60 protein-coding genes (1 of these 60 running past the window's edge) are annotated in these 57,671 nt (G+C 37.9%); 37 read left to right on the plus strand and 23 right to left on the minus strand.

The features are described 5' to 3' along the window. Window positions 1-554, plus strand: a 554-nt coding sequence (locus H4J75_RS07065) for a hypothetical protein (protein WP_220465258.1), incomplete at its 5' end; no start/stop codon positions are given. Between the two features lie 22 nt (window positions 555-576). Here H4J75_RS07065 and H4J75_RS07070 read toward each other — a convergent pair. Together H4J75_RS07070 and H4J75_RS07075 are read right to left on the minus strand one after the other, a co-directional pair. Continuing rightward, window positions 577-1,284, minus strand: coding sequence for a DUF3581 family protein (locus tag H4J75_RS07070; RefSeq protein WP_182213764.1), 708 nt, complete (start codon window positions 1,282-1,284; stop codon window positions 577-579). Window positions 1,285-1,395: 111 nt separating this feature from the next. Then, window positions 1,396-1,689, minus strand: a complete 294-nt coding sequence (locus H4J75_RS07075; RefSeq protein WP_182213763.1) for a GIY-YIG nuclease family protein — start codon at window positions 1,687-1,689, stop codon at window positions 1,396-1,398. A gap of 146 nt (window positions 1,690-1,835) precedes the next feature. Here H4J75_RS07075 and H4J75_RS07080 point away from each other — a divergent pair, with 146 nt between their 5' ends. The 5 genes from H4J75_RS07080 to H4J75_RS07100 all read left to right on the plus strand — a co-directional run bounded on the left by H4J75_RS07080 (window position 1,836) and on the right by H4J75_RS07100 (window position 6,936). Then, complete coding sequence (locus H4J75_RS07080; protein WP_070375728.1) at window positions 1,836-2,672, plus strand: DUF2797 domain-containing protein; 837 nt, start codon at window positions 1,836-1,838, stop codon at window positions 2,670-2,672. Between the two features lie 192 nt (window positions 2,673-2,864). After that, window positions 2,865-3,710, plus strand: a complete 846-nt coding sequence (locus H4J75_RS07085) for an HDOD domain-containing protein (RefSeq protein WP_070375729.1) — start codon at window positions 2,865-2,867, stop codon at window positions 3,708-3,710. Between the two features lie 431 nt (window positions 3,711-4,141). Then, entirely contained in the window at window positions 4,142-4,480 is a 339-nt protein-coding gene (locus H4J75_RS07090) for a P-II family nitrogen regulator (protein ID WP_070375731.1), read from the plus strand. Window positions 4,481-4,490: 10 nt separating this feature from the next. Next, window positions 4,491-5,750, plus strand: coding sequence for an ammonium transporter (locus H4J75_RS07095; protein WP_182213761.1), 1,260 nt, complete (start codon window positions 4,491-4,493; stop codon window positions 5,748-5,750). A gap of 262 nt (window positions 5,751-6,012) precedes the next feature. Then, window positions 6,013-6,936, plus strand: a complete 924-nt coding sequence (locus H4J75_RS07100) for a Dyp-type peroxidase (protein WP_182213759.1) — start codon at window positions 6,013-6,015, stop codon at window positions 6,934-6,936. A gap of 51 nt (window positions 6,937-6,987) precedes the next feature. On the opposite strand, the gene argR (H4J75_RS07105) is transcribed toward H4J75_RS07100, so the two are convergent. Then, a complete protein-coding gene (gene argR / locus H4J75_RS07105) occupies window positions 6,988-7,461 on the minus strand; it encodes a transcriptional regulator ArgR (RefSeq protein WP_070375733.1) in 474 nt (157 codons plus the stop codon). 225 nt (window positions 7,462-7,686) lie between these two features. On the opposite strand from argR (H4J75_RS07105), the gene mdh reads away from it, so the two are divergent. Continuing rightward, on the plus strand, window positions 7,687-8,622 hold the full coding sequence (mdh, locus tag H4J75_RS07110) for a malate dehydrogenase (RefSeq protein WP_182213758.1): 936 nt from the start codon (window positions 7,687-7,689) through the stop codon (window positions 8,620-8,622). A gap of 165 nt (window positions 8,623-8,787) precedes the next feature. On the opposite strand, the gene H4J75_RS07115 is transcribed toward mdh, so the two are convergent. Together H4J75_RS07115 and ispB are read right to left on the minus strand one after the other, a co-directional pair. After that, the gene (locus H4J75_RS07115) at window positions 8,788-9,360 is read right to left on the minus strand and encodes a paraquat-inducible protein A (protein ID WP_182221734.1); all 573 of its coding nucleotides are present in this window, start codon (window positions 9,358-9,360) and stop codon (window positions 8,788-8,790) included. A 2-nt stretch (window positions 9,361-9,362) separates the two neighbouring features. Continuing rightward, the gene (ispB, locus tag H4J75_RS07120; RefSeq protein ID WP_182221735.1) at window positions 9,363-10,334 is read right to left on the minus strand and encodes an octaprenyl diphosphate synthase; all 972 of its coding nucleotides are present in this window, start codon (window positions 10,332-10,334) and stop codon (window positions 9,363-9,365) included. Between the two features lie 227 nt (window positions 10,335-10,561). On the opposite strand from ispB, the gene rplU reads away from it, so the two are divergent. The 4 genes from rplU (at window position 10,562) to folA (ending at window position 13,302) form a co-directional block, all read left to right on the plus strand. Further along, window positions 10,562-10,873 carry a 50S ribosomal protein L21 gene (gene rplU / locus H4J75_RS07125; RefSeq protein WP_070375737.1) on the plus strand — a complete coding sequence of 104 codons (312 nt, stop codon included), beginning with the start codon at window positions 10,562-10,564 and terminating at the stop codon, window positions 10,871-10,873. Window positions 10,874-10,889: 16 nt separating this feature from the next. Further along, entirely contained in the window at window positions 10,890-11,144 is a 255-nt protein-coding gene (gene rpmA, locus H4J75_RS07130) for a 50S ribosomal protein L27 (protein WP_070375738.1), read from the plus strand. Between the two features lie 326 nt (window positions 11,145-11,470). Continuing rightward, the gene (gene cgtA / locus H4J75_RS07135; RefSeq protein WP_070375739.1) at window positions 11,471-12,628 is read left to right on the plus strand and encodes an Obg family GTPase CgtA; all 1,158 of its coding nucleotides are present in this window, start codon (window positions 11,471-11,473) and stop codon (window positions 12,626-12,628) included. Window positions 12,629-12,810: 182 nt separating this feature from the next. Next, on the plus strand, window positions 12,811-13,302 hold the full coding sequence (gene folA / locus H4J75_RS07140) for a type 3 dihydrofolate reductase (RefSeq protein ID WP_182221736.1): 492 nt from the start codon (window positions 12,811-12,813) through the stop codon (window positions 13,300-13,302). Window positions 13,303-13,402: 100 nt separating this feature from the next. On the opposite strand, the gene djlA is transcribed toward folA, so the two are convergent. The 3 genes from djlA to H4J75_RS07155 are packed head-to-tail and all read right to left on the minus strand — an operon-like array spanning window position 13,403 to window position 15,934. After that, entirely contained in the window at window positions 13,403-14,194 is a 792-nt protein-coding gene (gene djlA, locus H4J75_RS07145; RefSeq protein ID WP_070375740.1) for a co-chaperone DjlA, read from the minus strand. Between the two features lie 37 nt (window positions 14,195-14,231). Beyond that, complete coding sequence (murU, locus tag H4J75_RS07150) at window positions 14,232-14,921, minus strand: N-acetylmuramate alpha-1-phosphate uridylyltransferase MurU (RefSeq protein ID WP_182221737.1); 690 nt, start codon at window positions 14,919-14,921, stop codon at window positions 14,232-14,234. Further along, window positions 14,918-15,934, minus strand: a complete 1,017-nt coding sequence (locus H4J75_RS07155; RefSeq protein WP_182221738.1) for an aminoglycoside phosphotransferase family protein — start codon at window positions 15,932-15,934, stop codon at window positions 14,918-14,920. Before H4J75_RS07155 ends, murU begins: the two co-directional genes overlap by 4 nt. A 192-nt stretch (window positions 15,935-16,126) precedes the next feature. Between H4J75_RS07155 and H4J75_RS07160 the strand changes: the two genes are divergently transcribed. The 7 genes from H4J75_RS07160 to H4J75_RS07190 all read left to right on the plus strand — a co-directional run bounded on the left by H4J75_RS07160 (window position 16,127) and on the right by H4J75_RS07190 (window position 24,990). Beyond that, window positions 16,127-18,385, plus strand: coding sequence for an LPS-assembly protein LptD (locus H4J75_RS07160; protein ID WP_182221739.1), 2,259 nt, complete (start codon window positions 16,127-16,129; stop codon window positions 18,383-18,385). A gap of 20 nt (window positions 18,386-18,405) precedes the next feature. Next, the gene (gene surA, locus H4J75_RS07165) at window positions 18,406-19,707 is read left to right on the plus strand and encodes a peptidylprolyl isomerase SurA (RefSeq protein WP_182213745.1); all 1,302 of its coding nucleotides are present in this window, start codon (window positions 18,406-18,408) and stop codon (window positions 19,705-19,707) included. Next, window positions 19,707-20,690 carry a 4-hydroxythreonine-4-phosphate dehydrogenase PdxA gene (pdxA, locus tag H4J75_RS07170; RefSeq protein ID WP_220465259.1) on the plus strand — a complete coding sequence of 328 codons (984 nt, stop codon included), beginning with the start codon at window positions 19,707-19,709 and terminating at the stop codon, window positions 20,688-20,690. The genes surA and pdxA overlap by 1 nt, the downstream gene beginning before the upstream one ends. Further along, a complete protein-coding gene (gene rsmA / locus H4J75_RS07175) occupies window positions 20,687-21,499 on the plus strand; it encodes a 16S rRNA (adenine(1518)-N(6)/adenine(1519)-N(6))-dimethyltransferase RsmA (RefSeq protein WP_070375746.1) in 813 nt (270 codons plus the stop codon). The genes pdxA and rsmA overlap by 4 nt, the downstream gene beginning before the upstream one ends. Continuing rightward, window positions 21,496-21,909: a Co2+/Mg2+ efflux protein ApaG gene (gene apaG / locus H4J75_RS07180; RefSeq protein ID WP_259364818.1), complete on the plus strand. Its 414-nt coding sequence runs from the start codon at window positions 21,496-21,498 to the stop codon at window positions 21,907-21,909. Before rsmA ends, apaG begins: the two co-directional genes overlap by 4 nt. 16 nt (window positions 21,910-21,925) lie before the next feature. Further along, window positions 21,926-22,747 carry a symmetrical bis(5'-nucleosyl)-tetraphosphatase gene (locus H4J75_RS07185; RefSeq protein ID WP_182221740.1) on the plus strand — a complete coding sequence of 274 codons (822 nt, stop codon included), beginning with the start codon at window positions 21,926-21,928 and terminating at the stop codon, window positions 22,745-22,747. 224 nt (window positions 22,748-22,971) lie between these two features. Then, a complete protein-coding gene (locus tag H4J75_RS07190) occupies window positions 22,972-24,990 on the plus strand; it encodes a methyl-accepting chemotaxis protein (RefSeq protein WP_182221741.1) in 2,019 nt (672 codons plus the stop codon). A 156-nt stretch (window positions 24,991-25,146) separates the two neighbouring features. On the opposite strand, the gene H4J75_RS07195 is transcribed toward H4J75_RS07190, so the two are convergent. The 3 genes from H4J75_RS07195 to rapA all read right to left on the minus strand — a co-directional run bounded on the left by H4J75_RS07195 (window position 25,147) and on the right by rapA (window position 29,871). Further along, on the minus strand, window positions 25,147-26,094 hold the full coding sequence (locus H4J75_RS07195) for a DUF3530 family protein (protein ID WP_182221742.1): 948 nt from the start codon (window positions 26,092-26,094) through the stop codon (window positions 25,147-25,149). A 106-nt stretch (window positions 26,095-26,200) separates the two neighbouring features. Then, entirely contained in the window at window positions 26,201-26,884 is a 684-nt protein-coding gene (locus tag H4J75_RS07200) for a pseudouridine synthase (protein ID WP_182213885.1), read from the minus strand. A 59-nt stretch (window positions 26,885-26,943) separates the two neighbouring features. Next, window positions 26,944-29,871 (minus strand): RNA polymerase-associated protein RapA, encoded by a 2,928-nt coding sequence (gene rapA, locus H4J75_RS07205; RefSeq protein WP_182221743.1) that lies wholly within the window; start codon window positions 29,869-29,871, stop codon window positions 26,944-26,946. A 355-nt stretch (window positions 29,872-30,226) separates the two neighbouring features. On the opposite strand from rapA, the gene H4J75_RS07210 reads away from it, so the two are divergent. Both H4J75_RS07210 and H4J75_RS20390 read left to right on the plus strand, forming a co-directional pair. Next, entirely contained in the window at window positions 30,227-31,606 is a 1,380-nt protein-coding gene (locus tag H4J75_RS07210; RefSeq protein ID WP_182221744.1) for a PhoH family protein, read from the plus strand. Between the two features lie 162 nt (window positions 31,607-31,768). Beyond that, window positions 31,769-35,053, plus strand: coding sequence for an ATP-binding protein (locus H4J75_RS20390; protein WP_182221745.1), 3,285 nt, complete (start codon window positions 31,769-31,771; stop codon window positions 35,051-35,053). 42 nt (window positions 35,054-35,095) lie between these two features. On the opposite strand, the gene H4J75_RS07220 is transcribed toward H4J75_RS20390, so the two are convergent. Further along, a complete protein-coding gene (locus H4J75_RS07220; protein ID WP_259366348.1) occupies window positions 35,096-36,103 on the minus strand; it encodes a hypothetical protein in 1,008 nt (335 codons plus the stop codon). A 229-nt stretch (window positions 36,104-36,332) separates the two neighbouring features. Between H4J75_RS07220 and H4J75_RS07225 the strand changes: the two genes are divergently transcribed. After that, window positions 36,333-38,114, plus strand: coding sequence for an acyl-CoA dehydrogenase C-terminal domain-containing protein (locus H4J75_RS07225; protein ID WP_182213733.1), 1,782 nt, complete (start codon window positions 36,333-36,335; stop codon window positions 38,112-38,114). A 194-nt stretch (window positions 38,115-38,308) separates the two neighbouring features. On the opposite strand, the gene H4J75_RS07230 is transcribed toward H4J75_RS07225, so the two are convergent. Next, on the minus strand, window positions 38,309-38,971 hold the full coding sequence (locus H4J75_RS07230) for a hypothetical protein (protein ID WP_182221746.1): 663 nt from the start codon (window positions 38,969-38,971) through the stop codon (window positions 38,309-38,311). Between the two features lie 239 nt (window positions 38,972-39,210). Between H4J75_RS07230 and H4J75_RS07235 the strand changes: the two genes are divergently transcribed. From H4J75_RS07235 to H4J75_RS07255, 5 genes are all read left to right on the plus strand, one after another. Continuing rightward, the gene (locus H4J75_RS07235) at window positions 39,211-39,384 is read left to right on the plus strand and encodes a hypothetical protein (protein WP_182221747.1); all 174 of its coding nucleotides are present in this window, start codon (window positions 39,211-39,213) and stop codon (window positions 39,382-39,384) included. A gap of 20 nt (window positions 39,385-39,404) precedes the next feature. Continuing rightward, window positions 39,405-39,791: an MlaA family lipoprotein gene (locus H4J75_RS07240; protein ID WP_220465260.1), complete on the plus strand. Its 387-nt coding sequence runs from the start codon at window positions 39,405-39,407 to the stop codon at window positions 39,789-39,791. Window positions 39,792-39,949: 158 nt separating this feature from the next. Then, window positions 39,950-40,690, plus strand: a complete 741-nt coding sequence (locus tag H4J75_RS07245; protein ID WP_182213730.1) for a 1-acylglycerol-3-phosphate O-acyltransferase — start codon at window positions 39,950-39,952, stop codon at window positions 40,688-40,690. An 11-nt stretch (window positions 40,691-40,701) separates the two neighbouring features. After that, window positions 40,702-41,055, plus strand: coding sequence for a ribonuclease E inhibitor RraB (gene rraB / locus H4J75_RS07250; RefSeq protein WP_259364676.1), 354 nt, complete (start codon window positions 40,702-40,704; stop codon window positions 41,053-41,055). A gap of 38 nt (window positions 41,056-41,093) precedes the next feature. Beyond that, window positions 41,094-41,252: a hypothetical protein gene (locus H4J75_RS07255; protein ID WP_182213728.1), complete on the plus strand. Its 159-nt coding sequence runs from the start codon at window positions 41,094-41,096 to the stop codon at window positions 41,250-41,252. 124 nt (window positions 41,253-41,376) lie between these two features. Here the strand turns inward: H4J75_RS07255 and H4J75_RS07260 are convergent, their stop codons facing one another. The 7 genes from H4J75_RS07260 to H4J75_RS07290 form a co-directional block, all read right to left on the minus strand. Beyond that, entirely contained in the window at window positions 41,377-41,973 is a 597-nt protein-coding gene (locus tag H4J75_RS07260) for a FecR family protein (RefSeq protein WP_182221748.1), read from the minus strand. Continuing rightward, window positions 41,961-42,227 (minus strand): hypothetical protein, encoded by a 267-nt coding sequence (locus tag H4J75_RS07265; protein WP_182221749.1) that lies wholly within the window; start codon window positions 42,225-42,227, stop codon window positions 41,961-41,963. Before H4J75_RS07265 ends, H4J75_RS07260 begins: the two co-directional genes overlap by 13 nt. Window positions 42,228-42,472: 245 nt before the next feature. After that, the gene (locus H4J75_RS07270; protein ID WP_182221750.1) at window positions 42,473-43,573 is read right to left on the minus strand and encodes a phosphotransferase enzyme family protein; all 1,101 of its coding nucleotides are present in this window, start codon (window positions 43,571-43,573) and stop codon (window positions 42,473-42,475) included. A gap of 310 nt (window positions 43,574-43,883) precedes the next feature. Further along, complete coding sequence (locus tag H4J75_RS07275; RefSeq protein WP_182221751.1) at window positions 43,884-45,194, minus strand: ATP-binding protein; 1,311 nt, start codon at window positions 45,192-45,194, stop codon at window positions 43,884-43,886. Window positions 45,195-45,197: 3 nt separating this feature from the next. Then, window positions 45,198-45,893: a response regulator transcription factor gene (locus H4J75_RS07280; RefSeq protein ID WP_182169277.1), complete on the minus strand. Its 696-nt coding sequence runs from the start codon at window positions 45,891-45,893 to the stop codon at window positions 45,198-45,200. 31 nt (window positions 45,894-45,924) lie between these two features. Then, window positions 45,925-46,395 (minus strand): DUF3019 domain-containing protein, encoded by a 471-nt coding sequence (locus tag H4J75_RS07285; RefSeq protein WP_182213721.1) that lies wholly within the window; start codon window positions 46,393-46,395, stop codon window positions 45,925-45,927. After that, the gene (locus tag H4J75_RS07290) at window positions 46,385-47,248 is read right to left on the minus strand and encodes a MipA/OmpV family protein (RefSeq protein ID WP_182221752.1); all 864 of its coding nucleotides are present in this window, start codon (window positions 47,246-47,248) and stop codon (window positions 46,385-46,387) included. The genes H4J75_RS07285 and H4J75_RS07290 overlap by 11 nt, the downstream gene beginning before the upstream one ends. Window positions 47,249-47,740: 492 nt before the next feature. Between H4J75_RS07290 and argR (H4J75_RS07295) the strand changes: the two genes are divergently transcribed. The 3 genes from argR (H4J75_RS07295) (at window position 47,741) to H4J75_RS07305 (ending at window position 49,220) form a co-directional block, all read left to right on the plus strand. After that, window positions 47,741-48,211: a transcriptional regulator ArgR gene (argR, locus tag H4J75_RS07295; RefSeq protein ID WP_070375764.1), complete on the plus strand. Its 471-nt coding sequence runs from the start codon at window positions 47,741-47,743 to the stop codon at window positions 48,209-48,211. Window positions 48,212-48,418: 207 nt separating this feature from the next. Then, window positions 48,419-48,904 (plus strand): hypothetical protein, encoded by a 486-nt coding sequence (locus tag H4J75_RS07300; RefSeq protein WP_182213717.1) that lies wholly within the window; start codon window positions 48,419-48,421, stop codon window positions 48,902-48,904. Between the two features lies 1 nt (window position 48,905). After that, window positions 48,906-49,220: a helix-turn-helix domain-containing protein gene (locus H4J75_RS07305; protein ID WP_182221753.1), complete on the plus strand. Its 315-nt coding sequence runs from the start codon at window positions 48,906-48,908 to the stop codon at window positions 49,218-49,220. A 51-nt stretch (window positions 49,221-49,271) separates the two neighbouring features. Here H4J75_RS07305 and H4J75_RS07310 read toward each other — a convergent pair whose 3' ends face one another. Beyond that, a complete protein-coding gene (locus H4J75_RS07310; protein WP_182213713.1) occupies window positions 49,272-50,375 on the minus strand; it encodes an aldose epimerase family protein in 1,104 nt (367 codons plus the stop codon). A 252-nt stretch (window positions 50,376-50,627) separates the two neighbouring features. Then, entirely contained in the window at window positions 50,628-51,449 is an 822-nt protein-coding gene (locus tag H4J75_RS07315; RefSeq protein WP_182221754.1) for an AraC family transcriptional regulator, read from the minus strand. Window positions 51,450-51,612: 163 nt separating this feature from the next. Between H4J75_RS07315 and H4J75_RS07320 the strand changes: the two genes are divergently transcribed. From H4J75_RS07320 to H4J75_RS07355, 8 genes are read left to right on the plus strand one after another with little or no spacing between them, the layout of a single operon-like run. Then, window positions 51,613-52,098, plus strand: a complete 486-nt coding sequence (locus H4J75_RS07320; protein WP_070375769.1) for a YHS domain-containing (seleno)protein — start codon at window positions 51,613-51,615, stop codon at window positions 52,096-52,098. Window positions 52,099-52,122: 24 nt separating this feature from the next. Next, entirely contained in the window at window positions 52,123-52,440 is a 318-nt protein-coding gene (locus H4J75_RS07325) for a co-chaperone YbbN (RefSeq protein ID WP_182213710.1), read from the plus strand. Between the two features lie 30 nt (window positions 52,441-52,470). Beyond that, window positions 52,471-52,755, plus strand: a complete 285-nt coding sequence (locus H4J75_RS07330) for a DUF2282 domain-containing protein (RefSeq protein ID WP_070375771.1) — start codon at window positions 52,471-52,473, stop codon at window positions 52,753-52,755. 3 nt (window positions 52,756-52,758) lie between these two features. Beyond that, window positions 52,759-53,637, plus strand: coding sequence for a DUF692 domain-containing protein (locus H4J75_RS07335; RefSeq protein WP_259364678.1), 879 nt, complete (start codon window positions 52,759-52,761; stop codon window positions 53,635-53,637). Then, a complete protein-coding gene (locus H4J75_RS07340) occupies window positions 53,634-54,461 on the plus strand; it encodes a putative DNA-binding domain-containing protein (protein WP_182221755.1) in 828 nt (275 codons plus the stop codon). Before H4J75_RS07335 ends, H4J75_RS07340 begins: the two co-directional genes overlap by 4 nt. A 2-nt stretch (window positions 54,462-54,463) precedes the next feature. Beyond that, window positions 54,464-54,946 (plus strand): DoxX family protein, encoded by a 483-nt coding sequence (locus H4J75_RS07345; protein WP_182221756.1) that lies wholly within the window; start codon window positions 54,464-54,466, stop codon window positions 54,944-54,946. Window positions 54,947-55,000: 54 nt separating this feature from the next. Then, the gene (locus tag H4J75_RS07350) at window positions 55,001-55,579 is read left to right on the plus strand and encodes a thioredoxin domain-containing protein (protein ID WP_182221757.1); all 579 of its coding nucleotides are present in this window, start codon (window positions 55,001-55,003) and stop codon (window positions 55,577-55,579) included. Between the two features lie 58 nt (window positions 55,580-55,637). Beyond that, window positions 55,638-56,843 carry a bifunctional alpha/beta hydrolase/OsmC family protein gene (locus tag H4J75_RS07355; protein ID WP_182221758.1) on the plus strand — a complete coding sequence of 402 codons (1,206 nt, stop codon included), beginning with the start codon at window positions 55,638-55,640 and terminating at the stop codon, window positions 56,841-56,843. 95 nt (window positions 56,844-56,938) lie between these two features. On the opposite strand, the gene H4J75_RS07360 is transcribed toward H4J75_RS07355, so the two are convergent. Then, window positions 56,939-57,671 carry the 3' portion of a C1 family peptidase gene (locus H4J75_RS07360; RefSeq protein ID WP_182221759.1) on the minus strand. Its footprint extends 245 nt past the window's final position, so only the last 733 of its 978 coding nucleotides appear in the window; the start codon falls outside the window, past its right edge; the stop codon is at window positions 56,939-56,941.

Below are 57,671 nucleotides of genomic sequence, written 5' to 3' on the forward strand. Positions count from 1 at the left end.
TACATTTTAAGTATAAAGTACATTTTAAGTATAAAGTACATTTTAAACTTTTTTTTATAAGTATGGCTTTAATTTTTTCTCAGCAAAGCTTTGCTGGGAAAAAACACTGTCAGCGCTATGAAGATAAGTTAGCTAATATTCAGTCTCAGCAAAGACAAGGTCATAGTGTAAAACGAAGTGAACGTTTGAAAAAAAAAGAAGAAAGTGCTCGAACAAAATGGTGGCAATGTCAACAAAGTCGATTAAAAAAGCCCATAGTAAATAAGCAAAATAAACAGAAAAAAAAGCCGATAAAAATATCTGTTAAAGGTCAGCAGTTATCGAGAAGTTCAGCTAGTGATATTAAAGAAAACCGTATAGATCCCTTCGAAACCTCAGCTGCGCTGGTCTTAAAATCTCGCTATCAAGGAGAAAAGTTGCGAGCATGGCTGGAGTACTATCAACAGCCAAAGCTATGCTCGCGACCTAAAACAATTAAAAAGTTTGCTTTTTGTGTGGAAAACAGAAGAACACAACAGCTAGCGTTTGATAAAATGATGTTAATAAAATTTTAACTAGCATCATCTTATTAAGGGGTTATTTTAAGTACTGCGCTTTTTTATCATTGTAATGATTAACGAGACTATCAATAGTGGTTTGGTCATAATCTCTTAAGCCACTGAGTAACATGTGCTTTTTACCATGACCAATCACTTTGCCATCAGCGACTAAGTCAAAAGGCAAGGTTGCTTTACCCCGTTTACCGTCAATGAGTAAGCTAGGCGTCGTTAATTGCAATTGCACGTCGGCAAAATCAACTTCATCTAAATGAATAAACATATTCTCGTACATCACCATTGGACGTGTTGGGTTGATCATGACATTTTTTTCAAACATCAATTTCACTAAAATATGTGGAAAAGTATGGCCAGAGAACTCAACGTAGGCGCGGATCAAAGCATCGATCGATTGACGGTTAGTTGTACACTGTCCTGAAGCCTCTATTTTCATATATTCTTTTGCATTATCATCAAGAATACTTGCTGATTCGACAATTTTTTCAGGAAAATTGAGTTTAATGCCATCGGTCACCATACCTGAAAAAGTAAAGCCCATATTTTGTGATAAACCTGACTTTTCTAGCACTAATGAAAAAAGTAAATCACCTGGCACGCAAAAACGTTTTGCATCGGCATCGTGCAGCGGATTGAAATCATCGGCAACTATTTTAGCGAAATCGCTACCTTGCTGACGAGAAAAACTAATTTGATTGTTTGTAATATTACAGTAACGTTCTAGAAACATTTTGCATACATCTATTATGTGAAAACCGCCGTATACTAGCAGTTACTTGTCGATAAATGGAAATTATCTAATAAAAGTAATACTAAGCAGACCAGTACTGTCAGGGCTTTTCTAAAAAATTATTGGCTTAAAGTTTTTCACTAAGGTCTCTTTTTTAAGCTTAGTAAACTTCTTTAGTTGATATTCGCGCTTGCAAGCGAGTTGACGATTTTCTTGGGGCTCAGCGTAAACTAATTCGACCGGCCGCCGAACCCGCGTATATTTAGCCCCTGTTTTATTACAAGTATTATGCTCACCTAAACGGCGAATTAAGTCGGTAGTAATACCCGCGTATAAACTGTTGTCTGCACAACGTAAATAATAAACAAACCAAGTTGGCTTGGCGGTTGGTTCTTTTTTTTGCATACAAGTTGGCTTGGCTGTAAAGGTTTTGCTGATATAACAATAGTATCGCAATTTTTGTTGCTGAAATCGATAAAAAGCTGGCTGTCATTTACAGAGTTTTATACCATGCCCTATAAATTTCTCCATCAAACATACCGAGACAATAAATGACCCATTACGATGCAGGTGCTTTGAGTAAAATGACTGCTCAGTTAGATGAAAACGGACTCGTTCATTACCAATTACCTATAGGCGATCAGCTCATTGATATGAATGCGTTAATTGGGAAAAATATTACTTTAGATTATCAAGGTAAAATAGCGTGTCGTCATTGTGCAAGAGTAACCAAGAAAAGTTATTCGCAAGGTTTTTGTTATCCGTGTATGCAAAAACTTGCTCAATGCGATATGTGTATTATGAAACCAGAAACTTGCCATCATGCTCAGGGGACTTGTCGTGAGCCTGAATGGGGTGTAAAAAATTGCATGGTTAATCATTATGTTTATTTAGCGAATACCTCTGGCATTAAAGTTGGCATTACTCGCCATACTCAAATACCCACCCGCTGGATTGACCAAGGTGCAACACAAGCCTTAAAACTATTTAGAGTAAGTACACGCTTACAATCGGGTTTAGTTGAAATAGCACTGGCTAAGTTTATTGCCGATAAAACAAACTGGCGAGCTATGTTAAAAGGTGCGGGTGAAATGGTTGATTTAAAAGCGAAAGCACAAGCATTACTACCTGAAATTGCAGCACAGTTAGACGATATTAAATTACGCTTTGGTGCAGACGCCGTTGAATTACTTGACGAACCAGTAGTCAATTTGAACTTTCCTGTTGAACAGTACTTAGAAAAAATCGGCTCTTTTAACTTTGATAAAACCCCCCAAGTTTCAGGATTATTACAAGGGATAAAAGGCCAATATCTTATTTTTGATAAGGGGGTTATTAATATTAGAAAATTTGGCTCTTACCAAGTTGCCTTAACCGTTGAAGACTAATTAGACTTTTTCTGAAAATAAGTCACTTATTATTAATATAGTGTCTATACTTGAGTAAAATTTAGGTTATTGCTAATACCTTGTATATTATTGAAAAACTGAGCCATCAGCGGGTGTTAGCTTTCAATTTATTTGCTGAGTGTTTTATTTTTATATAAAAACAACCCTATATTTCTTGTTAGGATTTTTGTTATGAATGCTGTTGAATACGCCGAACAGGCGAGTGAAATATTTGTATTGTCGGATTCTTTTATCCGCATTAAAGAGTTAATTGATAACGAATCATCAACTATTGATGATATAGCGGATGTCATTTTACTTGATCCCGCCTTGTCAGCGACTATTTTAAAGCTCTCAAATAGCTCTTTTTTTAACTATCCTGGTAAAATAGACACTATTTCTAAAGCGGTTTTAATCTTGGGTATTACCGAAGTTTACAACTTAGTTATTGCTTATTTTACCACTGATGCCTTTAGAAAACTAAAAGCCAGTCCCGAATATTTAGATGACTTTTGGGAGCGTAGTGTTGACTGTGCATTAACGGTTAAATTTTTAGGCACTAAACTAAACGTACCTAATGCGGAACGATTATTTATTTTAGGTTTGCTGCATAATTTAGGCGAATTAGTCATACATCAATTTATGCCTGAAAAAGTAGAACAATGTAAGCATATTAATTCAGATGAATTGCCTTGGACTAAACAACTACAAACACTGGGTTTTTCCTACGCTGACATTACCGCTGAATTATTAAAACAATGGCAACTTCCTTACAGCTTGATTGAACCTATACGTTATCAAGATGAAGAGGAGTTTCAACATAGTACCGACGAAACTAAGTTACTTTATATTGCTAAACGAATAATGACACTGAACCACCAATGCAAAAGTCATTGCCAAGCCGATGTCATTAGTGATGAAAAACTCGATGCGTTATCAGTGCAACAAGAGCTGTTGCGTGATGCCAGCGACTTCTGTGATATGGAACGTTTAAGTATCCTTGCTGTACTTAACCCAAGTGCCTCTATGCTTTATTAACCGCTATATCTTTTGATATAATAACTGTGGGTGAGGGCAGTGATCTATTTAGCAATAGCTTTTCTTTGCTGAGCTAACCTCATCTCAATTTTTATTGCACTTACCTTGTCTGCGCAGCTAATACACTCATTAATCATGAGTTGTCACCGAGTAATAAACCTCTCAGATAGCAGAACTGTCTTTGCCATCCTTGCTAATTAACCTTTCCTTGCCTAACACCGCTAATAGTTTTATTTAACAAACGGGACTTCCTTGCATGCTAATTAAATCATGCACCAATTACTGTCATTGATAAAATTTCATGCACCAACGAAGTGCTTTTAAATAGCCTTTTTTTTATTGTTAATCTTAACCTTATGAATATTAAGTATTTTAGTCTTTGGCATAACATTTGTATTGTTATGTACAAATCATAAATAAGGCTAAACATAATGAAAATGGTTAACGCAATAATAAAACCTTTCAAACTGGATGATGTCAGAGAAGCAATTTCTGAAATTGGTGTTGAAGGACTAACCGTCAGTGAAGTAAAAGGTTTTGGACGACAAAAAGGTCATACCGAACTGTATCGTGGTGCTGAGTATCAAGTGGACTTTTTACCGAAAGTGAAACTTGAAATTGCTGTCAATGATGATGTTGTTGAACGCTTAGTCAAAGCAATTACCGAGTCGGCGCACACAGGTAAAATTGGCGATGGTAAAATATTTGTCTATGACTTACAGCAAGCTGTACGTATTCGTACTGGTGAGCAAGATGTTGAAGCTATTTAAGGGGTAAATCATGGAACAAAATATTTTTCAATTACAGTATGCAATGGACACTTTCTATTTCTTGATATGTGGTGCTCTTGTTATGTGGATGGCCGCGGGTTTCTCTATGTTAGAAGCCGGTTTAGTGCGTGCAAAAAATACCACAGAAATTTTGACTAAAAACGTCGCGCTTTATGCTATTGCTTGCATGATGTATTTGGCCTGCGGTTACGAAATTATGTACGGTGGTGGTTTCTTCTTATCTGGCATCGAAACAATCGATGCTGATGCGGTATTAAAAGAATTTTCTGGCCGTGAAGATGGTTTTAATGGCGGAGCTATATACTCCAAAGCGTCTGATTTCTTCTTTCAAGTGGTCTTTGTTGCAACAGCGATGTCGATTGTTTCTGGTGCCGTCGCTGAACGCATGAAATTATGGGCATTCCTTATTTTTACCGTTGTGTTAACTGCCGTTATTTATCCACTTGAAGGTAGCTGGACTTGGGGCGGTAATGCTGTCTTTGGTTTGTACACCCTAGGTGACTTAGGCTTTTCTGATTTTGCTGGCTCGGGTATTGTCCACATGGCAGGTGCATCAGCAGCATTAGCGGGTGTCTTGTTACTTGGCGCACGTAAGGGTAAATATGGAGCAGATGGTCGTATTAATGCCATTCCAGGTGCTAACTTACCTATGGCGACATTAGGCACATTTATTTTATGGATGGGTTGGTTTGGCTTTAACGGTGGTTCAGTTTTAAAGCTTGCCGATATCAACAGTTCACATTCAGTTGCTATGGTCTTTTTAAATACCAATGCAGCGGCCGCTGGTGGCGCTATCGCCGCGTTAATTTTTGCGAAATTACTATTTAAAAAAGCAGATTTAACCATGACATTAAACGGGGCATTAGCGGGATTAGTCGCTATTACTGCTGAGCCTTCAACACCCACGGCATTGCAAGCAACCTTGTTTGGTATGGTCGCTGGTGTCATCGTTGTCTTGTCAGTGGTTGGTTTAGATAAACTGAAAATAGATGATCCAGTCGGTGCTATCTCAGTACATGGTGTCGTTGGTTTGTTTGGTTTACTGCTTGTTCCTCTTACTAACCCTGCTTCAAGCTTTAGTGGACAATTAATCGGTGCAGCAACCATCTTTGTCTGGGTATTTAGTGCAAGTTTTGTGGTCTGGTATGTACTTAAGAAAGTTATGGGTATTCGTGTAACTGAAGAAGAAGAGTATCAAGGTATGGATAAATCAGATTGTGGTATGGAAGCTTACCCTGAGTTTACTTAATACCAACTAGTGTTATCTATATTAACAAGATAAATCATAAAACAGCCTCAGGGCTGTTTTTTTATGTACAAGATAAAGGCTAATACTTTTAGCTGCACAGAAATTATCAGTACTTGCGCCCATACTAATAAAAGTGCGTTGGCATAGCTGTAAAAAGCAACACGGTTTTATCTTATTTTATTATCGTAAATGATTTACTGTGAATTTTAAGAAACTGTGTAAAATTGAAATATTAATATACATTACATTTTTGGGAATTTTGATGGCAAGAGAACAATTCGGTATTTGCGCAGAACCTAGTTTGCACGGTTATTATCTGATGTTTAATGTTTTAGATGATAAAAATGCTCATGTTCGTCACGCACTTTCTCGATTACCTGCCTTATTCGATCATTACGCAGATCGTTTTTCAGAATCTAACTTAGCTGGTGTTATTGCTATCGGTGCTAACTATTGGGATGAGTTGTATCCACAAGGAAGACCTAAAAATTTAAAGCCTTTTTCCGCGCTTGAATGTGATGATCGCGCAGCTCCGGCTGATAGTTATGATCTTTATATCGAAATAAGAAGCGACCGTGCAGACGTTAATCATATTGTTAGTACCAAGGTTTGTGCTTTATTAGCCAACAGCGTTGAACTGGCTGAGCAAGTGCGTGCCTTTAGGTTTCTTGATGGTCGTGATTTAACGGGTTTTGTCGATGGCACAGAAAACCCACAAGGTTCACACCGCCGCAAAGTTGCGCTAATTGCGAATGAAGAGAGTGAAGAGTTTGCAGCAGGCAGTTATTTACATATTCAACGTTATCGCCATAACTTGAACTTATGGGATAACTTAAAGGTTAAAGACCAAGAAGATATTTTTGGACGAACAAAACTGGATAATGAAGAATATTCCAATGAAAATAAACCAGCGACCGCGCATACTAAGCGAGTAAACCTTAAAGACGAAGACGGTAACGCTATCGAAATAGTACGACAAAGTATGCCGTATGGTGATATGAAGTTACAGGGCTTGTTTTTTGTTTCTTATTGCCGCTCGCCTGAGCCATTTGAGATGATGTTAAAAGCCATGATTCAAAGTGATGCTCATGGTCATTTTGATCATCTACTTAAATATACCCAAGCAGAAACTGGCGCATCTTTTTTTGCACCAAGTTTGAATTTTTTAGCTAAGTTGGCACTTTAATAAACCGGTAAAATCGCGATGTTACTATGGCTCACTGTCTTCGAACTCAGCTTAATTTAAGTTTCTTGAAAAAAGTAACTCTAATTTAGCAATGGTTTCTTTTATTTGTCCAACATGGGTTGGGGCAATAAAAATAGTATCATCACCGGCAATCGTACCCAGTACTCCATCGCTTTTACTTAAGCTATCAAGTAAGCGAGCGATTAACTGGGCAGCGCCGGGGCTTGTTCTAACAATAATCATGACTTCATTGTATTCAATATCTATCACTAGTTGGCGTAAAGGGCTTTTCGCTGTGGGAACGCCTAGTTCAGCTGGTAAACAATAAACCATTTCTTGGCGAGCGTTGCGGGTGCGAACTGCGCCATATTTACTGAGCATACGTGAAACCTTTGACTGGCTGATATTATCGAAACCTTGTTTCTTCAACGCATCAACTATATCGCCTTGAGAACCAAACTGCTCTTGCTTTAATAAATCTTTAAAAGCTTGTGTTAATGCTTCTTGTTTTTGTGAAACTGTCATAATTTAACGGTACTCTTTGTTATTTTTCTACTACACTTTTTTTAATCTTAAATTCTTAATGATGAGGAAGTAAGACCTAAGTATTATTTCATTAAAAGTATTATACGGTATCCTAATGCCATATATAGTTTAATATTAATTGTTTTTTAGTGGCCGATGCTATATCTTTTGGGCACGAAAATTTACGTATTTACTCAAATATTCTTTAACTACCGGAGACATCAAATGAAAGTTGCTGTTTTAGGCGCTGCTGGCGGAATTGGCCAAGCGTTATCATTATTATTAAAAACTCAATTACCAGCGGGTTCTGAGCTATCTTTGTATGACGTAGCACCAGTTGTTCCAGGTGTTGCTGTTGATTTATCACACATACCTACAGCTGTTACCGTTGAAGGTTTTGGTGCTGACGCATTAGGCGACGCATTAACAGGCGCTGATATCGTTTTAATTCCAGCAGGCATGCCACGTAAGCCAGGTATGGATCGTGCTGATTTGTTCGCGGTTAATGCGGGCATTATTAAAACATTAGCAGAAGGCATTGTTGCTAACTGTCCTAAAGCGTTAGTCGGTATTATTACTAACCCAGTTAACGGCACGGTTCCTATCGTTGCTGAAGTCTTCAAAAAAGCAGGTACTTACGACGCGGCTCGTGTCTTTGGTATTACTACGCTAGATGTTATTCGTAGTGAAGCGTTCGTTGCTGAATTAAAAGGCTTAAACGTTGCTGAAGTTAAAGTTCCAGTAATTGGTGGCCACTCAGGTACCACTATTTTACCACTTCTTTCACAAGTTGAAGGTGTTACTTTTACTGATGAAGAAATTGCTGCTTTAACACCTCGCATTCAAAACGCAGGTACTGAAGTTGTTAACGCTAAAGCCGGTGGTGGTTCTGCTACTTTATCTATGGGCGCTGCTGCTGCTCGTTTTTGTATGTCTTTAGTTAAAGGTTTACAAGGCGAAGATGTGGTTGATTACGCTTACGTTGAAGGCGCAGGTGAAGATGCACAATTTTTCGCACAACCGGTACGTTTAGGCGTAAATGGCGTTAGCGAAATTTTATCTTACGGTAAACTAAGTGCTTTTGAAGAAAAAGCGAAAGTTGATATGTTAGACACATTGAAAGCTGACATTACTGAAGGTATTAACTTCATCAAAGGTTAATTTGTTGAACGTTAGCATTAGCTTCATTCAGTAAATTTAAATTTATTGGCTGATGTTTTTGCAATAAAAAAAACCGCTGCTCTGTAAAGACTAGCGGTTTTTTTATCTCTAAAAATAATCAATGATAATGCTGTTACAGATAATATCGATGAACAGATTATAGGACTAGTCGTTAAGCTGGCTTTTGTTTAGACCACTTTGACTCAGCTGCGTACCAACTAATGACAGTAAACAATAAGCACAAAAGAAATAAAAACCAGGGCCAACAGCCGACAGTGTTTCACTGCTGATCATTAAATTGAGTTTAAAGCCCATAATACTTAACGTTTGTTGGCTTGCTGTTTCTGCATGGTTAGTAGACAAAACAGCTAAAAATATTGCCACAACAAAAACGTCAGCCATTGACCATTTTCCAATCGCACCAACAAAGCTAATAATTTTTCTTTCTAGCTGAGTCTTCCTCTTAAAATAGGACCAAGCCACTAAAGCCGTTTTCAACAAAGGAATGCAAATAGAGAAAATAAAAATGAGCACAGACACTAATAAACGATCGTTCTGCCACAGCTCTTGAATTGTAGTTAACAGGGAAAGCTCTTTGTTAATTAACTCTGAGGTCAGCGCAGGTCCGGCAATAGTGGCGCTAACATCCATGCTCAAAGAGAACATCGGTAATAATATCCCTGGAATAAATAACAAAATAGCAAGAAGATTAAGATAAAAGCCGAAATGGGTCTTCATGATTATACGCTTCTATTTGCAGCAATATGGGCCAGAGATATCAGCGCTTGCTTATGTTCAGACTCGGGTAATATTTTTAACGCATCAATGGCTTTATCCGCTTCTCGCTCTGCTTGCTTTTGTGTGTACACGAGAGAGCCTGTTTGCTCCATTGCAGCGAGTATCTCGTCTAAATGCTCCATACCATTGCAATGTTCAATAGCGTCGCTTATTAGCTGCTTTTGCTGCGCATTACCGTGCTTCATGGCATAAAGTAATGGTAAAGTCGGCTTGCCTTCAGCTAAATCATCACCAATATTCTTCCCCATCGCTTTAGCATCGGCGGTGTAGTCCATAATATCGTCAACCAATTGAAAAGCCGTGCCTAAGTATTTACCGTATTCTTGCATCGCTTTTTCAATTTTTTCATCTTGCCCGGCAATAACTGCTGCTAAACGTGTTGCGGCCTCAAACAGTTTCGCTGTTTTGCAGTAGATAACCTGAAAATAACTTTCTTCGGTGGTGCTAGGGTCATTACAGTTCATTAACTGCAATACTTCACCTTCGGCAACAATGTTAGTGGTATCAGACAATATATCCATTATTCTCATATTGCCTAACTTGGTCATCATCTGAAAAGAGCGAGTATAAAGAAAGTCACCAACGAGTACGCTGGCGCTATTGCCAAATAGGGCATTAGCAGTTTCTCGACCACGACGCATGTTTGATTCATCAACAACATCATCATGTAATAAGGTCGCGGTGTGAATAAACTCAATAATGGCGGCAATAGAGATATGATCATTACCTTGATAACCAAAAGCACGTGCGGCGAGAACCGTTAGCATGGGACGCATGCGTTTTCCACCGGCATTGACAATATAAACGCCAAGCTGATTAATTAACGCAACATCAGAATTTATTTGCGAATAAATAACATTATTTACCGCTGTCATATCTTTTTGAGCGAGGGCTTGTATGTGTTTGATATCCATAGAAGGCTATAGCTACCTTTGTTGTTGTATTTGAGAGATTTTATGAAGCATGAGTTTACACGAAAATATTTAGCAATAAAGGGCTGTAGCGGAATAGTTTATCGATAAGTAAATTAAATAGAAATAGATGCGAATTAGACTTGCCTGAATAAAAATCTTCGCGTAGAATTCGCGCCCTATATTTTAAAATCTAGCGTCTAAATAAAATGACGCTTTACGGAGTAGGTATGTACGCTGTATTCCAAAGTGGCGGTAAACAACACCGCGTAACTGAAGGACAAACAGTTCGCCTTGAAAAGCTTGAGCTTGAAATTGGTGCAACAGTAGAATTCGATAACGTTTTAATGATCGCTGACGGCGAAGCAGTTAATGTAGGCGCGCCTTACATTGCTGGCGGTAAAGTAGTAGCTGAGATTGTAAATCAAGGCCGTGCTGATAAAGTTAAAATTGTTAAATTTAAACGTCGTAAGCATTCACGTAAAGAAGCGGGCCATCGTCAATGGTTCACTGAAGTGAAAATTACTGGCATTAACGGCTAATTAGGAGCGATTTAAGATGGCACATAAGAAAGCTGCAGGTAGTACACGAAATGGTCGCGATTCAGAAGCTAAACGCCTTGGTGTTAAGCGTTTTGGTGGCGAAGCTGTATTAGCTGGAAACATTATTGTTCGTCAACGTGGTACTAAATTCCACGCTGGAACAAACATGGGTATTGGTAAAGACCACACATTATTTGCTTTAACTGATGGTAAAGTACAATTTGATGTTAAAGGTCCTAAAAACCGTAAGTTTGTAAGTATTGTTGCTTAGTAACGTTACTCAAACTTAATAAAGACCCTGCTTTAAGCAGGGTTTTTTTTTGATACTTAATTACTTGAGTATCTAATACTTATTGCACTAATTAATGGCTCATTTTTAAATGACCTAAATAGTCAATAACTTCGTTGCTTCAATCCCAATAGTCAGCTATTGCTTAACCAAGCGCCTCGTTGTTGAAAATTTATTTACTTTTAATGATGTAACTTTAATTAGTTTAAAGGGTATTCATTTTGTATAAAAAATAACTTTGTTTTCGTAAGTGCAAAAAATAACTTATAATAAGGCAATAGTTTAATCTTGGAGTGTTTCAAAGCACCATGAAATTCGTTGATGAAGTTGAAATTAGAGTTGAGGCCGGAGACGGCGGCAACGGTTGTGTAAGTTTTCGAAAAGAAAAGTACATTGAATACGGCGGACCTAATGGTGGTGACGGCGGTGACGGCGGTGACGTTTATTTAATGGCTGACGAAAGCCTGAATACCTTAATTGATTACCGCTTCGAGCGTTTTCATCGTGCTAAGCGCGGTCAAAACGGTCAAAGTCGTGATTGTACGGGTAAAGGTTCAGAAGATTTAATTTTGAAAGTACCTGTTGGTACACGTGCTATGGATGTAGACACCGGTGAACAATTAGGTGACTTAACCCGCAATGAACAAAAAATGTTAGTGGCTAAAGGCGGCTGGCATGGTTTAGGCAATACGCGTTTTAAAAGTAGTACTAACCGCGCTCCTCGTCAAAAAACCGATGGCACACCGGGCGAAATACGTAGTCTCAAGCTTGAGCTATTGTTACTCGCCGATGTAGGTTTGTTAGGTTTACCTAATGCAGGTAAGTCTACTTTGATACGCAGTGTTTCAGCGGCTCGACCTAAAGTAGCAGATTATCCATTTACTACGTTGGCGCCTAACTTAGGTGTAGTTCGCCTAGATACGCAACGTAGTTTTGTTATTGCTGATATTCCTGGTTTGATTGAAGGCGCAGCAGAAGGCGCAGGCTTAGGTACACAGTTTCTTAAGCATCTAGAGCGTTGTCGAATTTTATTACATCTTGTTGATGTAATGCCTGCCGATGGTTCTGATCCGCTTGAAAACGCTAAAACTATTATCAGTGAATTAGAGCGTCATTCAGCAAAACTTTTTGCTAAACCGCGCTGGTTAGTGTTTAACAAGCTTGATTTAATGTTAGAAGATGAAGCGAAAGCGCTAACAGATAGTATTGTTGCTGGCTTAAATTGGACTGGCGAAGTACGAAGTGTCTCTGCTATCAATAAATTTGGTACCGCTGACCTAACGCAAGGCGTGATGACTTTTATCGAAGGGCTTCCTCCAGAAATCGAAGAAACACCTGAAGATAAAACGGTTGAGTTCAAGTGGGATACTTACCACGAAGAAGCGGTATCCGGCGTTGAAGACGAATTAGGTGACGAAGACTGGGATGAAGATGAATACGATGTAGAAGTTGAATATCGTAAGTAATTATTCACTGTTCATTTAGTTAGTTGTTATAAAAAAGCCCAAGTATAATTTACTTGAGCTTTTTTTTTAGGGGGTAAATCGCTATCATCCCCTGATGAGTGATGTTAAATAAGCCCGTGAAACAATAATGAGTTATTTCATTAAGCACATAGTGAATTATTCCCTTTAGAGAGACCATGTTAATGACCCTACTTTCGATGATTGTCGCCCATGCTGATAACCGTATTATTGGCAAAGATAATAATATGCCGTGGCACTTACCGGCTGATTTAGCCTATTTTAAAAAAACGACGTTAGGTAAGCCGATTATTATGGGGCGAAAGACCTATGAATCTATTGGTCGTCCTTTACCAGGTAGACAAAATATTGTTATTTCACGTGACCAAAACTACCGCGCTGATGGTGTAGACAGTGCTACGTCAGTCGAGCAAGCTTTACTGCTAGCGGGTGAAGTAGACGAAGTGATGGTCATTGGTGGTGGTGCTATTTACAGCCATTGTTTACCCCTCGCTAACCGTCTTTACATTACTCATATCAAAGCCGATATCGATGGCGATACTCAGTTTCCTGAATATAATACGGTGGAAGATTGGCAACTAACCAGTAGCGTTAAACTCAGTGCCGATGACAAAAATAGTTTTGATGTGGATTTTTGTGTTTATCAACGAAAATAAACACCTTAAAGAAAAAAAACGCATACGCTAGTATGCGTTTTTCATTGAGCGGCTAGCAAGCTAGGCACTAATATCTGCTGGTAATAACAGGCATTAGCGGTTATTTGTTTTTAGTGATTAACTCGTATGCCCCTTGAATATCTTGTGCTTTTTGTTTGGCAATTTCCATCATTTCTGGTGGTAAACCTTTAGCAACCAACTTATCAGGATGATGTTGCGACATTAACTTTCGATAAGCTTTCTTAATATCCTTTTCAGGTGTGTCTGCTGCAACACCTAACACTTTGTAGGCATTCTCTAATTGAGATTGAGAGCTTTTACCTGATTGACCTTGATGAAATTGTGCACCAGCGATAATCATTTCTAAGAGTCTATCAAGCTCTTTACTTGAAAAGCCTAATTGCTGCGCTATGGTGTGTAAGGCTTGGCGTTCATCACTGTCTAGGTGACCATCAGCAAAAGCGACTTGAATTTGAATCTCTAAAAAGAGTAATAATAAATCATGACGATTTCCGCAAACTTGTTTAAATTTTGCAAGGTTATCGTTCAGTGGAAAACCCGCCATTTTACCTTCTCTAAAGGCATCTTGCGCTTGTTGTCTTGACTCTCCCTGCAACGATAATTTGTCCATATAAGCATTGGCGAATTCAATTTCATGCTTTGACACTAAGCCATTCGCTTTTGCCATGTAGCCCATCACTGAAAAAGAAGTGTAAAAGAATGCGCTCTGGCGTTCACTTTCTGAGCTTTTCGAGCCTGAAAGATTATTGAAATTAAGGCCTCTGCCTTTATCAAAGTTATGACCAATAAACATGCCTATTAATGCACCTAGTAGGTTTTTACTCAGCATAAAACCAAATATAAAGCCTAAAAGTTTTCCCCATATTCTCATTATCAATATTACCTGTTTGTGTTATTAATTGATTAACTTATCTATTTAGATACGCTAAACGTTCTGGCGTACCAACATCGGTCCATGCACAATCGAGTATGCTTGCTGAAACCGTACCGTCGCTAACCGCACTTTTGAGCATCGGACCAAGCTTTAATGCTGGCATGGCATTTTTATCTTTAAAAAAATCAGCGCGAAATAAACTAATACCACTAAAGGTGTAAGTATTTTTCTGTGTTGATTCTGACTGATTTACAATATTGGTGAGTTGATTGTTATCAAAAATAAAATCACCTTTTATATTATGATCAGGATTGTTAACTAAGCAGATATGCGCTAACCGGTCTTTGGCTAATGTCGGTAAGTTAGCAAAGTTAACATCAGTAAATATATCGCCATTTATCAGCATAAAGGCTTCATTATCGTTATTATTGCTTAATAAAGGTAGCGCTTGAATAATACCGCCAGCCGTTTCAAGTGCACCACTATTTTCTGGACTGTAGCTTATATTAACCCCGAATTTTTTACCATCACCTAAATAGTCAACGATCATCTCTCCTAACCAGGCATAGTTAATAACAATATCTGTGATGCCACACTGGGCGAGTTTATTAATATGGTATTCGATTAGCGGGATCCCAGCTACTCTGAGTAAAGGTTTTGGGCAATGATCCGTTAAGGGGCGCATACGTTCACCACGACCAGCGGCTAAAATCATCGCTTTCATGTTAATGTACCCGCTTTAAGATTTTGCATCGCAGGCAGTACTTTTACTAATAAAAGCTGATGTAAAGAGGCTAATTCAGGGTATTTTTCACTGATCTCAACAAGGTAGCTAAGTGTTAGCGGAATATCTTTTAAGTAGCCGCTTTTATTATCGCGATGATGTAAACGGGCAAAGATACCACTCGCTTTAATGTGGCGTTGTAAGCCAGTTAAATCAAACCAGCGCTGCCATTGCTGGCGAGTGATATCGTTTAATGAATAGTGCTCTGTCATTATATCTATATAGCGGTTTAGTAACAATGAAACAGACTCGTTCGGCCATTTCAGGTAGCAGTCACGGAGTAACGAGACGATATCGTAAGTGATAGGACCAATGACCGCGTCTTGAAAGTCAATAATGCCGAAATTATTATCCTCGAGGATCATAATATTTCTACTATGGTAATCTCGGTGCACTAAGACTTGCGGTTGGCTCAGCATATTTTCTGTTAATATTGAAAAGCAATCTATTAACTGCTGTTGCTCTTCAGTAGTTAATATAATTGATAGGTGCTCAGTTAATAACCATTGTGAGAAAATATTCAGTTCAAGCTCAACAAATGCTTGATCATAATGCGGTAATTCTTGAGTATTCTTGGGCAATGCAGACTGAATTTTTGGTAAAATATCGATAGCTTTTTGATAGGTGATAATGATATTTTCAGTCGATAAAATATCAGCTAATAGCGTTTCACCAAAATCAGCTAAGCAAAGAAAACCTAGTGATAAATCAGCCGCAATAATTTCAGGCACTAAGACATTATTATCCTTAAGACTCTTTTGCATAAAAACAAAAGCCGCGTTATTAGATTTATCTTTAGGGGCATCAACGGCGATAAATGAACGACCCTTTATCGAAAAGCGATAATAGCAGCGAAAGCCAGCATCGCCAGTTAAGGGGGTCAATTGAATATGTTCGCCTGAAAATTGTTTATCCAACCATAGGTGTAACGCTTGAATTCGAGAGCTTGGCAAGTTTTCTATTCCTCAAGTAAATGGTACTAATAGTTATCTTAGGTGAGGGCATAAATGAGTAATGCCAACCCGTATTACCAATATACCGAATTAGCACCCTAAAGAAAATTGCTATATTATCTAAGTGTTTGAGTATAAAATGTGGCTCGCTTTCATCTTTGTTGCTTTAATCATTCATCTATCGGACTTTTAATGTCATTTCCGCGCTATTTAATTTTAATAATTACTTGTTTATCAATGGCTAAATATAGTGTTGCTCAACAAGTTACCGATATTCTCGATGGTATGGCTCAATGCCCTATACCGACTTACCCACAGTTAACCGCTACTCAATCTACTGAAAAGAGTAAAGCGATCACTATTTTAGCTGATAAATCGGGTATTAATAAAAATAAAGTCGCTAAATTTACCGGCAATGTAATGTTGATTAACAGTCAGCAGACAATTCTTGCTAATGAGATTGAGCTTAATAGAGAAAGTTCATCGGTTAAGGCCACGGGCGATATTCACTTTCAAAATAAAGGCATTGATATTTTTGCCGACCAATTGAACATAAGTGAATCGCTCGGCGCGACTACCTTGAAAAATACTCAGTATCAACTCGCGGGAATAGCAGGACACGGTGGTGCTGGTATTATTTCTGTGTCTAGAGAAGGTACCTTGTCATTAATTGACTCTTCTTTTACTACTTGTTATGGCGCTTCACCTGATTGGCAAATGAATGCCAGCGAAATTAATATTTCTAAAGATGAACGTTATTTAGAAGCTTATAATGCAAGGTTTTCAGTTTTTAATGTGCCGGTCTTGTACCTACCTTATTTTACGATTCCTATTGGTGATGATAGACAATCGGGTTTTTTATATCCTGAAATTGGTAATTCAGGTAAATCAGGTTTTACCACGTCAATTCCTTATTACTGGAATATTGCCCCTAATATTGATGCGACGATTACCCCAAAATACATGTTGAAGCGTGGCAGTCAATTAATGACAGAATTTCGTTATTTGCATGATGAACAACAAGGACAATTTGATCTCGAATATCTAGATCAAGACAATGAACAAGAAAATAGCACCGATGCACGATATTTAGTGCGTATGCAACATGTTGGCACCTTTTCAGAGCGCTTTCGCGCTTTCGTTGACTACACAACAATTAGTGATGATAACTATTTAGTTGATATTGGTAGTAAGCACTACAATGATAATGATGCTTACTTATATCAAACAGGTGAATTAGCTTATTTTGCGGATAGTTGGCAAGCCAAGGTAAAATTACAAGACTTTGAAGTACTCGGCGATAATAAAACAAACTATAAAGCGCTTGCTCAACTCGAACTTGCCAGCCATCAAAAAATTGATGTTTTAGACGGGTTATTCGATGTCTATTCTGAAGTCACCAATTTTGACAATGCCGATAAAACTCAAGTAACCGCACAGCGCTATCATGTTGAAGCGGGTTTAACCTTCCCTTTGGTTACGCCAGCTTGGTTTTTGAATTCAGAATTTAAAATACTACAAACCCATTACCAACAAGACAATATTCCTTTGGAAAGTGAGCTTGAAGAAAGTGTAAGCAGAACATTACCTAAAGTCCGTTTTCATGGTGGGGTTAATTTTGATAGGCAAAGTCATTTTTGGGGAAATAGTTTTACACAAACCTTAGAGCCGCAACTGCAATATCTTTATATTCCTGAAAAAGATCAAAGTAATATAGGGCTATATGATACAACCACACTACAAGATGACTATAACGGTCTATTTCGTGATAAACGTTTTAGTGGTTTAGATAGGATAGCTCAAGCTAATCAATATTCTTGGGGAATAACGAGTCGTTTACTCGACAGTGCCAATCAAGAACAACTTAGGGTCAGCTTAGGACGAATTGTTTATCTTAATGACAGTAATTTTACCTTTGAAGAAAACCAAGGAATTGTAGCCGATGCTTCGGCATTAGCGGCAGAAGTCTACGCTCGTATAAATAGTAGTTGGCAGTTCAGTAGCGACATTCAATATAATACAGAAGATGATGTTACCAACAAGAGTCAAACCAGTATTGATTATCTTTTTGGTGAAAATCAAACAATACAATTGAACCATCGATACACTCGTGATGTCTCAGGTATAACATTAGAGCAACTATCTTTAGCGGGGAATGTCAGCATAAATAAAAATTGGCAAGTTATTAGCCGAGTAACTCAAGATTTACAGCAAAATCGAAGCATAGAAACTTATGCGGGTTTACAGTACCAAAGTTGCTGTTGGTCACTGAGTTTTGCTTATCATCGTTATATTACAGCAAACTTTGATGAACCATCGAGTAATAATAAAAATCGCGATGAATTCAACAATGGTTTTATGCTAAGATTTAGCATGAGAACAAAAGACATTACAGATATGTTCAACTCAAGTATATTTGGCTACAAACGCCCTTACTTTCTCAATAATTAAATATAAGAAATAGACGATACATGAAAAAATCATTGAAATTTTTACTTTTAACAAGCGCTTTGACGGTAACATCTTTTTTTCCAGTACAAGCACAACAAGTTGAACTTGATCGAGTATCAGCCATTGTAAATGGTGGTGTTGTTTTGGAATCTGAAATAAAAGACCTAATCGCAACCATAAAAAAACAAGCACTAAAAAATGATCAAAGTTTACCATCAGATAAAGCGTTAAGAACGCAGGTCACTGAAAAGTTGATCAACGATGCGTTGATCACTCAATTAGGCGAACGTATGGGTGTGCAAGTGAGTGATGCACAGCTTGATGAAACGCTAACGAATATGGCGAAAGAAGAAAAATTAACGTTAGACCAGTTTCGTCAGAATCTTGTTAAAGATGGCACAGATTACGATAAGTATCGTGAACTAGTCAGAACTGAACTTATTTCTGGCGAGGTACGCCGCAATAGTGTTAGTCGCCGTATTTATGTTTCACCACAAGACGTGGCTAATTTGATTTCTTCTATGGAAGAAAAAATTAATACTGATGTTGAATATCGTCTGGGACACATACTGATTGAGTTCCCAGCGAATCCAACACAAGATGATATGAATGCCGCTAAAGTTCGGGCTGAAAAAGTAATTGAATTGCTTAATAACGGCAGTGACTTTGCAAAAATTGCTATTGCTTCTTCAGGCGGTTCAAATGCCTTAGAAGGTGGTGATTTAGGTTGGAAAAATATCAATGAATTACCGACATTATTCTCATCAATTGTTGATGGTGAGAAAAAAGAATCAATTTTAGGACCTATCCGTACCGGTTTAGGTTTTAGTATTGTAAAAATTATAGATATTCGTGGTTTGCAAATCGTTGAAGTAGAAGAAGTGAAAGCACGGCACATATTGATTGAACCTTCTGTTATCTTGAGTGAAGCCAAAGCTGAAAGTATTCTGCTAGGCCTTATGGACAGAGTTAACGCAGGTGAAGCTGATTTTGGCGACTTAGCTAAAGAGTATTCAGACGGACCTACTTCAGTGCGAGGTGGTGATCTAGGTTGGTCAGACCCTGATGTTTACGATCCTACTTTTAAGGCGGCCTTAGCGCGATTAAAAGTTGATGAAATGCATAAGCCTTTTAGAACTTCATTTGGTTGGCATTTAGCGCAATTAACCGGTCGAAGAACACTTGATGCGACAGAACAAATGAATGAAAGTAAAGCTCGTCGCATTTTATTCAATAGAAAGTTTGGTTTAGAAAGTGCGCGTTGGATTAAAGAGCTTCGTGATGAAGCCTATGTAGAGATTTTTAGTCGAGATACAAAATAATGACAAAGCGTATAGCTATCACGCCAGGCGAACCTGCAGGAATTGGCCCAGACTTAACCATTTTCATTGCTCAGCAAGATTGGCCCGTTGAGCTTGTGGTAATTGCTTGTAAAAAGTTAATGCAAGAGCGCGCTGAAGTTTTAGGTTTACCACTCACATTTATTGATTATGATGTTTCGAAAGCCGCTAAACCTCAAAAAGCTGGGACACTAACGATATTGTCTGTCGATATGGCTGAGGCTTGTATTCCTGGTGAGCTTAATGCTGAAAATGGTAGTTATGTCATTGAAACATTAAGAATTGCCAGTGAAAAAAATATCTCTGGTGAAATCGATGCTATTGTCACTGGCCCCGTGCATAAAGGGTTAATTAATAAAGCGGGTATCGCTTTCAGTGGTCATACAGAATATTTTGCTAGCCAAGCTAACTGTGCCGATGTCGTGATGATGTTGGCGACAGAAGGCTTAAGAGTTGCATTAGTGACAACGCATATTCCTTTAGCTTATGTTTCTAAAGCGATCACCGCAGAACGTTTACAAAAAGTCACCCGTATTTTAAATACCGATCTTATTAATAAATTTGGTATTAAAGAGCCTAAAATCTACGTCTGTGGCATAAACCCTCATGCGGGAGAAGATGGGCATCTAGGTCGAGAAGAAATCGATGTGATGATCCCAGCCTTAAATGTACTCAGAGATGAAGGCATCAAGCTTATTGGGCCATTACCTGCTGATACTATCTTCCAGGAGAAGTACTTAAGTGATGCTGATGCCATTTTAACTATGTATCATGATCAAGGCTTGCCAGTCTTGAAATATAAAGGCTTTGGCGCTTCGGTTAATATTACCTTAGGCTTACCTTTTGTTCGAACCTCGGTAGATCACGGTACCGCACTTGAATTAGCGGGTACCAACTTAGCTGACCCAGGAAGCTTTATTGAAGCAATCACCACAGCCATTAAATTAGCAAATAATCAATCATGAATAATAAAACTCATCTAGGCCACCAGGCCAAAAAACGCTTTGGACAAAACTTTTTACATGACGAAGGTGTGATCAGTAAAATTGTTGATGCTATCGACCCTGAGCCAGGAGAAAATCTTATCGAGATTGGTCCTGGATTAGGCGCATTAACCGAACCGGTTATTGACCGAGCCGGTGCTATTTCTGTTGTCGAACTTGACAGAGATCTTGCCCATCGTTTACGCCATCATCCTTTTATTGCTGATAAAATTACTATTTACGAAGCGGATGCCCTTAAATTTGATTTTAGTGAAATAGCGACCGCAGAACGACCTTTAAGAATTTTTGGCAACTTACCTTACAACATTTCTACGCCACTTATTTTTCATCTTTTAACGTTTAAAGATAGCGTGAAAGATATGCACTTTATGCTGCAAAAAGAAGTTGTTCAACGTATGGCTGCTAGTGAAAATTGTAAAGCCTATGGTCGACTTTCAATCATGACGCAATATCAGTGTCAGGTTATCCCTGTTATGCAAATAGGCCCAGAAGCTTTTAAGCCAGCGCCTAAGGTTGATTCTGCTATCGTGAGATTAATTCCTCATGGTGAGATTAAAAATCCAGTAAAAGATATTAAATCGCTTAACCAAGTTTGTTTGGCGGCATTTAACCAACGTAGAAAAACGATACGCAATAGTTTTAAAAAATTGTTTACGGTTGAACAATTAGCGGCTTTAGGTATCGATGCAAGACTTCGTGCAGAGAACTTACCGATCACAGATTATATCAAACTGGCAAATTTCTTAACTGATAACCCGGTTGAGTTATGAAGGACGATTCAACATTAACTACAGTCGAATCAATTTCTATGGGATATGATATTTCGGTCAGCGTTAAAACTGAGTATATTGCCTCACAATTGATTGAAAACGAAAAGAACTATGTATTTAGTTATACGATTAGTATTGCCAATAATAGTAATAAACCGGTTAAATTATTGTCTCGTTATTGGTTGATTACCGATGGCGACAATAAGACCTCTACCGTTGCCGGTGAAGGTGTTATCGGTAAGCAGCCTATCATAGCCCCAGACAACACGTACACTTATACCAGCGGTTGTATCTTAAAAACCCCAGTCGGTACTATGCAGGGCCATTACCAAATGCTAAGTGATGATAATGACTTGCAACAAGTTGAGATACCTGTTTTTGGTTTAGCTCAGCCACACATTCTTAACTAACTGCGACGCTTCGTTTATGGCTATCTATTTTGTCGGAGATATTCAAGGCTGTTACCACGAACTACGCGCCTTACTAGACCAAGTTGCCTTTTCGCCTGAAACTGACCAGCTTTGGCTAGCGGGTGATCTGGTTGCTAGAGGTCCAGACTCCTTAAAAACGCTGAGATATATAAAAGCACTGGGTAATAGTGCTCGAGTGGTTTTAGGTAATCATGACCTGCACTTATTAGCTATTTATGGTGGCTTGAAAAAAACAAAAGCTAGTGATTGTTTCGATGAATTATTAGCTGCTGCAGACGTTGATGAGTTAATGGGTTGGCTTGCTAGTCAACCGCTTATCCAAAAGTTACCCAATGAAAATGTTTATATGAGTCATGCAGGTTTGCCACCCTTTTGGACACCTGCAGAAGCTATGGAACAAGCAAACGATGTTAATATCAAGCTAGCATCAGCGCTAAGAAATGATTGGTTAGCCATAATGTATGGTGAAGAACCTAATCTATGGTCTTTGGCAAAATCTGCTGATGAAAAATTTCGAGTGACCGTTAACTCACTGACCAGAATGCGTTATTGCCAACTCGATTATGGCTTAGAGTTTTCATGTAAGCTTGCAGTTGAGCAAGCACCTGCCCATATAAAACCTTGGTTTGAGTTTACACAAAAACAAACAAATTATAGTTGGATATTTGGTCATTGGGCTTCATTAATGGGGCACTGTCCTGTTGACAATATTTATGCATTAGATACAGGGTGCGTCTGGGGCGGACATCTAACGTTATTACGATGGTCTGACAAGCAGTTGTTTACTGAGCCTTGCCACAGTACAAAACAAAAATAAAAAAACTTATGATAAAGCAATAACTAAAGGTGAAAAATAGCTTAAGCTTGTTATAATAAAATTAACGGTTAAGTTTTTAACAATATTAACCGATAATCTAATCGACAATAATGACAAATAAGCTATGATTATTGGCTTTGAAAATATAGGCCTGCATTCAAGGAAGTAGCAATTAATTTAGTTTACACTCGTACTCAATACTATCTATTTACACGGTGACATTTATGAATTTAACGGTAGCAATGAAAATAATGGGTGGTTTTGCCATTATTGCAGTCTTACTAGTAATAACTAGTGCTATATCTCTATGGAATTTGAACATAATTAAAGGCTCTACTGTACAACAAAGTGAGTTGGCGATCCCAACATTAAAAGGGAGTAACAAGCTTGCTAACACCTTAACCCAAATAGGTAACCTTACTTTACGTGCATATTATCAAACCGAATTAACGCCACTTAATAATAATCTTACGGCATATAATCAAGATAAAGATGACTTTTCTACTGAGCTGAAGAAATTAAAGCAAGTGGTGCGAAATGAAAATTCTTTATTAACTAATCTAGGTCAAGTCGATTCAGTTTATGCAGATCTCGAAAAAGAAATAGGATTGGTTTTTAGTAATAGGCAAGCCAGTATTAATCAAGCACTTATTTTAAGAGAAAAAATAGCTAACCTTGAAGAAAAAGCTGATGATGCAGCTACGATGTTACTAGACCTTGCCGACCACGACTTAGCTGACACTAAGCTTCAGCGAGCGGTTAGTTTAGGTGAAAGTATTGAAACCTTACTTAATGGGCTAGTAAGCTCAGCACTTGAATATCGAGGTTTAATCGACAGGTCGTCAACAGATTTAGTTGGTAACCAAATATCCAATAGCTTTGTTGATGTAAATAAATCATTTACCGATATTATATCCGAGCTATCTAATCAAGGCGCCGAAGATGTAGCTGATGATTTGTCTGTTGCTTTGAGTGAATTAACTGAATTAATTAACTCTAACAATGATATTTTTTCTCACAAAGATAAACAACTGATTGCCCTTAAAGTCGCAACAGAAAACTTAGATGCTGCAGAACGTGACATCAAAAAAGCCAATGCCATTTTAGAAAAACAAGTCGATTTAGCGAATCAAACTGCGATGACGGCGGGTAAACTTGTTCAAGAAAAAGTGGCCGATGGTAACTCACAAACTATAGGTATTATGATTTTTTCAATTGTTGCCGCAATTGGTATTGCTTGGTTTACACTGCTTAGTATTACCCGACCACTGTCTTTGGTTAATAAAATGCTTAACATCGTTGCTTCTGGTGATTTATCTCATAAGTTAGATGAAACGGGTAAAGATGAATTTGCTGAATTATCACGTAACTGTAATTTATTAATTGATAGTTTGCGTACGCTTATTCAAGGTATTGTTAGTCGCTCTACACAACTAGCAACTGCCGCAGAAGAAACTTCAGCGGTAACCGCACAAGGTACCATTGCTATTGCAGAACAACGCTCACAAGTTGAACAAGCCGCTTCTGCGACTACACAAATGAGCAGTACTTCTCAAAGTGTACTATCTAGTGCTAATGATACACTAGGTGAAATAAAGCAAGCTGATGACGAAGCCAAGCGTATAAAAATTATTTCTGAACGCAATCGCCAAACTATCGGCTTACTTGCTGACGAAGTTGAAGAAGCAGCACAAGTTATTAATAAACTACAGCAAGACAGTGCTTCTATCGGTGGTATTCTTGACGTCATTCGCGGCATAGCTGAGCAAACAAACTTACTGGCATTAAACGCAGCTATTGAAGCCGCTCGTGCCGGAGAGCAAGGTCGTGGTTTTGCCGTAGTTGCTGATGAAGTAAGAACGCTAGCTAGTAGAACGCAAGTGTCTACACAAGAAATACAAAACATGATTGAGGTACTGCAAACCGGTGCTCAACGAGCTGTTGGCGTTATGGATACGGGTAAGAAGCAAGCCGCAAATTGTGTAGAGCAGAGCGAAGAAGCTGAGAAAGCGCTGCAAACTATTACTCATTCGGTTCACGAGGCATTTGATAAAAGTACTCAAATTGCTGCGGCTGCTGAAGAACAAAGTGTCGTCGCTCATGAGATTAGCGTTAATTTAGAATCTATTGTTGCCATTGCTGAACAAACAACGGCAGGTGCACAGCAAACGGCACAATCAAGTAATGAAGTCGCTAAGTTAGCTGAAGAATTACAACAGTCAGTGCAAGAGTTTAAGCTATAAGTGCTAATCGCTCTGCTGATAATGGTTAGCTAATGAATTAACTTGTATTAACGATTAAAAGCCCCCGCAGAGGATAACTTCAGCGGGGGCTTTTTGTTGATTGTAGCTAACGGGGTAGTAACTTATTGAGATCAGCGTTTGAGTTTATAGCAGATGTTACCAACCAATAGATTTAAGCCAGCCATTTATTGACCTTAACAACGCTTTTTCAGGGTAATAGCCAATTTGATTATTGTGCAGTTCAGTTTGTCGATAATAGACTTTCATTTCTTTAACTGCTTGTGCTTTACGAATTTTAGCGGCAGAGGTCGCTAATTGCTGCTCTCTTGACAGATAGATATCTAAGAGAGGAAACTCACTGGTCGCCAGTACTTTAGCAAATGAGAGGCTTTGCTCTGTAGTATTCATATAACCACTAAGCATGACCATAGCACTTGGCGATTGTAGTTTACCGGTACTGTATAAATTGGCCAGTAATATGGCATGACTGCCTTTTGATACCACGACAAATATACCAGGATAATCTTTAGCTTTTTCCATCACCGCCGTCATTAGTTCGGTCAAATGTTCTTTGTGTGCCAGTAAGGTTTTATCATCGTCTTCGAGTTGAATCGATCGCTTTAATGCGCGAGAAGGGTAACCTAAAGGGATACTTGGTGGCTGAATAGCTATGGTTGTCCAACCTTGGCTAGGCAGTACTTTTTGTAGATAATTTAAAGCGTTGCTACTTTTTGCACTCATTCCCCAGTCAGGGAGCAGTATCATTACCCCTTTTTGATTACTGGCGGTATTTTCATTGATAATGGTAATAAAGTCTTGAGCGCCAGCTAACATAGGCGTTATTTTTTCAGCCGTTAGGTAATGAGTCAGATCTTGTTCTTGTTGCAGCAGCGAATTAATAGGGGCTAAAATTTTTGGACGTTTTTTAGGAGCTACTTTACTGGCATCACCGGATTCATCTGCTGTTTTTGTCGCCTCTTGCTGCTCTGGAACTTTTGGCTTTTCGGTTTTATTTTCTTCTTGGTATAACAATGCATAACTGTTAATAGTAACAAGGCTAAATAGACAGAAAATGATTAATGAAGCTAAAACACGTAAAGACATATGTTCCTTAAAATTATAGGCGGTGAGTACTTACCGAAAATTGTTTAATGGACGTATGATCAATTATCGGCAAATACTTTATTTTCTTAACCAGAAAAAATGCTTATCAAAGAAACGGGCAAGGAACTTTGAAAGTGAGTGTCTTTTCTATACATGGATGTGCGAGCTCTAACATTTGCGCATGCAATAATAACCGTGCACTTGCCGTAACCGCTGACTCATGTGAGTATAATCTGTCACCCAAAATAGGGTGGCCTAAAAATAACATATGGACACGTAGTTGATGAGAACGCCCTGTTATCGGGGTTAATTCAACTAAGGTACTTGGCACCGAGTTAGCATCAGTATCGCGTGATAATACTCGGTAATGGGTCAACGACTGTTTACCACGTTCATGGTCAACCATTTGTCGTGGACGATTTGGCCAGTCACAAATAAGCGGTTGATCGACCGAACCATTATCATCTTTCATATGACCATAGACACGGGCAATATAGCTTTTTTTCGTTTCGCGTTGCTGAAACATTCGACTAATTGCGACATGTGCAGGTTTATGTAACGCCATGATCAATATACCAGATGTTGCCATATCTAATCGATGAACTACCGTTGCGGTTGGCAGCACTTTATTCACTCGACTTTGTAAACAATCTTTATGAGCGGGTAAGCGACCTGACACGGTTAATAAACCACTTTGCTTGTTGAGCACCACAATATCATTATCGCGATAAATTATATCAAGGTAAGGCGACATAGGCGGGCAATAAACAAACTCTGGGTTTGGCGCCATGGGCACAACTTTTTGTTGTGCCTGCTGATCGTTTGGAATTTCGTGTTGGCTTGACATCGTTAGTTACTCACCACTATTAAACGTATCGCTTCAAATTTCAACTGTGCTTTACCTATGTAGTGGCTTAATTCACTTTGCTGTACTTTGATAAAGTCGAGCTCTTGCTGGCGAACACTTGGGTTGATAGTTTTTAGTGCTGTTAAGCGTTGAAATTCTGCATCTAGCGTTTTATGCATATTGGCTAGGGCTTTTTCTTGAATGCTCAAAACTTGGGGCTTAGCATGTGCTTCAGCTTTTGCTACTAAAGGTGTTACTTGATCTTTCAAGGCTTTAACCAATTGTAGCGCTACTTGTTTTTTAACGGGTGCAAGCTGTTGATCTAGAACATTTTCACCCACTTTATCTGCCAAGTCAGTGCCATTCTTATCAACCAAAACACGTATGGGTGTCGTCGGTAAATAACGACCCAGCTGTAAGTGATTGGGAGCGGTTGCTTCGATAGTAAAAATACATTCAATAAAAAATGTTCCTGCCGGCAATGCTGGGTTTTTCAATAAACCTATGCTCGAGTTACCCGTTTGATCACTGAGCACTAAATCCATTGCTCCGCGCACCATAGGGTGGTCCCAAGTTAATAAGTGATAATCTTCACAAGCTAGCGCAGTATCTCGGTTAAAAGTAATGGTTGTACCATCATCAGGCAGGCAAGGGAAATTACCACAAAGCATGTGCTCACTAGGCTGTAAAGCGATGGCATTATCTGACTTGTCGTCTTGAGTGATACCAAAAACATCAAGTACTTGAAACATAAATTGTGGTAATTCAATTTGTTGGTCCAGTGCTGAAATTTCTTTAACTAGTTGGTGAGAGCGGCCTTGACCAGAAGAACGTAATTCTAGTAATTTATCCCGTCCTGACTCTAATTCCGCTTTAAGGGTTAAGTGCTCTTCATGGCTTTCATTGATTAACTTTTCTGCGGCTGTCGACTGCCACTGCGCCGTTAAGGCTAAATCAAACAGTTTATCACCAAACTTATCAAAAATTGCTCGGCCAGTGATACAAGTATGTTCAAAAGCGTTTAAACCATTTTGATACCAGTCAAAAAGTAATCCTTGTGCAGAGTCAGTAAAATAGGGGACATGCAAACGAATGGTTTGTGTTTGTCCAATACGGTCTAAACGACCAATACGCTGTTCTAAAAGATCAGGGTTGCTCGGTAAGTCAAATAACACTAAGTGATGGGCGAATTGGAAGTTTCGACCTTCACTGCCTATTTCAGAACAGAGTAAACATTGTGCACTGTCTTCGTCTTGGGCAAAATAAGCAGCGGCTTTGTCGCGTTCGAATATACTCAAACCTTCATGAAAGACCGCTGCACGAATACCTTCTTTTACGCGTAACGCCGCTTCTAAGTCAATCGCAGTTTGTGCATGCGCACAAATGACCAATAACTTTTCTTTTTTCAATGTTTGTAAAAGTTCGATTAAGTAGTCAACACGAGGGTCGATATCAGTCCAATTTTCATGGCTGTTTAACGAAAATAAAATTTCAGGCGTAAAAACTTGTTTAGCTTGAGCCAAGGTTTTTAAATTTTCACTAGTGTCCGATAATAAAAACTCATTGATTTGCTCTTGATAAGCCTCTGGTAAAGCTAAAGGCGTAGAATGCAATTCACGCTCAGGGAAACCTTTTATGGTATTTCTGCTGTTTCTAAAAAGAATACGGCCAGTGCCATGACGGTCGAGTAGTTGTGTTAGCACTTGTTCTCGTGATGCATCTTGCGCAAGTATTTCATTATCGCTGGGCAATGCTATATTGACGTTTATTAAATGTTGACTGATATCAGTTTCTTTTAATAGCTTAGTCAATGTTACTTGTTGTGCTGGCGACAAAGCATCTTTAGCTACCAAAGCATTGGCGGCATTGGCGACTTCAGTATAATGGCTTTCTTCTTCTGTAAATTTTTGATAATCAAAGAAACGGTCAGGGTCAAGCAAGCGTAAACGTGCAAAGTGGCTTTCATGACCAAGTTGATCTGGTGTTGCTGTTAATAACAAAACCCCAGGGATAGTCTGGGCTAGTTGCTCAATACATAAATATTCAATGCTAGGGTTGTCTTGATGCCAATTTAAGTGGTGAGCTTCATCAACTACCATTAAATCCCAGTCCTCAGCAATGAGCTCTTCATACCACTCTGGATTTTTGGTAACAAAATCTAAATTAACCAAAACGAGTTGTTCAGTACTAAATGGATTTTCTTGTTCACCTGAGTTTTTTATTTCTTGGCAACGTTCACTATCAAAAATACTAAAATGTAAGTTAAAACGGCGTAACATTTCTACCAACCACTGATGCATAAGTGATTCAGGCACAATAATTAAAATACGTTGTGCACGACCGGTAACAAGCTGCTGGTGAATAATGAGGCCAGCTTCAATGGTTTTACCTAAACCAACTTCATCGGCAAGTAACACGCGAGGTGCAAATCTACAGCCAACTTCTTCAGCGATATAAAGTTGATGAGGAATTAAACTGACTCTGCCACCACTTAAACCCATTAATGGCGATTGCTGCTGAGTATGCTGGTGTTTTAAGCTATCTTTGCGTAAACGAAACCAGTCGAGACGGTCAACTTGACCATTAAGCAATCGATCGTGCGGTTTATTAAATTTGATAAAGTGGTCAATCATCACTTCTTTTAGTGACGTTTCTTCACCGGTATCTTGGCGCTTACCATGGTAAGTGAGTAAGTTGTCAATATCTTCAACCTCTTCAACGATAAGCATCCAGCCTTCGTGGCTAGGAATACTATCCCCTTGGTTGAAAATAACACGTGTTAATGGTGCATTTGCTATGGCATATTGGCGCGATTCACCGGTAGCGGTAAATAAAATAGAAACAAAACGGTGTTCAACCGTTAGTACCGTGCCTAATCCTTGATCCGACTCTCCGTCACTTATCCATCGTTGACCAGGGTAAAAAACCATATAAAAACTCCAAAAATTAAAACCTTGCACGATTTTTAAAAACTTGTGCAACAGAACACGCCAATACGGCATTAAAAAAGGGCGCTATAGTAACGTTAATCATAGTTAGGATCACCAAAAAATGCCGAGAATTTACAAAAGGCGGCAATAAAGTTTGTCTGAGGACAAATAATCTTTCGATGCCACTTGCCAGTGATAAATTTAGCTGGCAAAGTAAAGTTATCATTCACGTAATAAGGTGATCGGTAAAGGTATAGTTACTGTTTTTGGTTTTTTAGTCGCAGTTGAAGACTAAGTGATTAAGCTTACTTAACGATTCTTCTGTGTCACGTTAACTTAGATAGGAGATCTTTGTATGAATGATGAAAAAATTCTTTACGTATTAGACACAAATATTTTATTACACGAACCTTTCGCTTTTCTCTCTTTTAAAGAGCACGACGTGGTCGTCCCCATGACTGTGCTTGAAGAATTAGACTCCATTAAAGACCGCCGCAAAGATGTTAGTCGAGATGCCCGTGTTGCGATACGTGCACTTGAAGATATGCTTGTCGATGCCACTCCTGAAGAAGTACTTGCGGGTGTTAAATTACCTCAAAATGATGACGAACATCCCAGTGGTTGTTTATCAATCTTTAATGATTATACCTTAGAGCAAAAAGCTGGCCGGTTATCTTTTAATGAAAATGACAATCGTATTATTAACGCGGCTTTATACCTACAGGAAAAAAAGGCGCCCAATAAAGTTGTCTTGGTCACTAAAGATATTAATATGCGCTTAAAAGCTAAAGGCGCAGGTTTGGCTTATGTTGAGGATTACCGTACAGATCAGCTTATCGATGATATTAAATTTTTAACGAAAGGCTATCACAAGTTTGAAGGTGACTTTTGGCAACATGTTAATGAGTGTGAAAGTGAAACTGAAGGCCGAAATACCACCCACTATGTTAAGCGTGATGTCCTTCCTAATACTTACATGAATGAATATCTTATTGATGATAGTGAGAACTTTGCCGGCAAAGTTACTGGTTGGGATGACGAAAAATTGTCGATAATGGATTTAAGCCGAGACCGTTTAATGGCAAAACAAGCGTGGGGGATCCATCCAAAAAACATTTACCAGGGGATGGCATTGGATGCTTTACTTGACCCAAGCATAGATTTAGTGATTCTTACTGGGCCAGCAGGTTGTGGGAAAACACTGCTAGCGCTGGCGTCAGCGCTTGAACAAGTAATAGAACGTGGCCTCTATGATAAAGTCATCGTTACGCGCAGTACTCCAGAAATTGCTGAGTCTATTGGCTTTTTACCCGGAACAGAAGAAGAAAAAATGGCGCCTTGGCTCGCGGCTATTACCGATTCATTAGAAGTGTTGCATAAACAAGATGAAAATATGAATGGTAGCCTTGATTACATAATGGAAAAAGCCAATATTCAGTTTAAGTCAGTGAATTTTATGCGCGGCAGAAGTATTCAAAACTCTTTGGTTTTGCTCGACGAATGTCAAAACTTAACGGCATCGCAATTAAAAACAATTATCACTCGTTGCGGTGAGGGTACTAAGCTGGTTTGTTCAGGTAATCTTGCTCAAATTGATAGTAATTATTTAACGGCGGTTACGTCAGGGCTAACCTATATTGTTGAACGTTTTAAAGACTTTTCAGGTAGCTCAACTATTAATCTAAATGGTGTGGTGAGAAGTCGATTAGCCTCTTTCGCCGAGGAAAATTTATAGGGTCAGCTGATTTTATAGGTAATATTTAAAGGCTCATTTTTGAGCCTTTAGTTTTGATAATTGACCGACTTAGCCGTGCGACTAGTTATCAAAGACTATTTTAAGTAAGATGTATTAATTGTTATAAATTAAAATTATCTGAATAAATATAAGGTTGCAACAGTGTTTGATAAGTCCTCCAAAGAACAGGTGTTTAGTCGTTACAATCGTTCTGTTTTGGCTGTGTTTATCGTAATAACATTGATTGCTATGTCGATAGCGTCTTACCGATATTTTATTGAGTTAGATTCATATCAGGCACGAGAACTTCGCACCTTAACTACACGTGCTAAGCAGTTAGAAAACACCTTGATTTTGGGGTTAAAAAGTATTGCTGGCATTAAAAAATTTGCTAATTATCATCTTTCTTTCCCCGAAGAGTTACTTGCTACAACCCCGCCACTTGAACAAGACGGTAATGAATTCTATTTAAAGAAAAATAGCCGAGATTCTTTTGCTCATCGAAAAAATTACCGAGGAAGTATAACGGGTATCGGGCAGGTTGCTGATTTTGATGAGTTACAAAAGCAAGAGCTGGCAATGGCAAATGCGTTAACGCCAGCATTTATTATTGCCAAAAATTCAATTAAAGAATCTAATTGGTTTTATTACATCTCTTTAAATCAATTTGTTAGCCTATATCCTTGGATAGGGCGTGATAGTTGGCGGTTCTCAGAACATAACTTAAATAATGACAATATCAATAGCATTAAAACGCTATTGCCTGGCGACGACAATTTCTTTTGGTCACCACCTTATTTAGATTCAGCAGGTAAAGGCTTGAGTGCTTCGTTAGGCACAGCTGTCTATCGTAATCGATCACTCGCTGGCGCGGTGCTAATGGACTTTAGTTTATCAAGTTTGAGTGATGGTTTGCCTGATATTAGTAAACCTAATCAAGCGTTAATATTGCTTGATGAAAAGAACAATATTCTCATCCACAAAACGGCTGATAATCAAGCCTTATCAACCAAGCTGACTTGGCAAGATATTGCACCAAAGCAATTAGCAAGTTATTCCTATCAGCGCATTAATCAATTACCCGACAGTCACAAAGAGGGCACTTGGCTCATTCAAAAATATCAACTACCTATTAATGGTTGGGTTCTCCTTAAGTACCAACCTTATCAAGAATTTACTGCCTCTATTTTTAATCGATTTATCTTGATGCTGGTTTTGTTTTTTGTCGGGCTATTTGCCTTTATGAGTATCATCTATATCGTAACGCGCAAAACCTTTATGAAGCCCACTAAAGAATTTATTAATCATATTGAACATTGCTCACATGGTGATCCAGGTAAAGTAAAACCTCCAGCGGACTGGTCATATTGGTTTAAAATTGTTGAAGATATTTTTGGACAAAATCGTACTTTATTGCAGCAAATGAAAGATCAAAATGTGATTCTTGATACGCGTGTTAACGAAAAAACCCAAGCGTTACGCCTTAAGAGTGAACAACACCAACGTGACTATGCTTTGCTGCGTTCGGTGATGGATGCTATTCCTGATTACATCATTTTTAACGACTTAGATGGCACCATGATGGGGTATAACAAAGCGTTTGAAAACTTTGTTCAAGCAGGCTCACTAGATTTAATTGGTAAGTGTAGTAATGAAGTAGTCAGTGTCGAGTTAGGTCAGTCATTAGTCGCTATGTCTGAAGCGTCATTAACACGGTCAACAGAACAAGGATTAGCACAGGTTGTTGAAACACCGGCTAATACTTATGAGGTGTTTAGTAACCAGTTATATAGTCAAACCGCTGAAATTGTTGGCACTATCAATTTAGTACGTGATGTTACCGCGCAGTATTCGGCGAATGTCGCTTTGGAACAAGCAAAAAACCAAGCTGAATATGCTAACCAAGCAAAAAGTCAGTTTTTAGCTAATATGAGCCATGAAATACGCACGCCGATTAATGCGATTAAAGGTATGCTATTTTTATTAGCGAGAACACGTTTAACGAATGAACAGCAGCAACATATATTAAATGCTGAAGGTGCCTCTGTGTCCCTTTTACATTTGGTTGATGAAGTGCTTGATTTAGCCAAAATAGAATCTGGCAATATGTCTGTTATAAAAATGCCCGCCAGTATTGACAAAATAGTCGATCAAGCCGTTAAACTTAATATCGGTATGATCAGTGAAAAACAATTATCTCTAAAGATAAATGTTGCGGTTGATGTGCCAGATATTGTCTTAACTGATGATATGAGATTGGTGCAAGTACTAACAAACTTACTTAATAATGCAATGAAGTTCACCCACCAAGGTGAAATTTCACTAACAGTTGAAAAAGTTAATACGGGCAATGATGCTGCAGGCACCACCTTTGATGACTCACAGGTTTTAGTACGCTTTATCGTTGCTGATACAGGTATAGGTATAGCTCAAGAAAAACAAGGTCACTTATTCGAAGCATTTCGTCAAGCAGATGAATCGATGACCCGCGAATATGGTGGTTCAGGATTAGGATTATCTATTTGTCAGCAAATTATCAATCTTTTATCGGGTGACATTTCCTTGAAAAGTGACTTAGGTAAAGGCACTAGCTTTACTTTTGTTTTACCTTTTAACGTTGTTGAAAATAAAGCATCAAGCAAAAAATCAGCACTGACCTTGTGCAGTTATTCTCAAGAATTATCTGAATCGTTAATAGGTCATCTAGCGGGTTCTCAAATAAGCCATGTTAATATCACGGCGTTATCGGAACTCGACAAATATAAGAACAATGAAAATGTAGTGCTGATTATTGACGAACAAAGCATTAATAAATATCCAGAAAAAATATATCAAAGCTGTCTTGATAACCAGATTTTATTAGCGATAAGTCATCCAATGGCTAAAGGTATTTCCAGTGAAATCATTGAACGTATTGAGGCATTAAAACTTTCTTATATCTTGCTAGAAAAACCACTTTATCGAAGCTTTATCAGTAAGCTATTTTCAGTCATAACAGCTAGAGAGCTTGCGGCTGAAGCAGCCATTAACGAATCGATTCCTTTGCAAAGCCAGTCGCAAGACATTGATAATTTAAAAGGTATTAATGTTTTATTGGTTGAGGATAATTTAGTTAATCAGTTGGTGGCAAAAGAGCTATTAAAAACGATGCAAGCCAATGTCATTATTGCGGGTCATGGTAAAGAAGCGTTGGAAATATTGACCGATAAGCAGCACTATATTGATGTTGTGCTTATGGATATTCAAATGCCGATCATGGATGGTTTAACAGCGACTAGACAAATACGCCAACAAAAAGAATTTCATAACTTACCCATTATCGCGATGACGGCGCACGCCCGTGAAGAAGACAAGCAGAGAAGCTTAGCAGCGGGTATGAATAAGCATATGGCAAAACCTATCAGTGCTGAATTACTACTTTCGAGTATTTTAGACGTGCTTAATTAATTGCAACAACTCATAGTTATTCACATTAATAACAGCTCGGTGTTATGGTTCCTTACCCACTACAGTCGTATTATTAAGGTCTGTTTTTAATGCTCGCTTTACCTTTTTATGGAACCGCTCTGCTGTGTAATGCCCGTTACCTACCGCTAACTCTGAAGCGGGAGCTATTTTCCCTAAAGGTAAAAGCCTAGGCCCTGTTGGCTCTGCTAGCACATACGATATGCCATCAATAACAACTGTTTGATCATTTGCTTGCACAGGCATTTGAATACCGAGTAAAGCGTGATTATCAATAAAGACTAGAATCATTTTTATACGTGGCATTAGGCTACGTAAAATTGCCGCTGTTAACGTGACTTTACTGTCGCAATCACCTTGGTTTTCCCATAATAACTTTAATGGTGGATTAAAACCTGCTCCAGAGGCGGTTACTCTTGATTCTAAAGTTGCATAGGGAATACTTTGTATAAATCCTAAAACATAGTCGGTAACTTTTCGAATGTTTTTTATTGAAAACTTTTTAAGAATAATAGGCTTTACCGGCTTTAAATCAATGCTGGCAATATTTGCAAATCGTCCATGGTCTGGTTTTACCGCGTTAATTTGATCATGAGTTATAAATTGATGATAGTAATTATCTGCTAAATATTGATCACTTAACGCTTGCTTTAACTCATAAACTCTAGCGTAGGCGGCATTGATTGTTTGGTTGTTTCGTCCTTTTATGACAATTTCATCATTTGTGGAATTTTTATTAAAATCAATCATTACACCGCGGATAGGCTCTGCACGTAACTTCTTTTGTAGGGCATTATTAATTGAATATTTTGCCATATCAGCTTTAAATACTTTGAAGTTTCTAAAACGATCGAATATTGCTTTTTTAGCCAGTAAAAATTGTAGGCTTTGTGTTTCACCCTGATAATCAAGCCATTGATAATTAAATTGGTAATTATCTCCTTTTTCTACTTTTGAAAAGGCGAGTTGTTCGGCTAAGGCCAAAGAGGGCATTAAACAGCAAAGCGTTATGCATAAAAATTTAGTTAACATAGGAGAAGTCATCGAAAATAATCAAACCACTAGCAAAGATATTACCTATGCTAACATTAACGCATTTTTACTTTTCATACCAATCAACAAAAGATGACTTAATATTTATCGTTGACGCTTTACTTTTAAGCAGATTTTGCTATATTCAAACGCATGTTTGAAATGATTGTTTCAAAAGTTAAATTACAATGTTATTTGTCGTAACATTTAAAAATATTAGGGGAATACCGTGGCTGATTATCAAGCACCATTAAAAGATATGAATTTTTTGTTATATGATGTTTTTTCAATGGAAGCAATGTGGCAGTCAATGCCTACCTTATCAGAGCATGTCGATCGCGAGACCGCGCAAGCCATCTTACAAGAATGTGCAAAAATAGCTGAGCAAGAAATTGCCCCGCTTTCACGCCAAGGTGATGAAATTGGTGTAAGTTTCAATGAAGGTAAAGTAACAACCGCTCCAGGTTATAAAGAAGCATTTAAAACTTACGCTGATGGTGGTTGGACAGGCTTAGGTGGCGAACCTGACTTTGGTGGTATGGGTATGCCTAAAGTGATCACGGCATTACACGAAGAAATGCTCTGTTCAGCAGATATCGCCTTTTCATTATATCCAGGGCTAACCGCTGGCGCTGGCTTGTCGATTGCTAAGCATGCGACAGACGAATTGAAAGAGCGCTATTTAACACGTTTGTATGCAGGCGACTGGATGGCAACCATGTGTTTAACTGAGCCTCATTCTGGTACTGATTTAGGATTGATTTACACTAAAGCTGTTCCTGAAGACGATGGTAGCTTTGCCATTAGTGGTACAAAAATATTTATTACTGCTGGCGAACACGATATCACTGAAAATATTGTCCATTTAGTATTGGCGAAATTACCCGGTGCGCCAGCCGGCCCTCGTGGTATTTCATTATTTTTAGTCCCTAAATATCAAGTCAATGACGATGAGTCATTAGGTGATTTTAATAATGTGAGCTGTGGTTCCATTGAACATAAAATGGGTATTCACGCTTCAGCAACTTGTGTAATGAATTTTGATAGCTCAAAAGGTTACTTAGTTGGCGAAGAGAATAAAGGCTTAGCCTGCATGTTCACTATGATGAATTTTGAACGTATTGGTGTTGGTATTCAAGGTATTGGTGCGGCAGAACGTTCTTACCAGAATGCTTTAGAATATGCAAAAGAACGCTTACAAGGTCGTTCATTGTCAGGCGCTAAGTATCCAGAGAAAGCAGCTGATCCTATCATTGTTCATGGTGATGTACGTCGTATGTTACTTAACATGAAGGCATTAACTGAAGGTTCACGCGCATTGTCTACGTACATTTCAATGACACTGGATATGGCAACCTATGGCGAAGGCGAATTAAAAACTAAGGGTGAGAGTTTATCAGCTTTAATGACTCCTTTAGCGAAAGCCTTTTTTACCGATTTAGGTCTTGATAATACCGTTGCAGGTCAACAAGTCTTAGGTGGTCATGGTTATATCCGTGAATGGGGACAAGAGCAGCTGGTTCGTGATGTTCGTATCGCGCAAATATACGAAGGCACTAATGGCATTCAAGCGATGGACTTATTAGCAAGAAAAGTAGCCGCTAGTAAGGGCGAGTTAATGCAGACTTTTATCAATGAAGTGAACACTTACATTGAACAAACTTCTGCCGATAACATGCAAGAATTTATTCAACCTTTAAAAGATGCCAATATTGATTTAGCTGAATTAACTCAGCATATCCTTAAAGCAGCGCAAGGGAATATTGAAGAGTTAGGTACATCGGCTAACGATTACCTGCATGTATTTGGTTACACAGCAATGGCATTTGTTTGGGCTAAAATGGCTGAATCCGCTTTGGCTAAAGAAAGTTCAAGCGATGAATTTTATGAAAGTAAAATAAAAACAGCACGCTACTACTTCGCACGTTTGTTACCACGTCGTTTGTCATTGACTGCGTCGATAAAAGCTGGTTGTGATACTTTGTTTGATATTGATGAAAGCTTATTCTAGTCAGCTAAAGTAACATTAAATAGCATGATAAAAAAAGCGCTACCATTTTATGGTAGCGCTTTTTTATTGATCTCACAGCGACCCTTTTTGATTACGTCATTCTATTGATCTTATAGTGACCTTTGCCATTCTAATGATGTTTTAGCGCCTCTTTTGTGGTGACGAAATTCTATTGATCTTACTGCGACCAAAGATTAAAAAATATAGGTGGTACCAAATATCGCTACTTGTTCTTTTTGAATATTATTAATAGGTAAATTGTTTGTAGAATCTTCATGAGCTGTTGATGTTAACCCTCCGCTCACATACCAGTTATTGTTTATTGAATATTGACCTAGAATACCAAACCTAGCATAGGATTTTGCGCCGTTAATATCTCTGGAAGATACTTCGCTTGAAACAAAGTCATTACTGTAAAACTGGTAGATTGAGTGATCACTTAAAGACTCTATTTTTGCAGTAACAAGTAAGGCAAAATTTTCTTGTTGTAGTACTCGGTAACTGCCTTGAATAAAAAAAGTCTGTTCATTAATTTGATCAAGCCCCTGGTGTGAAAAACCACTTTGGGCACTAAAAGCTTTATTATCAAAAACGATCGCTATTTGGTGAGTTTCAGATTTGTTGATTAATCGTGTCTCAGATGGGGCAGTGGCTTTGCTTGTCAGAGGGAACCCTATGGCTTCTAAATCATAACCTTTATCTAAAGCCTCAAAAATTACCGCCGAATTGGCCCAGTCACTAATTAAGGATCCCTCTATAGGGCTTGGTACTATTTTTTCATCGTCGTAGGCTTGTGCATTAGGTAATACACTTAAGGTAAATAGTAGTGATAGCATCCATTTTATCAATATTTTCATGAGATAACCTATTCCAAAAAATTAATGTTTTTATTATTTTAATTAACTTTTACTAGATGTTAACTATAGGCAAGTATTGAAAAAAAGGCGTTATATTTAGCTTAAATACCACTTTATATTGCTTAATATTTGATTAGTCGAAGAATTAACCTTGTTCAACACAGTACAAAAAACAACGAGAGTATTTAGCTTAATAAAATATTGAGTGTGAAATAATTGGCTTTAATGACCCTATTTATTTGTCTTTTATTGAAGGTAATGTCGAAGCGCCTCGAGTGAAGTTGTCTTTAGCCTATCAAAAAATAGCGGTTACTAATCGATATGACGATCCTTGGCAAGGGTTCAATCGACGTATGTATGACTTTATGCAAAAACAGACGAATACATACTTTACCTGTTGTTGCTGGTTATAAAGCGATAACACCTGACTTTGTTGAAAGAGCGGTTAGTATTTTTTTACAAACGTAGGAGAGCTTTCTGTTTTTATCAACGCACTTTTACAAGTAAACCTAGTGTTGGCGTTGAAACTCTTGGTCGTTTTGCGGTAAATACCACTCTTGGTATTTTTGGTGTATTTGATGTAGTAACGAAAATAGGTCTAGATAAACAAAATGAAGACTTTGGTCAAACACTGGGTTTATGGGGCATTGCCCCAGGACCTTATTTAGTTTTGCCTATACTAGGCCCATCTTCGTTACGTGATGCTTTTGGGGTAGGAATTGATATGCTTGCCTTGCAAATCGTTATTGATGAATTAGATGCCAGTGGTGATAAAGAGATATTACTGACTTTTTTACGCAGTATTGATATGAGCGTTTAAAAGTTCTTTATATGAAATATAGAGAAATTCAAATAGCCCGATAATTTCCATTAGATAAATAATAGCTGTTTACCCCCATTTTAGTTAATAAAAAGGAATTTTGTTGTCGAACATCTATAAGGTATACTGCGCCGATATATAATAATTAGGATGTAAATTTGTTAGCCATAATTCGCTTTATTGTCATGACACTAGCTTTAGTCTTTATTTGTTGTGCTGCTTGTATTTATAGTATTTTACGACCCTTTCATCGTAATAATGTCTATCATACCTCACATTATCTGAGTAAGGTCTCTACACTTTTAGGCCTAACTATTGAGGTTAGAATACCAGAAAGTATTAAAGATATTGGACCAGCAGTTTATATATGTAACCACCAAAATAGCTACGATATTTTTACTGTTAGTGCAGCTGTTCAGCCTTCTACTGTTAGTGTTGGCAAAAAAAGTTTAAAGTGGATCCCTTTTTTCGGCCAAATGTATTGGTTAACGGGTAACATTTTAATTGATCGTTCAAATTCAAGTAAAGCCATTAATACCATAGCGTTAACTGCAAAAAAGATTACTGAAAAAGAGTTGTCTGTGTGGTTATTTCCAGAAGGAACTAGAAGTAATGGTAAAGGTTTACTGCCTTTTAAAACTGGCGCATTTCGAACAGCGCAACAAGCAAATGTACCTATTATTCCTGTTTGTGTTAGTAATTTACACGGCAAGATAAAATTAGGTCGTTGGAACAACGGTAAATTGATTATTGAGCTATTAGAGCCTATATATTTTAATAACCAAGCTAAAGAAAGTATTAGAGAAGTCGCTAACACCGCCCATAAAAGTATGCTTGTGAAAATTGCTGAGCTCAGTAAAGAGTCTGGAAACGAGCTAATCCTAAAAAATAAAGTTTAAAAATAGAGATCATGATGATAGATGAAGATTTGCAACAATGGCAAGATCACACCAATAATTTAGTGAATGCCCTTATCGAAGATGGTACCAACGAAGAGGTACATCACACTATTGAGCATCATTTTTCTAGTACAGATTTTGATCTGCTAGAAAAAGCGGCTATTACCGCTTTTAAAATGGGTTTAGAAATAGAAGACCCTGAAGAAGCCGAGCTAGAAAATGGTGATAAAGTTTTTGCTTTTGATATTATTACTGAACAACCGCTCGATGAAGAGATTATTTTCGAAGAGACTAAAAAAATGTTTGAGTTAGCCAGCCTTTGTAAAGTTGATTATGATGGTTGGGGGACTTATTTCGAAGAATAACCGTTAAAGCTTAATTAATAATTTTAAAGGACTTACTGATGGGATGGTTAGAAACACTACTTAATCCGGCAACACTCGCATTATTAATACCCATTATTGCTATTGTTGGCGCCTTTTCTGTTAATGCATTGAAAGCGCATCATAGGCACCAAGAGCGAATAGAAAAAATTAAGCAGGGTCTTGACCCTGATAGCTAATATTAATAATTTAATATGCTCAACCTTAAAACCTAAAAAAGCAAAGTCTTAGCACTTTGCTTTTTTAGTAAATGAGATAATACTTTTAAAAACGGTATTCGGCGCCAGCTTAGCAATAAATGCTTTAGTGATTTTCTTCGGTGTTTAGGCTTAAGCGAATGATGTTATTATTTACTTTTTCGAATTGAACATTAAAGTTGTTTTTTAAAGATTCAAGTAGCCCATCGATATCGTTAGCTTTAAAGTAGCCTGATACTTTTGTTTGGTTGAGTTTACTATCAATGATTTCAAACTTTATGGTGGTATAGCGACTAACTTCAGTTAAAGCTTCATCTAAGGGTTGACCATTAAAAACTAACATACCTTGTTGCCAAGCGAGTACTCGCTGAATTTGTTCAAAAGACGTGCTTTTATTTGCAGTGAAGGCACTATTTTCTATGGTGGCAATTTCACCTGACGCAATCACTACCCCAGGCAAATTTTCTGTTGTTAACCTTGTTTGTTGTTTAACTAATTTATCGATGGGCTGGTATGACTCGGTAATTAAAACACGGCCTTTGGTCACAACAAGCTCGATATTTTTGTTTGATTTTTTTTCTATATTAAAAATGGTCCCTAAGGCGGTAAATGATCTTTCACCCACCATGACCATAAAGGGTCGACTTTTATCTTTAGTAACATCAAAGCTCGCTTCGCCTTTTATAAGCGTTAATAAGCGCATTTTTTTTGAAAAATGACTTCGATTAGGCTATTGGTGTTGAGCTTAACTCTTGAACCATCAGAGAGCGAGAATCGAGTCTGCTGACCAATGCCAGTTTGCAATGTGCTTACTTCCACAAATTGTTGTTCATTATCGTTTTTAGTAAATGTTGTGATGTTATTAACTAAGTTACTGGCAATTATCAATATAAATGCAATGCTTGCTAACATGGCGTATTTAACAAACCTTGGGGTGACGTTATTATAGCGAGCCATTATTATTCTTATTATTATATTTTGAAAATAATGTAGGTTAAAAAACAAACAATAACAACAAGGTCAAACTCGTCAAATATAAGATACTTTATTGGATTCTTCACTCATTATAACTTGTGTCTCTAATCGCAAAAGTGGCAAAGTAACACTCAATAAAGAAGGTAGAATTGATTGATTAGCAGGTCGTGTCGCCTTTAATATAACTTTACCCCGTTTATAAGTCTGAACAAAGGCAACAGCAGGGGTTAACTTATGGCGAGGGCACAATCAGTGGTTATTTTATTCAATTTTTCACGATCCTTATGTAACAACTGATAAAGGTTAAGCTGATTTTTAGCACGTTCTACATTATGACTTCGATGCTTAACATGAAAGTAATTATCTCCATCTAGATAATCAGTTAAGAATCGAACGCCGAGCATAAAAGGTAATAATTGTGCGCCAATTGTTAAGCTTTGTCGTTCAAGTGCCGACATTTTGTCACCAAAAGCTTCTATGTAGCCTTGCGCTAGCGCGCTGTAAATATCAAATCTAACGGCCATCTTTGTTAAATTTTTGCCATCTTCAGGTAAATTTGAACAGCAAGTTCTTACCATGTCACCAAAGTCATGCATAAGATATCCTTGCATGCAGGTATCTAAATCAATGACAGCAAGTGGTTGGTTGGATTTAGTACAAAATAATAAATTATTAATTTTAGTATCGTTATGGGTAACTTGCAGCGGAAGTTGTTGGGTAAGGCTAGCGACTTCATCAATAAAAACTTGCTGTGCAAAACAAAAATCAACGAGTGCTTGGCATGAAGATAAACGCTGCTTAGCATTGGTATTGACTACCGTTTTTAAATCATCCATTCGTTTAGATAAATTATGAAAGTCAGGAATGGTTTCGGTTAATGATGTTGCAGAAAAATCACTTAATGCTGCTGTAAATTGCGCAAAAGCTGAGCCAACCTGCCGTGCTTGTACGGGGTTTTCAACTTCTTCAACAGTAAAACAGTTCGGTATGTAGCCAATAGCACGCCAGTACTCTTTGTGTTCATCAATAACAAAAGGTTGTTTATCGATAGTTGGTATTTGCCATATTGGCGATAGCGAATATAAATTCTGCTGCTTTTTTGCTAATAAATGTTGGTTAATCAATTCCGCATTATTAATGACGTCTTCTGGCTTTTTGAAAACGTTTTTGTTTATTCGTTGTAAAACAAAATTATCGTTAATATTCCGCACTAAGTAAGTGCTATTAATTAAGCCATTCCCTAAAGGAGATACGCTACATTGATCAACAGAACATCGATAGTTCGTTAGCACTTGTTTTAGGGAGGTGTTATTAACAACTTTACTCATAGTTATTTACTGCTAGTGTTTAGTTTTGAAAAATAAAAAACAAAATAGTCCTTTATTTTAAAAGGCTTTAGTTAATTTTATCAAGATGAAATCAGGCGGTATACTAATAGAAAGTTATAAATATGGGAAGTTAAAGCTTTAGCATTACTCATATTTACCGTAAGTAGGGGGTGGCAACTAACTTAATAGGGTACTAATGCAAAATAGCAGTCACCAATTGGCCATTCTTTCTGTAAATGATAACGATAATAGCACACTTATCTTATTATCATCACAAGTTGTCTTGGTAGCAAACTATTGTAAATGTTTATTATTTTTCAATTTGACTCTGCGCTGGAAAGAGTAAAATAAATCGTGCACCTGATAAATGAAGACCTGCAATGACTTTAATGGTGCCTTGATGCCAGTCCATCACTTTAGCGCTAATAGCAAGCCCTAAACCAAAGTGTCCTTGCTCTCGTGAACGTGAACTATCAAGTTTTATAAAAGGTGAAAAAATGACGTCTCGTTTATCTTTTGGAATACCCTTTCCGTCATCTTCTACCGCAATGAAAAACCCTTGCTGGGTTAGCTCTACCGATAATATGACTTGTGAATTGGCATGCTGAATAGCATTACTCACTAAGTTTAATGCGGCGCGATAACACCAATGAAAGTCTAAAGAATAGAATTTCTCTATGTTTAATGACTTGCAAGTTAATTTAATATTATGTTGTTCTGCTAATGATTGACAGTCGCTGGTCACCAGTTCAATGAGATTATTGACATCAATTAATTCGGTATTTAAATGAAAGCTTTGTCGTTCCATACCCGCATAGTCAAGAAAAGCAGTTGTCATATCTTCCATGCGGGTCAATTCGTTTTCCATACGCAAAAGATAGTTGTTTTTTTTGTTTAAATCATCACAGTCTAATGCGGCTTCAACGCCAAATCGCAGGCATGACATAGGTGTGCGAATATCATGGGAAATACTGCGGGCAAGAATTTTATTGTCAGCAACCAATTTCTCTATGCGCGCCGCCATATTATTAAAGCTGCTTTCTAAGGTATTTATATAAGATAAACGGTTATAAGGAACACGTATTGATAGATCGCCAGCGCCAATTTTAGCAGCGGCAAATGTCAGTAAATAAAGGCGACGAGTTAATGGCAACAGCCAGAGCAGTAAAATACCACAAATGCCTAGATAGAGGATCAAGGTGAAAAGTAGATTTTCTTGTTCATTTTCTGGCACCATCGGTGGTAATTGTAAATGTATCAGCGTTTGTGGATACAAGGATATCTTTCTTAATAAATAAGCATCATCTTGAGAAGCGAGTAATAAACCACCTGATTCTGAGAGTTGTGCCAGTAAAGAGGGTGGCAGAGCAATGTTATCGGTACTTTCAAGTGAAACATTGACTTTAAAGTTCTTTGCTAATTGATTGGTTTTTTCTAATAATTCATCAGCTTTTATGCTTGATAACTGTTGCTCAAAACCATCAATGAGTTTCTGGTAAACCACTAACTCTGTATTTTCATGTTCATTACCTTGTTTAGCGACCAGTTTATCTAGTCCCCAACTTATAATGAATAATGCCCCCAACACGGCAACTACCATACTGATATACAAGCGTTTCATTTTTTATTCAGCCCACGCATCGGCCACAAATAAATAGCCTTTACCCCAAACAGTTTTAAATTTTTGTGGTTTTTGTGGATCGTCTTTAAATATTTTCCGTAGTGTTGAAAGCATCACATCAAAACGGCGATCTTGTCCGTCATATTCGCGACTTTTTAACGCTTTAAATACGGTGTCTCTGTCAACAACTTCGCCAGCATGGCTAGCAAGAAAAGTTAAAAAGGCAAATAAACTGGTCGATAATTCCACCTCTTCATTTTTATAGGTGACTCGCTTAGCTTCACCATTAATAATGAGTGAACCGAAGGTTATTATTTGCGTAGATGATTCGGTTGGAGCGCTATGCTTAAGCGCACCCGTTATTCTCGCTAGTAGGGCACGTGGACGAACAGGTTTTATTACGTAGTCATTAGCGCCGGCCTCTAAGCCTATAACTTCATCAAACTCATCCGCTCTAGCGGTGAGCATTATTATCGGTAACTGACTTTCCTGGCGAATCAATCGGCATACTTCAATACCATTCAAGCCAGGTAACATAATATCGAGCAATACCAATTGTGGTTGAAATTTTGCCATGGCGGCCATGACTAAGTCACCACGAGCGACATGATCAACAATAAAGTTTTGTTCGCGAAGATACTCACAAACCCAATCAGCTAAGGTTAAATCATCTTCTACTAATAAGATTCGACTGGTCATTTTTTTATCCTTATTACATCTGACGTTAGCATTAAAATATACGCCAGCGACGTTTTCTTGGGGTTGCTTCGTGCACCCAGCTTACTTCTACTGCGGTTTCTGCAATAACTTGCTTGTCTTTAGAGGACATCAGCTGGAATTCAATTTTCTTATTTGATTCAAAATTAAAAATAATTTCGTTGCCATTGCTACTTTTCCAGCATTTTATGTTTTGCTGAACTGTTCGTGCTGTTTTTTCTTGTTTAATCAATAGACAATAATCTTGCTTAATATCGCTAGTCCAATTTATTTTTACGTTAGCGTAGCAGGTTCTACCATATCGCAAAGCAATACAGTTAGCTGGCTGTGCTGAAAAGCTTACGTGATTTTCTGGCGATTTTTCCAGCTGTTGATCTTGTTTCTCCTGCGTTATTTCTGCGGCGACACTAGACGTCAAACCCGCGAATAAACAGCTTAATAATAACCACTTTTTAGCATGTCCTTTGCTAAATTTAAAAGACATAAAGTACCCCTAACATCACTTGTGTTAAGTGTTGCTGGCCAATCAGAGGGCTGTCATTATAAGAAGCAGAATAATAACTTTGAGTTACACCGCCATTAAACGACCACTTTTGAGATATAGGGTAGCGAGCAAATACTTCTAATTGTGCTTTATAACTGCTACCGGGTTTATAAAAAGAACGCATATCTGAAACTTCATTTTTATTAACACCGACAAAGTAATCAGTCACTTGTGCTGAATAGTGGGTAAGACCTGCGCCAAGATAAATGTCCCAATTTCTATAGGGAAGCAACTTGCTATAAAAGATATCAGCCACCCAGCCATCGGTGATAAGTGCGGCGACATCGACCGATAAAATAGCATCGTCATAAAAGTGGGAATAACGAAAACCTAACCCTTCACCCGAGTCTCTTTCTTGTAAACCGAGTAAGGTGGCGATACCAGAGTCGCTATTTTTTATTAATTCTTTAGGCTGATAACCCTGTACATAAGTTTTGGTGATAATATCGAGTTCCCAATTGTCTTCAACAATGAGTTCGTAGCCTATTTCACCTCCTAGCGTGACAGCATCAGAGCGACGATGATTTGATTGGATAAAAAAACCTTTGTAATAAACATCAAGTAACAGTGAAATATTAAGGTAATCTTCAAATTCTGATGGCTCAACCCCCATTAATTGACTCTGTTGGTAAATACCTGAGATCCCACCCATAGCTTGCCAGCTGAATGTTTTATCAAAGACCGTAGTTTCATTTTCATGTTGTGGATCAGCAGCTAAAACGGGTACTGATATAAATGTCAGTAATAAAAAAAAGAGTTGATAGGTACTTTTTATTAAGTTTTTACTCAACATAATTTGCAGCCTATTAAGCGATCGGTCTTTGGAAGATGATTGTTCATGATTCTTCGATAAATTCTTATTATTTTTTATATAACTAAATGTTAACAAATGTAAGCAAGTTTTGTCAGACATATGCGTTTGAAAAATGTTTAAAAATTGTAAGCAAGTAAATATGTATAACTATCGAGTAAAGTAAAATTGCTACTTAGCGTCTCAGCAGTAAATCAAAAGCAACGAAGGGTAAATCCGTATACTAATGGAATGAAAGAACGGTACATCCTCGCGCAGAACTGTCATAAAAGTCTTTATATTCAGATGTTTATTACCCACTTTTTACTTTTTTTTGTTTTAGGCTAAGGCTTTATTTATGTAGCCTTGTATCCTTAGGTGTTATTTCTTTAGTGAAAATACAAAGTTAACACTACTTTTTATAAATTTGTCTAGGTGAATATAGTGTTAATCGCTTAAAATAAAAAATAATATAACCACTGTACCAGCGAAGATATGATTTCTAGCCGTAAAAAAAATGAAGCAGAATTAGTTTTAGCATTCAAATCCTTATTAAAAGATCAATGCTACGGTTCACAAAGTCAGCTCGCTGAAGCTTTAGATAAGCAAGGTTTTAAAAACATGTCACAAGCGAAAATATCTCGTTTGTTGTCAAAACTTGGCGCAGTTAAAATGCGTAACGCCAATACTGAAGTTGTTTATATTTTACCTGATGAGCTTGCAGTACCTAAATCAAAGCAATCTATTCAGTCAGTTGTGGTCAGTGTTAAGCATAATAATATGCAAATAATTTTGAAAACCGGTATTGGTGGTGCGCCATTGATTTCGAGAATGCTAGACAGTTTAGGTGAACCCGCCGGAATTTTAGGCACATTAGCTGGCGATGATACTATCTTTATTGCCCCGATAGATATTAATAGAATCGATGAAATCACCCAACAAATTAAAGATTTATTAGATGTATAGTTAACTAGGTTGACTTAGCATAAAAGAGGGCAACAATTATGTTGCCCTCTTTTATTTTGTGTTGTTTAATATTTTCAATACGTTAGTTTATGTGACACTGATGTTGTCATATGACATTTAGGGGTACTGTCACCTCAATGACGCAGACTTTATTACCGAAAAAAGTTTTACTGGCCTCACACCAATAAGACTAACTAAGGCAACATCATGGAAAATAATGCAGAAAACACGACAAAGAAAAACTCAGAAAAAAATATACCACCGAATATGACAACGGCTAAACGAGATTTGGAAGGTACGATAAGTTTTCGCAAGGGTTTCAACTATAGCTTTATTGAAGGTGACCATACGGTTTACTTAAATTGCTCAGCGGTTAATGGTAAAGAGCGACTTTATGTTGATGATGTATTAGTCTCTGGAAAATGGTCGTTTAGACGTAAATCAATTCATTATTTTTCTATTGGTGGAGACTCTTATGAAGTTGAATTACATGTTGTTAATATGTTTACCGGTGAAACTCACTGTACGTTAATCAAAAATGATGTCCATGTAAAAACACTTAAAAAAGCGCTAAAGAAAAGTCTTCAACTCAGTAAAGATAAACTCTGGTGGTTCATCCCAAGTTGCTTTGTAGCCGGTGCACTTTGTGGTTTTTTAGCCGTTAACGTTTTATTTATGTTGTTTGGTGAATAAGATGGATGTTAATGCCAAAAAAATTAAAGAGCTTCGCACGGCCAATGGCTGGACCCAACAACATTTAGCTGATGCCTGCGCTATTAGCTTAAGAACGGTGCAACGCGTAGAACGTTACGGTAATGCTTCTCAAGATACCGTACTTGGACTCGCGTCGGTTTTTGAAATAGCACAAACTGAGATAGTTTTACTTGAAGCGCTTGATGAAGCGTTTTCAGATGAAGAAGACAATAGTTTTAACCCAAATATGCAAATATTATTTGCGGCGTTATTTGGCGCAATGGCTGGTGCACTCATCATGTTTTTCGTTAAGTAATTACCAGCAGATAAAAAGGATCACCGATCCTTTTTATCTGTGATCTTCATTTTAAAGACAAGAAAAAATCCAGCGAGTCTTACTATAAAAATCTGCTTCAGGGGTCAATAGTACATTGTCGATAGAGCAACCCTTGTGAAAACTATTAGCGCGTTGGGTTTCTAAACAAAGTGCAGCGCGTGGCTGGTAACGGCAATGGTCTTTACCTATTTGGCTACCGTCAATATAATTGGCGGTATATAAAATTAAGCTAGGTTGGTCTGAATAAATACTTAGGCAACGGCCAGAGGATTTTTCGACAGCTTGTGCTGCAAGCACTTCTCCCCCTAAAGACTCTTTATTTAAAAGCCAATAATTGTCATAACCCAAGCCAATTTTTATTTGTTCATCTTCACCGTTAATTTCATCGCCCAAAGTGCGTAGGTCTGCAGCGTTGGTAAAATCATGAACCGTTCCAGCAACGGGGCTTTTTTCACCTGTCGGATAGACACGTTCACACATAGGTAAGAAATGGTTAGCATTAATATAAACTTGATGATCTAAAATATTACCACTGTCATGGCCAGCCAAGTTGAAATAACTGTGTTGCGTTAAATTGACTATAGTAGTTTTATCGGTGTGGGCAAAATATTCAAGGGTGAATTGGTTATCGTCATCTAAAGTATAAATTACTTTAAAAGTAACGGTGCCGGGAAAACCTTCTTCGCCATCGGGGCTAGTATAAGTGAGCACTACACTTGCCGAGCTGTTATTTTGAAATGTATTGGCTTGCCATAATTGCTTGTTAAGGGCTTTTTTTCCTCCATGAAGTTGGCTGTCAGGAGCATTTAAGGTCAGCTGAAAAGTTTCATCAGCAATACTGAAAGTCCCTTGCTCAATTCTACCGGCGTAGCGACCAATAATGGCACCTAGATAATAAGGGTCGTGTTCGTAGCTTTCAATGTTATCGTAACCTAAAACGATATCAGCAAAAATACCTTTGCTATCTTGTGTGTTAATGGCGGTGATTATGCCGCCAAAGTTAGTGATACTGATCTGAGTCCCACGGTTGTTTTGCAGGGTAAAAAGTTGTGTCGATTCACCACTTGATAATTGACCGAAATCAGCGCTTGTTAGTCGCCTAACGTTACTTTTATTGACTAAATGTTCTTTCACCAAAAATCTCCCTGCATATACCGCTATATTCTCATCAATAGATCATATTGAAGCTAAGTGTTTAAGCAAATAAAAATTGTAATGTTTTTCGTTCGCGGTTTGGCGGTTAAATAAAAATATATCAGTATTGCATAAATTTTTATTTATAATTTATTTTTCAATAGCTGGTTTTATTATTAAAGATAACTTCATTAATAGCAGCCAATTTTGGCTGCGTTGAAAAGGTAAGTCATGTCACATAGTCAAATTAAGTTAGCGTGTTTGTTCAAGCCACTGCTTTGGGGATATTCCCAATTTTTTTCTAAACACCCGTGCTAATGCCGAGCCATTTTCATAACCAACTGCATTAGCCACTAATGCCACAGATTTATCTTGTTTTAATAAGCCTTTAGCCACAACAATACGCCAATCAATTAAATAATCTCCAGGGCTTTGACCAACAGTACATTTAAAAATATCTGCAAATTTTGAACGGGACATCATTGCAAGCTCAGACATTTCTTCTAAGCTCCACTGATGCTGTGGCGCATCATGAACAGCTAATAATACCCTCGATACTTGAGGGTGGGCTAATCCTGCGAGTAATCCGTGCTGCATAATATTGTTATCGAGTACATGGCGAAGTACATGAATAAGAAAGATATTGGTTAACGAATTAATCATAGGAAGTCGTCCACATCGTTCGTGAAACGCTTCTTCGAATAACCAATCTGCAGTTTGTTTCAGTTTTTCGTCTTCGCCAAGTGTAAAGGACATTCTCGTAGGCAGAGCATTAGCAATGGGATTAGAGGAACTTTCGTTATAGATGATGTTAGCGCAAACTAATTCAGGAGGATTATGCTCACTACCAATAATACGATGAGCATGAGGTGTTGGGAAAAATAACACGGTCGGTTCATTAATTAATTGAGGTTTACCCCGCTCATCAATCAGCGTTAACTCTCCACTGCGAAGTAAGTGCAAGTGTCCCTGATTTTGCTCGCGATTAAAATTACTAATACCACATAAATTTCCGGTAAAGAAAACCTCAGTATTCATCGAAAAGCGTTGCAAGATGACTGAAAGTTGATCCATTTTATCTCTCTTTATACCTATTCTGGACGATAGGGTTCAAAGTTAGGACTATCTCATTCCTTTTAGGTAATTGAAAGGCCTATATTATCAACCAAGGAAACATCCTTATTAATAAACAAACTTTGAACATGACAGAGTAAAAATTAATTACTGGAGCAACAAAATGAAAATTTCAACATTGATAAAATCTACCTTTGCGACTTCTGCCTTATTAGTTAGCAGTTTAAGTTTTGCAGCGAATATTGAAGTAAATGCCAATGGCAATGATTTAGCGATTAAAGGCTATGATACGGTATCTTATTTTACTAAAGGCTCACCAACGAAAGGCTCAGATCAATTCACTGCAGCTTACAACGGCGCTATTTACCAGTTTTCTACGGCAGATAACCGTGACCTTTTTAAATCTGAGCCAAGTAAATATGCACCACAGTACGGTGGTTTCTGTGCCTTTGGCGTTACGATGAATAAAAAATTTGATACCGATCCGATGGCCTGGCATATCCGTGGTGACAAATTATATTTAAACCTCAATAAAGACGTGCAAAAAAAATGGGTAACAGATATTCCGGGTTATATTGAAACCGCTCAGACTAATTGGACCGATATTAAAGGGTTAACAGAAGCGCAAATTGAAAAAATTTACGACTAATACTCACCCATTAGGTAAGGCTTGATGATGAAACAACTAACATTAGATGACTCAATTGATGATCTATTATCTCAGCATCAATATTCACTGTTATATTTTACTGCTTCATGGTGTGGACCTTGTAAAACAATGTCTCCTATTGTTGAAGGAGCCTCTGATCTGATGAAAAATAGATTTAACACGATTAAAATTGATGTCGATAGTATGGCAAGTGTAGCTGCTGATTATGGTATACGTAGTGTACCCACGCTGATGTTGGTGAATAATAGTGCAATTATTGACCAGCGTGTAGGTGGCTTACCACAACAACAATTAATACAATGGTTAGAGCAACGGATCTAGTTGCTCATTTAAACAATAATAGGATAAATGATGAATAATAAATTATTAGTAAGTGCAGCACTAGCTGCAGTAATTTCGACAGGTATTGTTGCACCAGCAGAAGCAGCAGATAAGAAAGAAAAATGTTATGGCGTAGCAAAAGCGGCACAAAACGATTGTGCAAATTTAGCGGGTACCCATTCATGTGCCGGTCAGTCAAAGGTTGATAACGATAAAGGTGAATGGAAGCTAGTAACTAAAGGTACTTGCTCAACACTTGGCGGACTATCAAAAGCAGATGCTAAAAAGCTTTATAAAGCAACGAAAGGCGCTTAAATAATGAGTATGTCGGTATTCAACAGTAATGTAATGATAGGCGTTGGTCTAAGGCACCCTCATTTTACCGACATACTAACTCAGCCCAAACAGGTTGATTTTATTGAAGTACATTCGGAGAACTTTTTTGGTCAAGGCGGCGCTGCGTTATCTGTACTTAAACAAGTTAGAGAGAAATACCCAGTTAGTTTGCATTCAACGTCAATGGGGCTTGGCTCTGCACAGAACATTCCGCAGCATTACTTGGATCGTTTGAAAAAATTAACGGAAAATATTGACCCATTTCTTATGTCTGAACATGCCTGTTTTACTTGGGGACAGCAACAAGGGCAAGTTATTCACAGTGGTGATCTGTTACCGATTGCCCATACTCAGCAGACGTTAGCCTCGATGTGTGAACAAGTTGAAAAAGTACAAGATTTTTTAGGGCGAGAACTTATCATTGAAAATGTTTCTGCTTATATAAAGTTTGATGAAAGCCATCTTTCAGAGGCTGAATTTTTAACACAGCTCTATCAACGTACGGGGGCAAAAATATTATTAGATATTAATAATATTGCCGTTAATAGTGTAAATTTTGATAACGGCGATATTCAGCAATCTATAGCTGATTATATTAATGAATTACCCGTGGCGAGTGTGGCACAAATTCACTTAGCCGGTTGTAGCATACCTTTGGTGGGAGAGTTAACCATTGATGATCATGCTTGCCCCGTTTCTGATGAAGTTTGGTTAGGCTATAAAAAAGCGCTAACCCGTTTTGGGGCACTGCCAACACTCATTGAATGGGACAGCGATTTGCCCGAGTGGTCAGTACTGGTTGCTGAAGCTAAAAAAGCGCGTGATATTGCCCATGCGGTATTAGTGAGAAAGAGCACATGAGTGAACAACCTGAAACTGAGCTAAGCATTAATGAACGAGGTAGAAATGAACCCAATAAAAGTCTCCAGCAAACATTGCTAGACGTTATTTGGCATGAAGGTTCAACCGTTTTAGAACAATGTGGTTTTGACGCTAAAGGTATTACTGTTTATCGACGAAACCTACTGGCTAACGCTCAACGAGCATTGACGATTAGTTTTCCAACAGTATTTGAATTGTTAGATAGTGATATTGGCGAAGACCTAGTTTATCAATTTTTAAGGAGATCGCCACCAGACCAAGGCGACTGGGCTCTATGGGGAGAAAATTTTTCTCACTTTTTAGAAACAACAAAAATAGCTATGATTTATCCTTATATTTCTGATTGTTCTGCTCTAGATTGGCACATTCATTGTGCATTAAATGGTCGTGATCAGACCTTGGTACAAACGTCATTGCAAGTGCTTGGTGAAAGTGAACCTAAGGATATTTTTATTGAATTTAATCAGAATGTGCGCGTGTTGAAAACAGCATTTCCATTAGAAGATATTTTTTATGCACACCATCATGAAGATGAACTTCAACGAAAAATGGCAATGAATAATGCAAAGCAAGCACTATTAGTAAAACCTTTAGAACAATTTGTGATGGTTTACCGTCCTGAATATCAGCCAAAAGTAACAACATTAACTATAAATGAAGGTCTTTTTATCAATGACTTACTGGCTGGTAAATCATTAGAACAAGCCCTTAATGCAGTAAATCATGACAACGAATTTTCATTTGAACAATGGCTGATTAGTGCTATTGAACGTAACTTAATTTATTATTTTAAAGAGAAATAACCATGGATACTTTACAAAATCTATTATTACAAACCAGCCTTTTTTATCGTAATGTTGCCAGTAAAATTAGTATGTTAGAACCCGTCGCATTGTTAGCTGCGCGTTTTTATGTTGCTTGGGCCTTTTTCGCCTCTGGACTAACGAAGCTCAGAGATTGGGAGAGTACACTGATGTTATTTGAATATGAATATCAAGTACCTGTACTACCGTTTGAATTAGCCGCTTATTTAGGTACGGGTGCAGAAATTATTTTACCCTTGTTATTAATGGCTGGATTAGCGAGTCGATTTTCTGCTTTAGGTTTGTTTTTTGTTAATATTGTTGCTGTGATAAGTTTAGAAGATATTGCGCCAGTCGCCTATGCTGAACATGTATTATGGGGAGTATTACTCGCATTGGTTGTTATCTTTAATGGTGGACGCTTTGCATTAGACCGACTTGTTGAAAAACAGTTATTCAATGGCAAAGTTTCAACAGTCTCATAGGTAATTTATTTAGCTATAATCATCAATGATAAGTAATACAGGGAAATATTTGTAATGACTATACCTATTCCTCATCGCCCGAGCGGTTTCCTTCTTGGTGATGCAGCGGCACTCATTACTCTTGATGCTTTTATTGATATTCAATGCCCACATTCTCGCACTATCTGGCCAACGTTACTGGCAGTGTCTAAACATTATAAAGATAAGCCTGTCAGTCTTAGAGTGCATTTAATCACCCTTAGCAATCACCGACAGGCTTGGGATATGAGTTTAGGGCTATTTGCGTTAGCACAGGGTGACGCCAGTAAATTTTATGATTTCACAACATTTATATTTGAACGACAAGCACAATTTTATAATGATAAGTTTTTACATAAGTCTCACTATGATTTAATTCAATTGATAGCCGATTTTTCTGAAGAGCATGCCAGTGTAGACCGCGAAAAATTTATTAACAGCATGAATAATAACGATACTTACATCCAGGCTCGTACTCCTATTCGTTATGCTGCCACCAAGGCTGTATGGGCAACACCAACATTATTTATAAATAATGCTGGTAAAGTACCGTTAGATCACCAATCAAGGTTAACCGACTGGCAAGCGGTTATCGACCCACTGTTGCTTACTTAACGTCATCTACGTATAGCACGTAAGTTAACGCCGTTAATTAACACACCGGAGAGAACCGATGAGAAAAAAAGTAGAATTTCCTAGCCAAGGTCAATATCTAGCAGGTTTGTTAGAAACACCTGATCAAAAAACTCGAGCCTATGTACTTTTTGCCCACTGTTTTACTTGTGGTAAAGATATAGCGGCAGCATCGCGTATTAGTCGATTTTTGGTGCAACATGGTTTTGCCGTTTTTCGTTTTGACTTCACTGGTTTAGGAAATAGTGACGGTGATTTTGCCAATACTAATTTTTCATCCAATACTGAAGATTTACTGTCAGCCGCTCACTTCCTTGAAAAAAATTATCAAGCTCCTCAACTTTTAATAGGTCATAGTCTTGGTGGCGCGGCTGTTTTAGCTATGGCTTCACAACTTCCAAAAGTTAAAGCCGTAGTAACGATTGGTGCCCCATATGAGGTAAGCCATGTTATACATAACTTTGATGCACACCTTGATAAAATTGAACAAAGCGGTTCGGCGAAAGTGAGTTTAGGTTCTCGTGAATTTACAATTAAGAAGCAATTTTTGGATGATTTACGTAATCAAACGACAGAACATATACAACACTTGAATAAAGCTTTATTGGTCTTACACTCTCCGATTGACTTAACCGTAGATATTTCAGATGCAGAGAAAATCTACAAAGCGGCAAAACACCCTAAAAGTTTTGTTAGCCTAGATACCGCTGATCACCTTTTATCCAAATCAATTGATAGTGAATATGTTGCTCAAACAATTTCAGGGTGGGCGAGTCGTTATCTTCCCGCGCCTGAAATCTCGACTGTTAACATTACAAAGGGACATGTTTTGGTTGCTGAGCTTGATCACAAATTTCAGCAGGAAGTTTTTAGTGATAGCCATCACTGGTATGCGGATGAACCGACTCAGTCAGGCGGGAAGAATTCAGGTCCAGATCCTTATGAACATTTACTTGCTGCTCTAGGTACTTGCACGGCAATGACCATCCGTATGTATGCCGACCACAAAAAAATTCCGCTTCAGCACGTTGAAGTTTCTTTATCCCACGAGCGTAATTATTTAAATGATGCAGACAAAGCGTCAGAGCATGATGAAAAGATAGAATCATTACTTCGCAAAGTTCAGTTGTTTGGGCCGTTAAGTGATAATGAAAAAAAACGATTAATGGAAATAGCTGACCGTTGTCCTGTGCATCGAACATTGCACAATAATCCGCAAATATTAACGGTATTGATTGATGGTTAGGCTAATGTATCTAAGTTTATGTATCTAAGTTTATCTACCTAAGATTAATGCCATTAAATGGTCACACCGATGACTCATAACTTGTTACCCAGTAATTAGTCATGAGTCAGGCACCAAAAGCTAAAGGTGTTATCTTGTGTCTCTTCAGGCTGACTTATTTGATTGGTGTTATATTTACCAATAAAAAAATCATAAGGTATATAGCAATAGCCTTTGTCGCCAAATTCTTCACCCCATGAATTTCTAACAATAAAGTGCTGCGCGGCATCATTATATCCAACCGCTAGTAAGGCATGACCACCGAGCCTAATTTCATTTTGGGAAGGCATAGTAAAAATACCACTCGCCGGTGTTAAATAAAAACTTCTCGGTACCATCATGCCAAAAATAACAGGAAAGCCTTTCGACAAAGACATTTTTAGGTCTAGCAAACCGTTATCTAGGGTTAATTTGCAATAACGGTTGATTATATGTTTTTTTGCTTGTGTGAGTGCCTGCATCGAGGGGCTTTGTGAAATAGCAGCATGTAATTCGGTTTCATTGTCTTTTAGTGCTTTTGCTATCGCTGCTGTAATTTCTGCAACGCTGCCTGTCCTAATAATATTTTTAATGCTTTTGGGTAATGTTGTTTCAGGATAAGGCCAAGAGACTTCTGAACAAATGCCGTTTTTAAACAAAGATTTAATTCCGTTACGAATAAAAACAGGGGCATTTAAATCAACTTTATCTTCTATTACGCGCTCATTGTAGTAAATGAACATTTGTGAAGCATCGATATTACTGATGTTCTCATTAATAAAAGGCTGATTATCTTTGACTAAATAAAGT

Source organism: Colwellia sp. BRX10-1, assembly GCF_014077545.1.
Lineage (GTDB): Bacteria > Pseudomonadota > Gammaproteobacteria > Enterobacterales > Alteromonadaceae > Colwellia_A.

Excerpts from the sequence above, each read along its gene's own strand:
- rsmA (WP_070375746.1), top strand. The coding sequence starts at position 20,687 with ATGAATAATAAAACTCATCTAGGCCACCAGGCCAAAAAACGCTTTGGA.
- H4J75_RS07315 (WP_182221754.1), bottom strand. The coding sequence starts at position 51,449 with ATGGATCAACTTTCAGTCATCTTGCAACGCTTTTCGATGAATACTGAG.
- H4J75_RS07270 (WP_182221750.1), bottom strand. The coding sequence starts at position 43,573 with ATGAGTAAAGTTGTTAATAACACCTCCCTAAAACAAGTGCTAACGAAC.
- argR (WP_070375764.1), top strand. The coding sequence starts at position 47,741 with ATGATTTCTAGCCGTAAAAAAAATGAAGCAGAATTAGTTTTAGCATTC.
- H4J75_RS07185 (WP_182221740.1), top strand. The coding sequence starts at position 21,926 with ATGGCTATCTATTTTGTCGGAGATATTCAAGGCTGTTACCACGAACTA.
- H4J75_RS07340 (WP_182221755.1), top strand. The coding sequence starts at position 53,634 with ATGAGTGAACAACCTGAAACTGAGCTAAGCATTAATGAACGAGGTAGA.
- mdh (WP_182213758.1), top strand. The coding sequence starts at position 7,687 with ATGAAAGTTGCTGTTTTAGGCGCTGCTGGCGGAATTGGCCAAGCGTTA.
- rapA (WP_182221743.1), bottom strand. The coding sequence starts at position 29,871 with ATGGTTTTTTACCCTGGTCAACGATGGATAAGTGACGGAGAGTCGGAT.
- H4J75_RS07325 (WP_182213710.1), top strand. The coding sequence starts at position 52,123 with ATGATGAAACAACTAACATTAGATGACTCAATTGATGATCTATTATCT.
- H4J75_RS07200 (WP_182213885.1), bottom strand. The coding sequence starts at position 26,884 with ATGGCGCCAAACCCAGAGTTTGTTTATTGCCCGCCTATGTCGCCTTAC.
- H4J75_RS07160 (WP_182221739.1), top strand. The coding sequence starts at position 16,127 with ATGTCATTTCCGCGCTATTTAATTTTAATAATTACTTGTTTATCAATG.
- H4J75_RS07080 (WP_070375728.1), top strand. The coding sequence starts at position 1,836 with ATGACCCATTACGATGCAGGTGCTTTGAGTAAAATGACTGCTCAGTTA.
- H4J75_RS07210 (WP_182221744.1), top strand. The coding sequence starts at position 30,227 with ATGAATGATGAAAAAATTCTTTACGTATTAGACACAAATATTTTATTA.
- rraB (WP_259364676.1), top strand. The coding sequence starts at position 40,702 with ATGATGATAGATGAAGATTTGCAACAATGGCAAGATCACACCAATAAT.
- folA (WP_182221736.1), top strand. The coding sequence starts at position 12,811 with ATGACCCTACTTTCGATGATTGTCGCCCATGCTGATAACCGTATTATT.
- H4J75_RS07290 (WP_182221752.1), bottom strand. The coding sequence starts at position 47,248 with ATGTTGAGTAAAAACTTAATAAAAAGTACCTATCAACTCTTTTTTTTA.
- H4J75_RS07285 (WP_182213721.1), bottom strand. The coding sequence starts at position 46,395 with ATGTCTTTTAAATTTAGCAAAGGACATGCTAAAAAGTGGTTATTATTA.
- rpmA (WP_070375738.1), top strand. The coding sequence starts at position 10,890 with ATGGCACATAAGAAAGCTGCAGGTAGTACACGAAATGGTCGCGATTCA.
- H4J75_RS07090 (WP_070375731.1), top strand. The coding sequence starts at position 4,142 with ATGAAAATGGTTAACGCAATAATAAAACCTTTCAAACTGGATGATGTC.
- H4J75_RS07085 (WP_070375729.1), top strand. The coding sequence starts at position 2,865 with ATGAATGCTGTTGAATACGCCGAACAGGCGAGTGAAATATTTGTATTG.
- H4J75_RS07305 (WP_182221753.1), top strand. The coding sequence starts at position 48,906 with ATGGATGTTAATGCCAAAAAAATTAAAGAGCTTCGCACGGCCAATGGC.
- H4J75_RS07075 (WP_182213763.1), bottom strand. The coding sequence starts at position 1,689 with ATGCAAAAAAAAGAACCAACCGCCAAGCCAACTTGGTTTGTTTATTAT.
- H4J75_RS07195 (WP_182221742.1), bottom strand. The coding sequence starts at position 26,094 with ATGTCTTTACGTGTTTTAGCTTCATTAATCATTTTCTGTCTATTTAGC.
- H4J75_RS07190 (WP_182221741.1), top strand. The coding sequence starts at position 22,972 with ATGAATTTAACGGTAGCAATGAAAATAATGGGTGGTTTTGCCATTATT.
- H4J75_RS07255 (WP_182213728.1), top strand. The coding sequence starts at position 41,094 with ATGGGATGGTTAGAAACACTACTTAATCCGGCAACACTCGCATTATTA.
- H4J75_RS07275 (WP_182221751.1), bottom strand. The coding sequence starts at position 45,194 with ATGAAACGCTTGTATATCAGTATGGTAGTTGCCGTGTTGGGGGCATTA.
- argR (WP_070375733.1), bottom strand. The coding sequence starts at position 7,461 with ATGACAGTTTCACAAAAACAAGAAGCATTAACACAAGCTTTTAAAGAT.
- H4J75_RS07265 (WP_182221749.1), bottom strand. The coding sequence starts at position 42,227 with ATGGCTCGCTATAATAACGTCACCCCAAGGTTTGTTAAATACGCCATG.
- cgtA (WP_070375739.1), top strand. The coding sequence starts at position 11,471 with ATGAAATTCGTTGATGAAGTTGAAATTAGAGTTGAGGCCGGAGACGGC.
- djlA (WP_070375740.1), bottom strand. The coding sequence starts at position 14,194 with ATGAGAATATGGGGAAAACTTTTAGGCTTTATATTTGGTTTTATGCTG.
- H4J75_RS07335 (WP_259364678.1), top strand. The coding sequence starts at position 52,759 with ATGAGTATGTCGGTATTCAACAGTAATGTAATGATAGGCGTTGGTCTA.
- H4J75_RS07300 (WP_182213717.1), top strand. The coding sequence starts at position 48,419 with ATGGAAAATAATGCAGAAAACACGACAAAGAAAAACTCAGAAAAAAAT.
- H4J75_RS07330 (WP_070375771.1), top strand. The coding sequence starts at position 52,471 with ATGAATAATAAATTATTAGTAAGTGCAGCACTAGCTGCAGTAATTTCG.
- pdxA (WP_220465259.1), top strand. The coding sequence starts at position 19,707 with ATGACAAAGCGTATAGCTATCACGCCAGGCGAACCTGCAGGAATTGGC.
- ispB (WP_182221735.1), bottom strand. The coding sequence starts at position 10,334 with ATGGATATCAAACACATACAAGCCCTCGCTCAAAAAGATATGACAGCG.
- H4J75_RS07070 (WP_182213764.1), bottom strand. The coding sequence starts at position 1,284 with ATGTTTCTAGAACGTTACTGTAATATTACAAACAATCAAATTAGTTTT.
- H4J75_RS07280 (WP_182169277.1), bottom strand. The coding sequence starts at position 45,893 with ATGACCAGTCGAATCTTATTAGTAGAAGATGATTTAACCTTAGCTGAT.
- H4J75_RS07345 (WP_182221756.1), top strand. The coding sequence starts at position 54,464 with ATGGATACTTTACAAAATCTATTATTACAAACCAGCCTTTTTTATCGT.
- H4J75_RS07100 (WP_182213759.1), top strand. The coding sequence starts at position 6,013 with ATGGCAAGAGAACAATTCGGTATTTGCGCAGAACCTAGTTTGCACGGT.
- rplU (WP_070375737.1), top strand. The coding sequence starts at position 10,562 with ATGTACGCTGTATTCCAAAGTGGCGGTAAACAACACCGCGTAACTGAA.
- surA (WP_182213745.1), top strand. The coding sequence starts at position 18,406 with ATGAAAAAATCATTGAAATTTTTACTTTTAACAAGCGCTTTGACGGTA.
- H4J75_RS07220 (WP_259366348.1), bottom strand. The coding sequence starts at position 36,103 with ATGTTAACTAAATTTTTATGCATAACGCTTTGCTGTTTAATGCCCTCT.
- H4J75_RS07350 (WP_182221757.1), top strand. The coding sequence starts at position 55,001 with ATGACTATACCTATTCCTCATCGCCCGAGCGGTTTCCTTCTTGGTGAT.
- H4J75_RS07355 (WP_182221758.1), top strand. The coding sequence starts at position 55,638 with ATGAGAAAAAAAGTAGAATTTCCTAGCCAAGGTCAATATCTAGCAGGT.
- H4J75_RS07095 (WP_182213761.1), top strand. The coding sequence starts at position 4,491 with ATGGAACAAAATATTTTTCAATTACAGTATGCAATGGACACTTTCTAT.
- apaG (WP_259364818.1), top strand. The coding sequence starts at position 21,496 with ATGAAGGACGATTCAACATTAACTACAGTCGAATCAATTTCTATGGGA.
- H4J75_RS07230 (WP_182221746.1), bottom strand. The coding sequence starts at position 38,971 with ATGAAAATATTGATAAAATGGATGCTATCACTACTATTTACCTTAAGT.
- H4J75_RS07320 (WP_070375769.1), top strand. The coding sequence starts at position 51,613 with ATGAAAATTTCAACATTGATAAAATCTACCTTTGCGACTTCTGCCTTA.
- H4J75_RS07115 (WP_182221734.1), bottom strand. The coding sequence starts at position 9,360 with ATGAAGACCCATTTCGGCTTTTATCTTAATCTTCTTGCTATTTTGTTA.
- H4J75_RS07260 (WP_182221748.1), bottom strand. The coding sequence starts at position 41,973 with ATGCGCTTATTAACGCTTATAAAAGGCGAAGCGAGCTTTGATGTTACT.
- murU (WP_182221737.1), bottom strand. The coding sequence starts at position 14,921 with ATGAAAGCGATGATTTTAGCCGCTGGTCGTGGTGAACGTATGCGCCCC.